The 57,671-nt window shown below is 36.2% G+C and carries 56 protein-coding genes (1 of these 56 only partly in view); 27 read left to right on the top strand and 29 right to left on the bottom strand.

Annotation, left to right across the window (positions count from 1 at the left end; genetic code table 11):
- Positions 1-178 precede the first annotated feature (178 nt).
- A complete protein-coding gene (locus R2Q16_RS13005) occupies positions 179-772 on the top strand; it encodes a TIGR00730 family Rossman fold protein (RefSeq protein WP_316737578.1) in 594 nt (197 codons plus the stop codon).
- A 65-nt stretch (positions 773-837) separates the two neighbouring features.
- A complete protein-coding gene (locus tag R2Q16_RS13000; protein WP_316737577.1) occupies positions 838-1,302 on the top strand; it encodes a MaoC family dehydratase in 465 nt (154 codons plus the stop codon).
- A 45-nt stretch (positions 1,303-1,347) separates the two neighbouring features.
- Here R2Q16_RS13000 and R2Q16_RS12995 read toward each other — a convergent pair whose 3' ends face one another.
- The gene (locus R2Q16_RS12995; RefSeq protein ID WP_316737576.1) at positions 1,348-1,791 is read right to left on the bottom strand and encodes a DUF2721 domain-containing protein; all 444 of its coding nucleotides are present in this window, start codon (positions 1,789-1,791) and stop codon (positions 1,348-1,350) included.
- Positions 1,792-2,109: 318 nt separating this feature from the next.
- Here R2Q16_RS12995 and R2Q16_RS12990 point away from each other — a divergent pair, with 318 nt between their 5' ends.
- From R2Q16_RS12990 to R2Q16_RS12970, 5 genes are all read left to right on the top strand, one after another.
- On the top strand, positions 2,110-3,738 hold the full coding sequence (locus tag R2Q16_RS12990; RefSeq protein WP_316737575.1) for an acyl-CoA carboxylase subunit beta: 1,629 nt from the start codon (positions 2,110-2,112) through the stop codon (positions 3,736-3,738).
- 113 nt (positions 3,739-3,851) lie between these two features.
- Positions 3,852-4,808 (top strand): thioredoxin-disulfide reductase, encoded by a 957-nt coding sequence (gene trxB, locus R2Q16_RS12985; protein ID WP_316737573.1) that lies wholly within the window; start codon positions 3,852-3,854, stop codon positions 4,806-4,808.
- 346 nt (positions 4,809-5,154) lie between these two features.
- Positions 5,155-7,065, top strand: coding sequence for a beta-N-acetylhexosaminidase (locus R2Q16_RS12980; RefSeq protein WP_316737571.1), 1,911 nt, complete (start codon positions 5,155-5,157; stop codon positions 7,063-7,065).
- Between the two features lie 65 nt (positions 7,066-7,130).
- Complete coding sequence (locus R2Q16_RS12975) at positions 7,131-7,733, top strand: hypothetical protein (protein WP_316737570.1); 603 nt, start codon at positions 7,131-7,133, stop codon at positions 7,731-7,733.
- A 6-nt stretch (positions 7,734-7,739) separates the two neighbouring features.
- Complete coding sequence (locus R2Q16_RS12970) at positions 7,740-8,111, top strand: diacylglycerol kinase family protein (protein WP_316737569.1); 372 nt, start codon at positions 7,740-7,742, stop codon at positions 8,109-8,111.
- On the opposite strand, the gene R2Q16_RS12965 is transcribed toward R2Q16_RS12970, so the two are convergent.
- The 3 genes from R2Q16_RS12965 to R2Q16_RS12955 are packed head-to-tail and all read right to left on the bottom strand — an operon-like array spanning position 8,100 to position 9,780.
- Positions 8,100-8,666, bottom strand: a complete 567-nt coding sequence (locus R2Q16_RS12965) for a DUF922 domain-containing protein (RefSeq protein WP_316737568.1) — start codon at positions 8,664-8,666, stop codon at positions 8,100-8,102. The two genes, R2Q16_RS12970 and R2Q16_RS12965, sit on opposite strands and share 12 nt — an antisense overlap.
- 36 nt (positions 8,667-8,702) lie before the next feature.
- Positions 8,703-9,296: a hypothetical protein gene (locus tag R2Q16_RS12960; RefSeq protein ID WP_316737567.1), complete on the bottom strand. Its 594-nt coding sequence runs from the start codon at positions 9,294-9,296 to the stop codon at positions 8,703-8,705.
- Positions 9,283-9,780 (bottom strand): RNA polymerase sigma factor, encoded by a 498-nt coding sequence (locus tag R2Q16_RS12955; protein WP_138821654.1) that lies wholly within the window; start codon positions 9,778-9,780, stop codon positions 9,283-9,285. The genes R2Q16_RS12960 and R2Q16_RS12955 overlap by 14 nt, the downstream gene beginning before the upstream one ends.
- Before the next feature lie 161 nt (positions 9,781-9,941).
- Between R2Q16_RS12955 and R2Q16_RS12950 the strand changes: the two genes are divergently transcribed.
- The 4 genes from R2Q16_RS12950 (at position 9,942) to R2Q16_RS12935 (ending at position 13,745) form a co-directional block, all read left to right on the top strand.
- Entirely contained in the window at positions 9,942-11,318 is a 1,377-nt protein-coding gene (locus tag R2Q16_RS12950) for a dicarboxylate/amino acid:cation symporter (protein WP_316737565.1), read from the top strand.
- 48 nt (positions 11,319-11,366) lie between these two features.
- Positions 11,367-11,867: a hypothetical protein gene (locus R2Q16_RS12945; RefSeq protein WP_316737563.1), complete on the top strand. Its 501-nt coding sequence runs from the start codon at positions 11,367-11,369 to the stop codon at positions 11,865-11,867.
- A gap of 107 nt (positions 11,868-11,974) precedes the next feature.
- Entirely contained in the window at positions 11,975-12,337 is a 363-nt protein-coding gene (locus tag R2Q16_RS12940) for a BlaI/MecI/CopY family transcriptional regulator (protein ID WP_316737561.1), read from the top strand.
- Positions 12,338-12,341: 4 nt separating this feature from the next.
- The gene (locus R2Q16_RS12935) at positions 12,342-13,745 is read left to right on the top strand and encodes a M56 family metallopeptidase (protein WP_316737560.1); all 1,404 of its coding nucleotides are present in this window, start codon (positions 12,342-12,344) and stop codon (positions 13,743-13,745) included.
- A gap of 49 nt (positions 13,746-13,794) precedes the next feature.
- On the opposite strand, the gene R2Q16_RS12930 is transcribed toward R2Q16_RS12935, so the two are convergent.
- Positions 13,795-16,458, bottom strand: coding sequence for a carboxypeptidase-like regulatory domain-containing protein (locus R2Q16_RS12930; protein ID WP_316737559.1), 2,664 nt, complete (start codon positions 16,456-16,458; stop codon positions 13,795-13,797).
- Positions 16,455-17,420 (bottom strand): GLPGLI family protein, encoded by a 966-nt coding sequence (locus R2Q16_RS12925; RefSeq protein ID WP_316737558.1) that lies wholly within the window; start codon positions 17,418-17,420, stop codon positions 16,455-16,457. Before R2Q16_RS12925 ends, R2Q16_RS12930 begins: the two co-directional genes overlap by 4 nt.
- A 669-nt stretch (positions 17,421-18,089) precedes the next feature.
- On the opposite strand from R2Q16_RS12925, the gene rplU reads away from it, so the two are divergent.
- Positions 18,090-18,401 carry a 50S ribosomal protein L21 gene (gene rplU, locus R2Q16_RS12920; RefSeq protein ID WP_010601215.1) on the top strand — a complete coding sequence of 104 codons (312 nt, stop codon included), beginning with the start codon at positions 18,090-18,092 and terminating at the stop codon, positions 18,399-18,401.
- Positions 18,402-18,452: 51 nt separating this feature from the next.
- On the top strand, positions 18,453-18,869 hold the full coding sequence (gene rpmA, locus R2Q16_RS12915; RefSeq protein WP_316737556.1) for a 50S ribosomal protein L27: 417 nt from the start codon (positions 18,453-18,455) through the stop codon (positions 18,867-18,869).
- Between the two features lie 238 nt (positions 18,870-19,107).
- Here rpmA and R2Q16_RS12910 read toward each other — a convergent pair whose 3' ends face one another.
- From R2Q16_RS12910 to R2Q16_RS12890, 5 genes are all read right to left on the bottom strand, one after another.
- Positions 19,108-20,082, bottom strand: coding sequence for a polyprenyl synthetase family protein (locus tag R2Q16_RS12910; RefSeq protein ID WP_316737555.1), 975 nt, complete (start codon positions 20,080-20,082; stop codon positions 19,108-19,110).
- A gap of 51 nt (positions 20,083-20,133) precedes the next feature.
- A complete protein-coding gene (gene rnr, locus R2Q16_RS12905) occupies positions 20,134-22,266 on the bottom strand; it encodes a ribonuclease R (RefSeq protein ID WP_316737554.1) in 2,133 nt (710 codons plus the stop codon).
- 91 nt (positions 22,267-22,357) lie between these two features.
- A complete protein-coding gene (locus R2Q16_RS12900) occupies positions 22,358-23,407 on the bottom strand; it encodes a sialidase family protein (protein WP_316737553.1) in 1,050 nt (349 codons plus the stop codon).
- On the bottom strand, positions 23,388-25,091 hold the full coding sequence (locus R2Q16_RS12895) for an ABC transporter ATP-binding protein (RefSeq protein WP_316737552.1): 1,704 nt from the start codon (positions 25,089-25,091) through the stop codon (positions 23,388-23,390). The genes R2Q16_RS12900 and R2Q16_RS12895 overlap by 20 nt, the downstream gene beginning before the upstream one ends.
- Positions 25,091-25,774, bottom strand: coding sequence for a 3'-5' exonuclease (locus tag R2Q16_RS12890; protein WP_316737551.1), 684 nt, complete (start codon positions 25,772-25,774; stop codon positions 25,091-25,093). The genes R2Q16_RS12895 and R2Q16_RS12890 overlap by 1 nt, the downstream gene beginning before the upstream one ends.
- A gap of 112 nt (positions 25,775-25,886) precedes the next feature.
- On the opposite strand from R2Q16_RS12890, the gene R2Q16_RS12885 reads away from it, so the two are divergent.
- Entirely contained in the window at positions 25,887-26,384 is a 498-nt protein-coding gene (locus tag R2Q16_RS12885) for a DUF1579 domain-containing protein (protein WP_316737550.1), read from the top strand.
- 45 nt (positions 26,385-26,429) lie between these two features.
- Here R2Q16_RS12885 and R2Q16_RS12880 read toward each other — a convergent pair whose 3' ends face one another.
- From R2Q16_RS12880 to R2Q16_RS12865, 4 genes are all read right to left on the bottom strand, one after another.
- The gene (locus tag R2Q16_RS12880) at positions 26,430-27,329 is read right to left on the bottom strand and encodes a DUF72 domain-containing protein (protein WP_316737549.1); all 900 of its coding nucleotides are present in this window, start codon (positions 27,327-27,329) and stop codon (positions 26,430-26,432) included.
- Between the two features lies 1 nt (position 27,330).
- Complete coding sequence (locus tag R2Q16_RS12875) at positions 27,331-27,696, bottom strand: DUF5615 family PIN-like protein (RefSeq protein ID WP_316737548.1); 366 nt, start codon at positions 27,694-27,696, stop codon at positions 27,331-27,333.
- Positions 27,677-27,913: a DUF433 domain-containing protein gene (locus tag R2Q16_RS12870; protein WP_316737547.1), complete on the bottom strand. Its 237-nt coding sequence runs from the start codon at positions 27,911-27,913 to the stop codon at positions 27,677-27,679. Before R2Q16_RS12870 ends, R2Q16_RS12875 begins: the two co-directional genes overlap by 20 nt.
- Before the next feature lie 115 nt (positions 27,914-28,028).
- A complete protein-coding gene (locus tag R2Q16_RS12865; protein WP_290244291.1) occupies positions 28,029-29,417 on the bottom strand; it encodes an arginine decarboxylase in 1,389 nt (462 codons plus the stop codon).
- A gap of 419 nt (positions 29,418-29,836) precedes the next feature.
- Here R2Q16_RS12865 and R2Q16_RS12860 point away from each other — a divergent pair, with 419 nt between their 5' ends.
- A complete protein-coding gene (locus R2Q16_RS12860) occupies positions 29,837-30,070 on the top strand; it encodes a hypothetical protein (protein ID WP_316737546.1) in 234 nt (77 codons plus the stop codon).
- Between the two features lie 81 nt (positions 30,071-30,151).
- On the opposite strand, the gene R2Q16_RS12855 is transcribed toward R2Q16_RS12860, so the two are convergent.
- The 3 genes from R2Q16_RS12855 to R2Q16_RS12845 form a co-directional block, all read right to left on the bottom strand.
- The gene (locus R2Q16_RS12855) at positions 30,152-30,730 is read right to left on the bottom strand and encodes an alkylphosphonate utilization protein (protein WP_316737545.1); all 579 of its coding nucleotides are present in this window, start codon (positions 30,728-30,730) and stop codon (positions 30,152-30,154) included.
- Between the two features lie 60 nt (positions 30,731-30,790).
- Entirely contained in the window at positions 30,791-31,702 is a 912-nt protein-coding gene (ctlX, locus tag R2Q16_RS12850; RefSeq protein ID WP_316737544.1) for a citrulline utilization hydrolase CtlX, read from the bottom strand.
- 80 nt (positions 31,703-31,782) lie between these two features.
- Complete coding sequence (locus R2Q16_RS12845) at positions 31,783-33,240, bottom strand: arginine deiminase family protein (protein WP_316737543.1); 1,458 nt, start codon at positions 33,238-33,240, stop codon at positions 31,783-31,785.
- 298 nt (positions 33,241-33,538) lie between these two features.
- On the opposite strand from R2Q16_RS12845, the gene argS reads away from it, so the two are divergent.
- Both argS and R2Q16_RS12835 read left to right on the top strand, forming a co-directional pair.
- A complete protein-coding gene (gene argS, locus R2Q16_RS12840) occupies positions 33,539-35,311 on the top strand; it encodes an arginine--tRNA ligase (protein WP_316737542.1) in 1,773 nt (590 codons plus the stop codon).
- 136 nt (positions 35,312-35,447) lie between these two features.
- Positions 35,448-36,209, top strand: coding sequence for a sulfite exporter TauE/SafE family protein (locus R2Q16_RS12835; RefSeq protein ID WP_316737541.1), 762 nt, complete (start codon positions 35,448-35,450; stop codon positions 36,207-36,209).
- 192 nt (positions 36,210-36,401) lie between these two features.
- Here the strand turns inward: R2Q16_RS12835 and R2Q16_RS12830 are convergent, their stop codons facing one another.
- On the bottom strand, positions 36,402-37,526 hold the full coding sequence (locus R2Q16_RS12830) for an AI-2E family transporter (protein WP_316737540.1): 1,125 nt from the start codon (positions 37,524-37,526) through the stop codon (positions 36,402-36,404).
- 386 nt (positions 37,527-37,912) lie between these two features.
- Here R2Q16_RS12830 and mnmE point away from each other — a divergent pair, with 386 nt between their 5' ends.
- Complete coding sequence (gene mnmE, locus R2Q16_RS12825; protein ID WP_316737539.1) at positions 37,913-39,271, top strand: tRNA uridine-5-carboxymethylaminomethyl(34) synthesis GTPase MnmE; 1,359 nt, start codon at positions 37,913-37,915, stop codon at positions 39,269-39,271.
- 395 nt (positions 39,272-39,666) lie between these two features.
- On the opposite strand, the gene R2Q16_RS12820 is transcribed toward mnmE, so the two are convergent.
- The 5 genes from R2Q16_RS12820 to R2Q16_RS12800 all read right to left on the bottom strand — a co-directional run bounded on the left by R2Q16_RS12820 (position 39,667) and on the right by R2Q16_RS12800 (position 44,047).
- A complete protein-coding gene (locus R2Q16_RS12820; protein ID WP_316737538.1) occupies positions 39,667-40,719 on the bottom strand; it encodes a DUF5694 domain-containing protein in 1,053 nt (350 codons plus the stop codon).
- Between the two features lie 282 nt (positions 40,720-41,001).
- Positions 41,002-42,168, bottom strand: a complete 1,167-nt coding sequence (locus R2Q16_RS12815) for an NAD(P)/FAD-dependent oxidoreductase (RefSeq protein WP_316737537.1) — start codon at positions 42,166-42,168, stop codon at positions 41,002-41,004.
- 22 nt (positions 42,169-42,190) lie between these two features.
- Entirely contained in the window at positions 42,191-42,940 is a 750-nt protein-coding gene (locus R2Q16_RS12810; RefSeq protein WP_316737536.1) for an AraC family transcriptional regulator, read from the bottom strand.
- 461 nt (positions 42,941-43,401) lie between these two features.
- Positions 43,402-43,767, bottom strand: a complete 366-nt coding sequence (locus R2Q16_RS12805) for a DUF6266 family protein (RefSeq protein WP_316737672.1) — start codon at positions 43,765-43,767, stop codon at positions 43,402-43,404.
- A gap of 34 nt (positions 43,768-43,801) precedes the next feature.
- Positions 43,802-44,047: a DUF6266 family protein gene (locus tag R2Q16_RS12800; RefSeq protein WP_316737535.1), complete on the bottom strand. Its 246-nt coding sequence runs from the start codon at positions 44,045-44,047 to the stop codon at positions 43,802-43,804.
- 511 nt (positions 44,048-44,558) lie between these two features.
- Here R2Q16_RS12800 and R2Q16_RS12795 point away from each other — a divergent pair.
- The 3 genes from R2Q16_RS12795 to R2Q16_RS12785 all read left to right on the top strand — a co-directional run bounded on the left by R2Q16_RS12795 (position 44,559) and on the right by R2Q16_RS12785 (position 46,296).
- Positions 44,559-44,738, top strand: a complete 180-nt coding sequence (locus R2Q16_RS12795) for a hypothetical protein (protein ID WP_316737534.1) — start codon at positions 44,559-44,561, stop codon at positions 44,736-44,738.
- Positions 44,739-44,985: 247 nt separating this feature from the next.
- Positions 44,986-45,372 carry a hypothetical protein gene (locus tag R2Q16_RS12790; protein ID WP_316737533.1) on the top strand — a complete coding sequence of 129 codons (387 nt, stop codon included), beginning with the start codon at positions 44,986-44,988 and terminating at the stop codon, positions 45,370-45,372.
- A gap of 51 nt (positions 45,373-45,423) precedes the next feature.
- Positions 45,424-46,296, top strand: a complete 873-nt coding sequence (locus tag R2Q16_RS12785; RefSeq protein WP_316737532.1) for a hypothetical protein — start codon at positions 45,424-45,426, stop codon at positions 46,294-46,296.
- A 469-nt stretch (positions 46,297-46,765) separates the two neighbouring features.
- Here the strand turns inward: R2Q16_RS12785 and R2Q16_RS12780 are convergent, their stop codons facing one another.
- The 4 genes from R2Q16_RS12780 to R2Q16_RS12765 all read right to left on the bottom strand — a co-directional run bounded on the left by R2Q16_RS12780 (position 46,766) and on the right by R2Q16_RS12765 (position 51,305).
- Positions 46,766-47,953 carry a winged helix-turn-helix domain-containing protein gene (locus R2Q16_RS12780; RefSeq protein ID WP_316737530.1) on the bottom strand — a complete coding sequence of 396 codons (1,188 nt, stop codon included), beginning with the start codon at positions 47,951-47,953 and terminating at the stop codon, positions 46,766-46,768.
- Positions 47,954-48,124: 171 nt separating this feature from the next.
- A complete protein-coding gene (locus tag R2Q16_RS12775) occupies positions 48,125-48,763 on the bottom strand; it encodes an MEDS domain-containing protein (protein WP_316737529.1) in 639 nt (212 codons plus the stop codon).
- 127 nt (positions 48,764-48,890) lie between these two features.
- Positions 48,891-50,339 (bottom strand): TlpA disulfide reductase family protein, encoded by a 1,449-nt coding sequence (locus tag R2Q16_RS12770; RefSeq protein ID WP_316737528.1) that lies wholly within the window; start codon positions 50,337-50,339, stop codon positions 48,891-48,893.
- Positions 50,340-50,432: 93 nt separating this feature from the next.
- A complete protein-coding gene (locus R2Q16_RS12765) occupies positions 50,433-51,305 on the bottom strand; it encodes an alpha/beta hydrolase family protein (protein ID WP_316737526.1) in 873 nt (290 codons plus the stop codon).
- Between the two features lie 404 nt (positions 51,306-51,709).
- Here R2Q16_RS12765 and R2Q16_RS12760 point away from each other — a divergent pair, with 404 nt between their 5' ends.
- Both R2Q16_RS12760 and R2Q16_RS12755 read left to right on the top strand, forming a co-directional pair.
- Entirely contained in the window at positions 51,710-52,684 is a 975-nt protein-coding gene (locus tag R2Q16_RS12760) for an aldo/keto reductase (protein ID WP_316737524.1), read from the top strand.
- 148 nt (positions 52,685-52,832) lie between these two features.
- A complete protein-coding gene (locus R2Q16_RS12755) occupies positions 52,833-53,651 on the top strand; it encodes an AraC family transcriptional regulator (protein ID WP_316737522.1) in 819 nt (272 codons plus the stop codon).
- A 159-nt stretch (positions 53,652-53,810) separates the two neighbouring features.
- On the opposite strand, the gene R2Q16_RS12750 is transcribed toward R2Q16_RS12755, so the two are convergent.
- Positions 53,811-54,707 carry a helix-turn-helix domain-containing protein gene (locus R2Q16_RS12750; protein WP_316737521.1) on the bottom strand — a complete coding sequence of 299 codons (897 nt, stop codon included), beginning with the start codon at positions 54,705-54,707 and terminating at the stop codon, positions 53,811-53,813.
- A gap of 150 nt (positions 54,708-54,857) precedes the next feature.
- On the opposite strand from R2Q16_RS12750, the gene R2Q16_RS12745 reads away from it, so the two are divergent.
- The 4 genes from R2Q16_RS12745 to R2Q16_RS12730 all read left to right on the top strand — a co-directional run.
- Positions 54,858-55,841, top strand: a complete 984-nt coding sequence (locus R2Q16_RS12745) for an aldo/keto reductase (RefSeq protein ID WP_316737519.1) — start codon at positions 54,858-54,860, stop codon at positions 55,839-55,841.
- A 20-nt stretch (positions 55,842-55,861) separates the two neighbouring features.
- The gene (locus R2Q16_RS12740) at positions 55,862-56,308 is read left to right on the top strand and encodes a nuclear transport factor 2 family protein (RefSeq protein WP_316737517.1); all 447 of its coding nucleotides are present in this window, start codon (positions 55,862-55,864) and stop codon (positions 56,306-56,308) included.
- Positions 56,309-56,336: 28 nt separating this feature from the next.
- Entirely contained in the window at positions 56,337-57,383 is a 1,047-nt protein-coding gene (locus tag R2Q16_RS12735; RefSeq protein ID WP_316737515.1) for an alpha/beta fold hydrolase, read from the top strand.
- Between the two features lie 77 nt (positions 57,384-57,460).
- Positions 57,461-57,671: the 5' end (the start) of a flavodoxin gene (locus R2Q16_RS12730; protein ID WP_316737513.1), read on the top strand. 416 nt of this gene lie beyond the right edge of the window; 211 of the gene's 627 nt are visible here — the first part of the coding sequence; its start codon is at positions 57,461-57,463; the stop codon falls past the right edge of the window.

Here is a 57,671-nt window from a genome sequence, read left to right as displayed (position 1 = left end):
ACTGATGAAAAACTAAAGTCTTTACCTTTTTAATATGTAAATAAAATATGCTTAAATTTTCTCACATTCCTTAAACGGTTAAATCAAATCATATAAAAAATATTGTGGTAACAGCTTTGTGTTAAATAAAAATTTATTACGCAGTCAGAAAATCTTAACTTCGATAAATTTTTAATAAATGAATAAGTTAAAAGCACTTTGCGTGTATTGCGGTTCAAATTTTAATGGAGATGCAAAGTTAAGAACGGCTATTAAAGCGCTTGCTGAAAGTTTAGTACAGCAGCAAATTAAATTGGTTTATGGTGGCGGCAGCGTGGGGGTTATGGGTGTTTTAGCCAATGATGTTCTTGAACTTGGCGGCGAAGTTATCGGTGTAATCCCTCAGTTTTTAATGGATAAAGAAGTTGGTCATAAAGGTATTACGCAGATGATCGTTACCGAAAATATGCATCAACGGAAACAAAAAATGGCCGATTTAAGTGATGGTTTTGTTATTTTGCCGGGCGGTTTTGGAACACTTGAAGAGCTTTTTGAAGTTTTAACCTGGTTACAATTGGGTCTGCACAGCAAGCCAATAGGTGTTTTAAATATTAATGGATTTTACGATTCTTTATTTACACAAATGGATGTGATGGTAGAACATAGATTTTTAAAGCCTGCTAACCGCGATTTGGTTTTTAATGAGCAAGAAGCCAAAACGTTAATCGATAAAATGGATAATTTTTCGGCTACACCAGATGAAGTTTGGTTTAAAGAAAGAAACTTGATTTAAGATATTATCATCCACAATAAATAATTTTCAAACCGCTAATTATGCAGCGATAAAAAATATATAAAATGCAAATCATTTCATCACACGCAGAATTTGAACAACATTTAGGTAAAGAATTAGGCGTTTCTTCATGGCATCAAATTACCCAAGACCAAATAAATAAATTTGCCGATGCTACATTAGACCATCAATGGATACACGTTGATGAAGAAAAGGCAAAAAATGAAGGTCCGTTTAAAGCAACAATTGCACACGGTTATTTAACACTTTCTTTAATCCCTTATTTATGGAAAGAGATTGTAGAAATCCGCAATTTAAAAATGGAAATTAACTATGGGATTGAAGGTTTACGTTTTGCTCAACCAGTTATTGTTGATAGTAAAATCAGACTTAAAGCAAAGTTAGCCTCAATTGTTAATTTACGTGGAGTTACTAAAGTACACATGGGTATAGAAATGGAAATTGAAGAGCAAAAGAAACCTGCTTTTACCGGCGAAGTTGTTTTCTTATATCACTTTATAACCGAATAATACATACATCTGTAAGGAATAGAATAAACTTATTCCTTACAGAAATTAATCTTTATTAAATTTCTTTTTAATAAAACCACTGATAGATTCATCTTCCAGTTCCTCTAAGCCACTCAATTCTAATTCTAAAGCTTTTGTGCTGATTTGAATTTCGATAAGCGAGATAATCAGAGATATCATAAAAAAAATCAAGCTAAGCGCAAACATGATTTCGGCTATTGTATTTTGTTCTAAATAGATAAAAAACATACAGAATAAGCAGCTTGCAAAGCTTAAAACGCCGTAAGCCTGCATGTTTTTTATAAGTTTTAATCGGTAACGCAGATTGGCAATTTGCTTATGAAGCGCAATATTTTTATCCTCAGATTCGTATTTAGATTTTAAACTTCTAACCAAACTAGCTAAAGCCAAGAATCTATTGGTATAAGCCAGCATAATTAAACTAATCGCCGGAAATAATAAAGCGGGGATATTTATGGTTAATTCCATTTCTCGTGTTTAATCAAAAATATTATTTTAAATGGATATACATTAATTTAACCGCAAAGAATGCTAAGTTTTTCGCGAAGAACGTGAAGTTGGATGGTTAAGTTATTTAAATTGCCACAGTGTGCGTAAAGTTTTCATATAATATAAAGTTATAGTGACTGTTTTCTTAGTGTACGATTTTAATCTTTCTCTGTGTCTCCTGCTTTGTGTTCTCTGTGGTTAAAAATTCTTTGCAAACTTTGCCTTAAAAAACCGAGTTTAGACTAGAAACCAAATCAGTCGCAACGCTTTTTATAAAAATAAATTTAAATTGCTGCCATGAATATCGAATTCAATAAGAATGAAGATGTAAACAAACAATTGGTTTACGAATTAAAGGTTAAGCTTAAAAAAATCTATCAGGGAGGTGGTGAAAAAAATGCTGCTAAACAGAAAGAAAAAGGTAAGTTACTTGCCCGGGAGCGCATAAAATATTTAATCGATAAAGATTCCAATTTTCTAGAAGTTGGTGCATTCACAGCCGATGGTATGTATGCCGAACAAGGCGGCTGTCCATCAGCTGGTGTAGTTTGTGGGATTGGATATGTAAGCGGCAGACAATGCATGATTGTGGCTAATGATGCCACTGTAAAAGCGGGCGCATGGTTTCCAATGACGGCCAAGAAAAATCTACGTGCTCAGGAAATTGCAATGGAAAATCGCTTGCCTGTAATTTATCTCGTTGATAGTGCTGGCGTTTATTTACCGATGCAAGACGAGATTTTCCCAGACAAGGAGCATTTCGGTAGAATGTTTCGGAATAATGCAGTTATGTCTTCAGATGGAATTGTTCAGATTTCAGCGATAATGGGCGCTTGTGTTGCAGGTGGCGCTTATTTGCCGATAATGAGCGATGAAGCGATGATTGTAGATAAAACTGGTTCTGTATTCTTAGCAGGTTCCTATTTGGTAAAATCTGCAATAGGAGAGGAAGTAGATAACGAAACTTTGGGTGGTGCTACCACACATTGCGAAATTTCGGGTGTTACAGATTACAAGCATCCAAACGATGAAGCTTGTTTAGATAGTATCCGTAATATAATGAGCAAGCTCGGTGCGCCCGAAAATGCTGGTTTTGATAGAATTAAACCTTCTAAGCCAAAGCAAAATGAAGAAGAACTCTATGGCATTTTGCCAGAGAACAGAGAAAAGCAATATGAAATAATGGACATTATTAACCGGTTGGTTGATGATTCGGAATTTGAAGAATATAAACAAGGTTACGGACAAAGTATTGTTTGCGGTTTAGCACGTATTGATGGTTGGGCAGTTGGTATTGTGGCTAATCAAAGAAAGGTTGTGAAATCGAAAAAAGGCGAATTGCAATTTGGCGGCGTGATTTATTCTGATAGTGCCGATAAAGCCTCACGTTTTATAATGAATTGCAATCAAAAGAAAATTCCTTTGGTTTTTTTACAAGATGTTACGGGTTTTATGGTTGGAAGTCGCTCTGAGCAGGGAGGTATTATTAAAGATGGAGCTAAAATGGTGAATGCGGTTGCAAACTCTGTGGTGCCAAAATTTACAATCGTAATAGGAAATTCTTATGGTGCAGGTAATTATGCAATGTGTGGTAAAGCTTACGATCCACGTTTAATTTATGCCTGGCCGACAGCAAAAATCGCTGTAATGGGTGGTGCGCAAGCCGCCAAAACTTTATTACAAATTCAAGAAGCATCTTTAAAGGCAAAAGGCGAAATTATCACCGCAGAGAAAGAAACACAATTGCTTAATGAGATAACAGAAAAATATGAAAGTCAAACCACGCCATATTACGCCGCATCAAGGCTTTGGGTTGATGGAATAATTGATCCTTTGGAAACCAGAAAAGTTATTTCTATGGGTATCGAAGCTGCAAATCAATCGCCAATAAAAAAACGTTTTAATGTTGGCGTTATTCAAACTTAAAAATCAAATTCCCATTGTTAATAAGTAAACTATGTTGACAATGCACACTTGTTAACAATTTTATAAAGCATTAAATTTGCTTTTCAATTATTGAATTTCAAACGCACAATATAATGTCACAAGAAAACGAACACGTTCAGTGTTTAATTATTGGTTCTGGTCCGGCTGGTTATACCGCTGCAATTTACGCTGCCAGAGCAGATTTAAAACCAATTATGTACACCGGAATGCAAGCTGGTGGTCAGTTAACGCAAACAACCGATGTTGAGAATTTCCCAGGTTACCCGCAAGGAATTATGGGTCCTGAAATGATGGAAGATTTCCGCAAGCAAGCCGAACGTTTCGGTACAGATATCCGTTTTGGTTATGTAAGTTCGGTTGATTTTTCATCAACACCACATAAAGTTGTGGTTGATGAAATTAAAACCATAACTGCTGATACTGTTATTATTGCCACTGGTGCAACAGCAAAATGGTTAGGCTTGCCAAGCGAGCAACAATATAATGGTTTTGGTGTATCTGCATGTGCGGTTTGCGATGGCTTTTTCTTTAAAGGACAAGATGTTGCAATTGTAGGTGCCGGAGATACTGCTGCGGAAGAAGCAACTTACTTGGCAAAACTTTGTAAAACAGTTCATTTATTGGTTCGCAGAGATGAGTTCAGGGCTTCAAAAGCAATGGTTAGCCGTGTTCTTGCAACACCAAATATTATCGTTCACTACAATACTGAAACTCAGGAAATTTTGGGTAATGGCAAAAATGTGACCGCAGTTAAGGTTATCAATAATCAAACGAATATTTCTTCAGAAATTCCGGTTGAAGGTTTCTTCGTGGCAATTGGTCACAAACCAAACACTGATATTTTCAAAGGTCAGTTGGATATGGATGAAACTGGCTATTTAACTACTAAACCTGGTTCAACCTTAACCAATATCGAAGGTGTATTTGCTTGTGGCGATGTTCAGGATATGTATTACAGACAAGCGGTAACAGCTGCTGGTTCTGGCTGTATGGCTGCTTTAGATGCTGAAAGGTATTTGGCTGCTAAAGAACATGCTATCGAAGCATAAAAAAATAAAATAAATATATTTTGAAGAGAGAAATCAGAAACGGTTTCTCTTTTTTTATAAAGCAATTTCGGGCATTTCATAGGTTATTGCAGTCCGGCTTTCCGCTAAATCTTTTTGGCATCGCCCTGCGAAACTTAAGGCAAAACAACAAAAAGTATATCACTCCAATCCGGTTTATTAAAATTAAAACAGTAATCCATCTGGAAATTTCTTAGCAAAGTTTTAATACTCCTCGAAGTATAAATCAAACGTTTGTTATTAATTGTAACAGAAATGTGTTATTTATAATCTTCGTATAATCTATATCTTGGTGTAACATAACAAAAACCTAAATCTATAAACTATTATGAACAAAGTATTTTCGATTTGCATTGGCGTGCTAATCAGTACATCGGTTTTGGCCCAATCAGATCCAAATTTGGGAATTATTCCAGCTCCTGTATCCATTACAAAAAGCAGTGGCAATTTCACGCTAGATAAAACAGCAGTTTTAATTAATCAAAGTATTGATGGCGCAAAATCTGCAGATTTACTTAATGCATTTATCGTTAGCAATGCTGGTTTTGCGCTAAGAGAAGCAAAAGTTTCTCAACCTAACCAAAAATCAATTGTTTTAACTTCAGTTGGCGCAGATAAATTACCCGCAGAAGGCTATAATATCATTGTTACACCAAATCAAATTAAATTAGTTGGTAAAGGTGCTGGCTTGTTTTATGCGGTACAATCATTTATGCAAATGATGCCTGCAAAAGGTTCTGGCGCAATCAACTTTCCGGCAGTAACGATTAACGATTATCCTCGTTTCAGTTATCGTGGAACGATGCTTGATGTTTGTCGCCATTATTTTCCATTATCTTTCATCAAAAAATACATCGACCAGTTAGCGTATTATAAAATCAATACTTTTCACTGGCATTTAACCGATGACCAAGGTTGGAGATTGGAGATTAAAAAATATCCAAAATTAACAACCGTTGGCTCAGTTAGAAATGGTTCTGTAATTGGTCATTATCCAGGTAACGGAAATTATTTAACTGAAGTTAAAGGATTTTACACTCAAGATGAAGCAAAAGAGGTTGTTCGTTATGCGGCTGAAAAATTCATCACCGTAATTCCGGAAATTGAATTGCCAGGACACGCATCGGCGGCAATTGCTGCTTACCCAGAATTAAGTGCATTTCCTGATAGAGATACTTTTGTAAGCGATAAAACACCATGGGCTGGAAGTAGAAAAGGTAAACAGGTTCAACAAACTTGGGGTGTTTTCGATGATATTTTTGTTCCATCAGAAAATACTTTTACTTTCTTAAACAATGTTCTGGATGAAGTAATCACCATATTCCCTTCAAAATATATTCATATTGGAGGTGATGAAGCACCAAAAACATATTGGAAAGAATCTCCATTTTGCCAGCAATTAATGAAAGAAAAAGGTTTAAAGGATGAACATGAATTACAAAGCTATTTTATCCAAACTATTGAGAAACACGTAAATGGAAAAGGTCGTTCGATTATTGGTTGGGATGAAATTTTAGAAGGCGGTTTAGCACCAAACGCAACGGTTATGAGTTGGAGGGGTGAAGATGGCGGCATAGCAGCAGCACAGCAAAACCACGATGTAATTATGACCCCAGGTTCTATGGGTTTATACATCGACCATAAACAATCAAATTCTCCTGATGAGCCTGTAACAATTGGTGGTTATGCGCCTTATCAAAAAATATACGCTTATGACCCAATTCCGAAAGTATTAACCGCCGACCAAAGAAAATACATTAAAGGCGTACAGGCAAATATGTGGAGTGAGTATATTAAAACGCCTGAAAAGGCTGAAAATCATGCTTTCCCACGTATATTAGCTTTAGCTGAAATTGCATGGAGCCCTGTAGAGCGCAAAGATTTAAAGAATTTTAGTGAAGAACGTTTACCTGTTCATTTAGCAATGCTAGATAAAAAAGGCTGGAATTTGTGGGTGCCTACACCAATTGGTCAAAGCGAAAAACCTCTAACAGGAAGTGATTTTACAATTGATCTGAAAGTACCAATCAAGGGTGGTAAAATTTATTATTCACTTGATGAATCTCGTCCTTCAGAAAATGCATTTTTATACACAAAACCCATTTCAGTAAAAGTTCCTCAAGGAGAAAAAAGAACTTTGAGAACAATTGTTATTGCGCCTAGCGGAAGAAGAAGCGTTACAACAGAAACAATTTTGGATAATGGAGCACCAACTGCAAAAGCAGAGGCGAAGAAATAAAATGCTCTTGTTTTGAAAATCTAATTTTCTTAATTTGGTTGATAGAACCAATCGTCCCCAAAGAAATGAAAATAAGAAATTTAACGAAACAGCATCTTTTGCTTTTAGCAGGGATGCTGTTTTGTTTTGCATGCACTGAAACCGAAGAAGTAAAGGAAGTAAAAACCGAAATGCCTGTTGTAAGGAAAAATCCTTTTCCATTTTACGCAGATATTGTAGTAAAGCCAGGGCTTAATTTTGAGGTTTTTAGTTGGGGAAAGGGCAAAGATTCAATCGGAGGTTATCAAATATTAATGTCTGATTCTGTTAAAAATGATTATCGTTCAACTTCTGTTGAGCGTAACGGAATTTTAACTGATGCCTGGAATATGGATTTGGACAACGATGGTAATCCTGAAATTTATATTCAGCTTTTAAGCAAAAAAAGCGTTCTGGATTTAAATGTTTTCGAATATTCCGGCGGAAATTTTAATAAAATTAGCTTTCCGGCTTTAACAACGAATCAGAAAAAAGGATATAATGGAAATGATAAATTCTTTGTTAAGAATGGTGATTTATATCGTTCATTTCCAGTAAAGGATGCTGATGATTCAACTAAAATAATCACTAAAACTTTGCAATATAAATTAAGAGGCAATAGTTTTTCTACTGACGATGTTAAACCATAATCAATTTTGAGTAATAAGAAGTTTTCGTTAAAAGATAGGGTAAAAAGTTTCGGCTATGCTTTTAAAGGGTTAAGCTTTTTCTTTTCCAATGAGCACAATGCAAGAATTCACATTTTTGGGACTTTTATTGCAATAGGCTTTTCAGTTTGGATGGGAATATCATCGCTAGAATGGATTGCAATTTTAGGTGTAATAACGCTTGTTTTTGTAGCTGAAGTTTTTAATACGGCAGTGGAGAAATTAGCAGATGTAGTATCACCGGAAGTTAATCCCAAAATAAAAATTGTAAAAGATTTAGCCGCTGGTGCAGTCTTGTTGACAGCTATTTTCGCTGTAATAGTAGGTTTAATTATTTTTTGCCCAAAACTATTTCCCTGAATCGGCTAGTGCAGCAGCTTTCGCTTCAGCGATTTTATCATCAATAATCTTATCCCACCGAGCCTGCATTTTATGATTACTTCCATGCTCGGTTTCCTCATCATAATTCCGTTGCATAGTATCATAATATTTGCTGATTTGGTTCGCTAAATCTGAAATTTGTGCCTTATAGTTTTTAACAGAATAATTACGGTTTTTCAATACCCTGTCCGATTCGATTAGCAAAATGTAATGAATATTAACGTGACCTTGTTCGTGGTGAAGTAAACTAGCTTTTGTGTCTTCGTTTCTTAACTTATCCCATTTAACCCAAGAGCGACTTTTATCAACAGAAACTTCATTCTTCAAATTTATTACCACGCGGTTTCTATAAACTGTCGATTCATAACTGTACTTCCAAGTCATTGCAGTAAGTGCAAAATATGGCGAATTTTCATCAGGTTTTCCCTTAAAATACGTTTCAAAATTTAACTGAATAGGTTCAGTAGTATCTTGTTTAAAAGATAATAAAGGTATCGTAACAGCAACTAAAACAAATAGAACAAGGCTTCTCATGTTAATGTTCCTTGAAAAAATCGTGCCTAATAAGTCTTATTCAGAAATTTGCATACTAATTCTTTCAAATTTTTCGATTAGCAATGAAATTCTTTCCTTTTCGCGTTTTATAACCGCTTTTCTTAAAATGGTGGAACAGAACACAATCCACATCGCTGTTAAGCAGATTGCAATAACCTTTTGAAGTGTATTTAAGTAGGTTAAAATTTCAATAAAATAGAATATGATGCCTAGCGATAAAGCCACTGTGTAAAACCAATATAATGAATTGTATAATTTATAACGGTTTAATTGATAGGTTTTTAAGTTGTTTAAGTATTGGTTTGGATGAACGGTGAAATCCGTTCTAGAAATTAATCTGTAATCACGGTAAAGTATCAAAGTATAAACTCCGATGGCTACGATGGTAATGCTTATACCAACGTGTGTTGTCCACGATTCGAAGTGGAAAAAAATCCAAAGTGCTGCAATTGCAATAAAAGATGCAAGCATGCCCAAAATATTTAAAGCAGATTTAAGCTTTAATCCGTTCACTTCTTTCTTTGCCTGTTGTAACATTTCATCAGCAGAAACTTTAAGTTCTACATCATGCTTTTGCCACAACTCCTGTAATTGATCAAACGCTTGCATATTGGTTGTATAATTCTGTTAATTTTTGCTTAATACGATGAATTTTTACTCTTAAATTGCCTTCACTTATTCCTGAAATATCTGCAATTTCATGGTATGGTAATTCATCCAAAACCATAGTTATAATTAAACGGTCGTTTTCTTCGAGCTTGGAAATACAGGTGTACAAAAGCGCAACCTGCTCATTTTTCTCCGAAAATTCTTCTATTTTATTTTCAATTATATTATCTGTTAATTCATCCTTCGCTTGTCTCTTTTCCGAGCGTAAATAAGTTAAACAGGTATTCACTGCAATTCTGTATATCCAGGTAGAGATTAATGATTTGTTTCTGAATTTATCTAGGTTCTGCCAAACTTTTAAAAAAGTTTCTTGTAATAAATCGTTAGCAGCATCTGTATCACCAGTATAACCATAACACAAATGGAATATTTTTTTGGAATTCGAATCGAAGATTTGCTTAAATAACTTGTCCTTTTGTTCCATTTAGTAGGGTGTAATTGTTTTTTAGAGCATTGAGTTTGATTTTTGTTACAGCCCGAAATTAAAAATACTTTGATTTTGGTACCGTTGAAAAATCACAGTTTGTTACACGGCGTAAATATCGTAGTTTTACCAAATTAACAAAGCCACTAACTTTATTATTTATGAAGAAAAACAAACTCACTATTTTTATTTTCGTTGCGCTTATAGCGGGTATTGCTTTAGGATACATTTTAAATGTAAACTCTATTGATGTTTACAATCAGAATATCCTGAATGCCGATGCCAAAGTGAAAAGCATTGAGGTTAGTATTGCAAAAACAACAGATACCACAACTGCTGCTTTTACACAACTTAAAGCCGATAAAAAGGTTAACGCTAAAATCAAAAAGGAAAACGAGGAAATAAGAGAGAAAAAACTCGAATACTTTACATTGCTTAGCGATATCTTTTTAAGGCTGATAAAAATGATTGTTGCGCCGCTCGTGTTTACTACCCTTGTGGTTGGTGTTGCTAAAGTTGGAGATATTAAAGCTGTAGGCAGAATTGGTGGAAAAACCTTAGGTTGGTTTATTGCCATGTCTTTAATGTCGTTGGTTTTGGGTTTAATTTTGGTTAATATTTTTGAGCCGGGCAGACACATGAAATTAACGCTACCTGATCAGTTAGTAAATACCGGAATTCAGAAAACTGCAATGAGTGTTAAAGATTTTATTGCACATGTTTTTCCAAAAAGTATTGCCGAATCCATGGCGACTAACGAAATCCTTCAAATTGTAGTTTTTTCGTTATTCTTTGGTGTGGCAACTGCAGCAATTGGCGATTTAGGACAAGTTGTAATTAAAGCTTTCGATGCTATTGCTCACGTTATTTTAAAAATGACTGGCTACGTAATGAATTTTGCGCCTTTAGCTGTTTTCGGAGCGATGACTGCAATTGTAGCCAAGCAGGGTTTATCTGTATTAAATACTTACGCGATATTTATAGGGGAATTTTATCTTGGTTTGGCTATTCTTTGGTGTGTTTTAATCTTTTTAGGATTTCTTATTCTTAAAAAACGAGTTTTCAGATTGGTTAACGATATGAAAGAGCCAGCTATTTTAGCCTTTAGTACAGCAAGTAGTGAAGCGGCCTATCCAAAAACAATGATGCTTTTGGAGCGTTTTGGCTGTAAAGATAAAATTGTAAGTTTCGTGTTGCCACTTGGTTATTCTTTTAACCTCGATGGTTCGATGATGTACATGACTTTCGCTTCTTTATTTATTGCGCAGGCCTATGGCATTCATTTAGGCTTTGAGCAGCAAATTTCAATGTTGTTAATCTTAATGTTAACCAGTAAAGGTATTGCAGGCGTGCCAAGAGCATCATTAGTGGTAATTGCTGGTACAATTGCAAGCTTTAATATCCCTGAAGCTGGTTTGGCTCTATTAATCGGTATCGACCCTTTATTAGATATGGGCCGTTCTGCTACAAATGTTGTTGGTAATAGTATCGCTACTGCTGTAGTAAGCAAGTGGGAAGGCGAACTGAAAGACGCATAAATTTAATCATTCAATATTCAATCATTCAAAATTCAATAATTCAAACAAGTGTCAAGTAGAGGAAAAAAAATATTTTTAGCGCTTACCATCATCGTACCGATGATAATTTATTGTTACATATATTACAAACCAATAATTAAGAATGCGCCGTTCAGAAAGAAGGATTTTGTTTCATTAGATTATAAATGGGGGATAAAAGATACTTTAGAAAACGAGTACAATTCTGCTGATAGTTCTTATCGTTATGTAAACAGCCGCGATTCTGTTATTGTTAAAAAAGTTGGTTTAAAGAGCGATGATATTCTCTTCATCCATAGTAAGGCAAATGAATTAGGTTTGTGGAACTTTCCAGATACAATTGGTAAACAAAGTGCTAAATCGATGTCGATTCCCCGATATGATATGTTTTTTAAATACAAAGAAAAAAACAAACATGTTGTAATTTATGGAGATTTTGATGGCAACCCGAAACTTTTAGATGCAGCGATGCAAATGAGAAAAATTATCGAAGAAACGATTAACCAAGCTGAAAAACGTAGCGGCAAATAATTTATCATTAAAAATAGCAAAAGCCTGATTAAAATATGTTTAGTATTTAAATCAGGCTTTTTTGTTTTAAAGTCATTTCGTATATTTACGATTATTTCGTAATAATTATGGAGAAGTTAACGATACAGGAAGAAGAAGCTATGCTCGCAGTTTGGCAATTAGGTAAAGGCTTTATAAAGGATTTTATGGATGTTTTACCTGAACCAAAACCACCTTACACAACCCTTGCATCAACAATAAAAAACCTCGAACGTAAAGGCTATTTGGCAAGCGAAAGGTTTGCAAATGCCAATCAATACAGAGCAAAAGTTAAAGAAGCGGATTATAAAAAGCGATTTATGAGTGGTTTTGTTGATTCTTATTTTAAAAGCTCATACAAAGAACTTGTTGCATTCTTCGCAAAAGATAAAAAGATTAGCGCTGAGGAATTGAAAGAGATAATCAACCTAATCGAAAATCCTGAAAAATAATGCCATGCCATATCTATTTTTGGTGCTTCTGAAGATTAATTTGGTGCTCATATTATTCGCGCTAACTTATTATCTCGTTCTTCGTAAATTAACGTTTTACATCTTAAACAGGATTTTCTTGCTGTTTGGTCTCGTTTTTTCGACAGCTTATCCATTTATTAACCTAACTGAAATTTTTAATAACCACGATGCATTGCCCGCTTTTGTTCCGGGTTTAAACCAAAACGTTAGTCAACTTGTACAGTTAAATTCGGTTTCATATTTATGGCAAATACTAACAGCTGTTTTTTATTGCGGTGTAATATTTATGATGTTGAGGTTATTTATTCAGTTTATTTCGCTTTATCAGATTCACAAAAAATCAAGTCCTGGATTGGTTAATGATTTAAAAGTTAGAATGCTTACCGATAAAATTAGCCCATTCTCTTTTTGGCAGAATATTTATGTTAATCCGAATTTACACAAACCTAAGGATTTGAATAATATTATTGAACATGAGAAAATACATGTTGAGGAATTACATACTTTAGATATTGTGCTTGCAGAGATTAGTCTGGTTTTTTATTGGTTTAACCCTGGTGTTTGGTTGATGAAAAAAGCGGTTAAGGAAAATATTGAATTTATAACTGATGCTAAAATTTTAAAAAAAGGCGTAGATAGAAAAGCATATCAATACAGTTTGCTCGATGTCGGAATTTTACAGCATCCAGTTTCAATTATTAATAATTTTAATTTATTTGATTTAAAGAAACGCATAAGAATGATGAATGTTAAGCGTTCATCGAAGATTAATTTAACAAGATATGTATTTGTCTTGCCTATAATTCTTTGTGTGAGTTTGGCTTTCACCATCGATAAAAAAGATATTGAGACGCAAATATCATCGGTAAAAAATCTATTTCCCAATACCGAACAAAATAATCAGCCGGTTGAATTGGCAAAATCAGTAGCAAAGAAAAATACGGTTAGAAAAATTAAATCAAAAGCTAAACTAAAAATAGATAGCGTTTTGAGTTTTGTAAATGTTCTAAGCGTACCATCTATTGCAGATACGATTAAGTTAACAAAAAATACGGATAAGAAAGTTGAATTTCTTATGGTTAAACGAGAACCAAGGGCTAAGCCCACATTTAATACAATTTACTCTGGCGTTTTTCTAAAAAATAATTCGGCGAGTGAAAACAATGAAGACAAAGATAAGGAAGTTGTTGTGATTGGTTATGCTCGTAAACCTGCTGGACAAGCCCCAATTGTACGTGTGAGGGGGATGAAAATTGATAGCTTAAATACTGGCGAACCCTCTAGATTTATCATTAATGGTGAAGTGATTACTAAGGATAAACTTTCTTCAATAGATCCAAATACAATTAAAACCATTACCGTTATTGCAAAGCCAACTGCGCAATAATTTCAAATTAGGAACAAAGGCACTCTAAATTATTAAAGTGCCTTTGTTCTTAGAAATTAAATGTTGCTTTTACCATTGCAACCCTTCCCGGGATATAATAAGTGCCCGATGTAAATGAATTCACTGAAATAAAGTTGGCTTCAAACTTGGTCACATTCGCAATGTTTGTTAAACTAAACTCCAAATCTGTTTTTAACTTTATAAGTTTATACCTCAAATTCAAATCTGCAAACACATAGTTTAGATTTGGTTGTGCGACTTGTTTTGTGAAAATGTGTTCAGCAGAAACCGTCATAAACAAACTTTTGAAAATTGTAGCCGTAACAGATGATTGGTGTCTCAATTGCTTGTTCTTGGTTTCTAAAGCATCATTAGCTTTAGATTTTGTCTTGTTAATATTAAATGAAGCATTATAAGACCAATTGATATAGCTCGTTAATTTTGATTCAAAACCTGTTTTATAAGTTGTGTTTTGCGAAGTGAATGGCAGTAATTCATTGTTTTGTAGTTGGTCAAATTTACTGTCGCTATAACCTAATCCTGCATTTACAGTAGTCCTCAAATCAAAGAGATATTTACTTCCGGAAACGCTAGAGTTAAAACTTTTTACATCATTCACTAATGGCAAAACAATGCGTTCTTGAATGTTGTTGCTTAAGGTATAAGATGAAATCGTATTTCGGGTAGAATTAGAGTAACCCAAAGCCGCATTAAAAAATACCATTTGTATTGCTTTTTTATAGTTAAAACTTAAACCGGCAGCTTGCGTTTTACGTTCGGAAATTGGTGCATTATTCGAAAAAAGCGATCGATAATTTTTTAAAATAGTTCCGCGGTAAATATCATCGATTCCGCCTAAGTCATTTTTAAAACTATAATTTGCAGTCATATAATTTTCTATCCCAATTTGGTATTTGATGTTTAATGATGGATTAACAAAAAACTTACTTAAATCTTTATCCAAAGCTTTTTCTTCATCCTTATAGGTAATAAAATTATAGCTGATGGGTAAGTTTAAAGTTGCTTTCACTTTCCCAGAATTGTAATCATAAGTAGCATCTGTATAAAGTTTTGTTTTCAACCAATCAAGGTTATTTGTCATAGATTGAGCTACAAGTTCTGTATTGCTGTTGTTTTGAATACGGTATAACTCCGAATTTAATTCTTGCTGCTGAATGTTAAAACCAATTTTATAAGTTTGAGTAAAGGCATTATTTACGAAAGCAAATGAAGTATAATTATTAGTGTACAAGCTTGGAAGCTTAACGTATTGCGTTAAACCAGCGTAGGGATTTCCATTGTTCAAAATGTCCTCATTTAGGCCCGGACTAATATTTAATCGCTCAGGTTGTGTCGTTCTGTTAATGTAGGAGTATAAATTAAATGTATTTTCCGATTTTAATTTCTTTCTGTAATTCAACTCATTAGAAACGTCAAAAATTGATTGTCGAAGACTTTGCTGTGCACCATTTCCATTTGTTATCACCTCCGAATTAATAAATGAAGGACTGTAATTAAGTATTAATGTATTATTGAAATAATAATCATCTGCATTGGCAAGCAAATTAAACTTCGACTGCAATTTTTGCGGCTTTATTGAATTTAATTGCTGCTCTGTGTAGCTAATCGTTTGTCCAGATAAATAGGTTTCAGATAATTTATTATACTCTTGTGTTCTTACATCGTACAAATAGGCAAGGTTAACCTTCAACTGTAAAACATCATTAATTTTGTAAAGGTTATTGAAATTGATTAAGCCAGCCTTATTAAATAAAGTTCGGGATTGCGGTAGGGTAGGAACCCCAGCCGCACCAGCAGATAATAAACCCGATGGCTTATCATTTTCAAGCCTTTTTAAATAATCTTCGAGGTTAAATGAAGTTAAATCTATACCAGGGTCAATACCAATATTATTGCCTTTTAAGTTATTAATAAACTTTATTTTCTTCTTAAACATCATGGCGTTAGCGTTGGCATCAAATCTATTTGGCGTACCTAAGCCAACTTTAATATCACCCATAACTTTGAGTTTTGCATCATCTTTAATAACTAGGTTTAGTGCAACGTCATCGCTCATGTTATTTTTTCTGAGCATCTTAATCGGTTGGTCCTTCTCAATAACCTGAACCTTATCAACTGCACCGTGGGGAATACTTTTTGTGCCGATAGCATATTTATCATCTAAAATATTATCGCCATCAACATAGAGTGAGGAAATAGGTTTATCATTGTATTTGATTCTACCATTTTCCTCAACGGTGATTCCAGGCATTTTCTTAATTACATCGCCAATAGAACGGTCTTGTTTATCTGCAAAATCAGATGTTTTATAGTTCAACGTGTCGCCGTTCAAGGTTAGAGTTGGGCGATTTTTAACAACAACTGTTTTTAAGCTGATGTTACTTTCGTTCATTACAATTTGATTATTTTTCAGGAAATCAGCTATTTTAACCATTTGCTTTTCATAACCAATCGACGTAGCTTCTATATTTACCTCTTTTGAATCTGAACTTTGAATTATTGTAAATTCTCCTTTTTCATTACTTCTTGTAAAACTCAAAATGTTGCCTTCAGCATCTTTTAAATTAACATTTGCCGATGAAATAGCAATTCCATTGTTATCTTTAACAACGCCTTTAAATTGTTTTTGCCCAAAAGCAGAAGTAATACAAATGATAAAAACAATTGTGAACAATATTGCAATTCTCATCATTTGTCTGATAATTCGATAGGATTATTCAACTCAATTTTTGGAGTACTGGATGTTGTTGTTGGTTTTGAACCATAACCAGTAACCTGTATTCCCGAAGTTCTACCGGCCATTTGTGCATTCATAAAGCCAAATGGGTCTTTCTTTGCTGCTTCCTTAAGCTTATCTAAATCTTTTTTACTTGTTTTAATTGCATCTTTAGGTAAACTGATTTCGCCATTCAGTAGCTTTTGACTATCTGCCGCATCCGAATTTGAAATGTTTACAACACTTACAGAGCCATTAGCCGTAACTATCTTTGGTTCCTTTTCGTTATTAGTTTTAGCAGCTTCTGCCGTATAATTGATGTTATCCATTCCTGCGAAAAGGAACTGAACTTCTTTTTTATCATCATAAGCTTCTACTATCAAACCTGGTAAGCCATTTAGCTTCCACGGACCGGTTTGAAAAGGCAGTTCAGGTGCAAACCATACAATCCAGTTTCTACCTTTAAAACGAGCAGTTGCTTTTTGGCAGCTAATACCCGAAATACTCATCGTATCCTTGCTAATCTTCCAGTCTAATTTTGGTGTTGGTTCTTCAACAACATAGTTATTAACCAATTTTTCTTTTGTATAAAATTTGTCTTCAGTTATAAAATTGAAATAATCAACATTTGATGTTCTTTTGATTCCCGTCGCGTCCATTTTAATTCCTTGGGTCATAGATTCTGTCTGATTTTTGAAAGCTTCTTCAATTTTTTTTCTTCGTATTGCAGCTTGCTCAACTTTATCAAAGCTGGTATAAGCCGAGGCATTTTTGCCAACCATTAAAATCATATTTTCGGTATACGGCTTATCTCTTTGATTTGTATCCTGAACATGGATAAAGTTGTAGCTGACTTTAGATAGGGCTTTATCTGGTTTTTGTGCAAATGCAACTAAACCAATAGCTAGGGCAGATAATGTTGTGCAAATTTTTTTCATGATTAAAATTTTTAATTTTCGTAGAATTACGATTTATTCGTAATTAAAGAGGTGTTTTTAATTGTTTGGGTTAATATTTCCAAAGGATTTATTTTGTTTTCGTAAATCTACGAAATATTCGTAATAATAAAATGTTTTAACATTTTTTAACCTGTATTAAATTTTAAAAATCTTTTTGCTTTGAAAATGAATGTTCATTAGCTTTTGAAGGTATTCAGTTCCGCTTTTACTGCAATCTTGAACAACTTCTATGCTGAGGTAATAAGCATAACAATAGTATTTAGAGTAATGCAATTAAAAAAGTATTTTCGGGCAATTGGGTTTAATAACAAAGGCAGCCCCAACCAAATGCAGTTTGCTTGGTAATTACAATAATATATATACCAGCCTGCGTAAATTAAACCTGAAAGGAGCTAACAAGCAGCCGATTTTTTTATGAGGCAAATAAAGCGGATGGCAGGGCAGAAGGAACAAAAGTATTGCCATACTTTGCTTTTCAAATAATAATAATATCGGTATTTTGCATGGTCTCAAAAATCAGTAATTCTTATAAAACTTGAGGCCAAAGTATTTAGATAAAATTATTTTTGATATGTGTTTGTGTGTTAATTGAAATTGTTCTATATTTGCACCTCGTTAAATAAAAATTATAAAACAAATATTTAAACAATGTACGCAATAGTAAATATAGCAGGCCAGCAATTTAAGGTTGCTAAAGACCAGCACCTTTTTGTACACAGATTGCAAGGAGATGAAGGCGCTAGTATTGAATTTGATAATGTATTGTTGGTTGATAATGGTGGTGCAATCACTGTAGGAGCTCCTGCAGTTAAAGGTGCTAAAGTTTCGGCAACTATCGTATCTCATTTAAAAGGTGATAAAGTAATCGTTTTCCACAAAAAACGTAGAAAAGGTTACAAAAAGAAAAATGGTCACCGCCAGTTTTTCACAAAGATTCAGATTTCTGACATCACTCTATAATTAATTGTTAACCTAATAATTCGCTTTTAGCGAGTTACAAAATATAAGAAAATGGCACACAAAAAAGGAGCCGGTAGTTCGAAAAACGGACGTGAATCGCATAGTAAGCGTTTAGGTATTAAAATTTTCGGTGGTCAGTTAGCTATCGCTGGAAACATTTTAGTACGTCAACGTGGTACAAAACACCACCCAGATAAAAATGTAGGTTTAGGTAAAGACCACACTTTATTTGCTTTAGTTGATGGAACAGTAGTTTTCAGAAAAAAAGCTGATAACAAATCATATGTTTCTATTCTTCCTATTACTGATGCTGAAATTGATGCAGCATTAGCAGTAAAAGCGCCAGTTGCTAAAAAAGCAGCAGTAGCTAAAGAAGTTGTAGAAGAAGCACCAGTTGCTAAGAAAGCACCAGCTAAAAAGGCTGCTAAAAAAGAAGATACTACTGAAGAAGCTGCATCTGCAGAATAATTGGTAATCAACTTATAATAAGAAAACCATTCTGATTTTCAGGATGGTTTTTTTGTTTCCTTACCATTTAAGCAGACAGATAAACACAGTTTTGTTGATTGTTCTGAGCATTAGGTAGGCATTATGAATAACTTAAATGGCAATATTTATCTGTGTTTATCCTTTTTAATCTGTGGTTATTTAAATAAAAAAAAATCGCTACAATAATGCAGCGATTTCTTATATAGTTTCAAATACTTTAGTATTGCCTAGCCATTAAATTCATCGTTAGGCTTAAAATTGTTTCTTTAGCACTAGCTTCCACATCGATTTGGCTCATATAATCAAGTGCTTTATTTAAGTAGTCTTCCATAGCTTGTTTCGCTATTTCCGGAATGTTTAGCGTATTATAGATGTTCGTAACTGCCTCAACTTTTTCTTTGCTGTCAAAATTTTCCAAAGCAATCCAATTCTTTAAAGTTTGTAGGTTTTCGCCATCTGCCAATTCTAATGCTTTTAAAAGTAAAAAGGTTTTTTTGTTAGCAATAATGTCTCCGCCAACTTGTTTTCCAAATTTATCTGGGTCGGCATAAACGTCTAAAATATCATCTTGTAATTGAAAAGCTACACCAATATTTTCTCCAAAGTTGTATATAAGTTCAGCATCAACTTCAGAAGCGTTTGCAATTATTGCCCCCAACTTTAATGCCCCACCCAACAAAACTGCAGTTTTTAACCTTATCATGTTGATGTACTCATCAATCGTTACGTCATCACGGGTTTCAAACTCCATATCTAAAGTTTGGCCCTCGCAAACTCCTTGAGCAGTTGTGTTAAAAGTGTCTAAAACATCTTTTAGGAAAATTGGATTTACCTTAGCCAAATTTTTGTTTGCTTCAACCATCATCACATCGCCACTTAAAATGGCAATGTTAGTGCTCCATTTTTCGTGCACCGTTGCCTTTCCTCTGCGTAATGGTGCGTTATCCATTATATCGTCATGTACAAGTGTAAAATTGTGAAACACTTCAACCGCCATCGCCGCATGTATAGATTCTTTTGCGTCTTCTCCGAATAATTCGGTCGCCATTAAAACCAATAGTGGTCTGATTCGTTTGCCGCCTAAATTGATTATATAAGTTATTGGGTCGTAAAGTTGTTTGGGTTTTTCAGGAAATTTTAAATCTTGTATTGCAGTTTCTAAAATTTGCTGTAATTCTACTGTATTGTACATTTTATTTTTTTAAAGAGGGCGATTTTTCTAATGTGAAAGTGTTTATTGTTATTAATCCTGGATTAAGGTGAAATCTATCTGACGTTTAGATAAATCTACTTTTTTAACTCTAATCATCACTTCATCTCCCAACTGGTATTTTTTCTTTTTGCGCTGACCAACAATGCAATAATTTTTCTCATCTAAAACATAAAAATCGTCAGATATATCGCGAAGCCTTATCATACCTTCGCATTTATTTTCTTCAATTTCTACATACATGCCCCATTCGGTAACGCCAGAAATTACACCTTTGTAAATAGTGCCAATGTTTTCTTCCAAATATTCGGCTTGTTTGTATTTTATCGATGCTCTTTCGGCTTCTGCAGCTCTTTTTTCCATTGCTGATGAATGTGCACTTGCCACTTCGTAAAATTCTACATCAGCAGATTTTCCACCATCTAAATAAGTTTGCAGTAAGCGGTGTACCATCACATCAGGATATCTACGAATAGGAGAGGTGAAATGTGTGTAATATTCAAAAGCTAATCCGTAATGACTGGTTTTCTTGGTCGTATATATTGCCTTTGCCATAGAGCGGATGGCTAAAGAGGTTAATATGTTTTGCTCTTTTTTGCCTTCAACATCAGCCATTAAATGATTTAATGATTTTGCAATTTCCTTATCAGATTTTGTATTAATTTTATAGCCAAAACGTGAGGCAAAATTTGCAAAAGTATTCAAGGTTTCCATATTTGGCGAATCGTGAACACGATAAACAAAGGTTAGTTTGTTTTTCCCTTTAACCTTTTTGGCGATAAACTCGGCTACTTTTCGGTTAGCCAAAAGCATGTAATCTTCAATAAGCTTATGTGCATCTTTGCGTTCTTTTACGTAAACGCCAATCGGTTTGCCATTTTCATCGAGTTTAAATTTAACTTCGGCACTTTCGAAACTAATTGCGCCATCTTTAAATTTTCTGTCTCTTAAAATGTATGCCAATTCATTCAATTTAAGAATTTCATCTGCATAATCTCCCGCTTTATTTTCAATTACTTCTTGCGCTTCTTCGTAAGTAAATCTTCTATCAGAATGAATTACAGTTCTTCCATACCATTCAGCTTTGATGTTTGCTTGCTCGTCCAACTCAAAAATGGCTGCAAAGCAGAGTTTATCTTCATTTGGTCTAAGCGAACAAACACCATTACTTAATCTTTCAGGTAGCATCGGAATTACTCTATCAACCAAATAAACCGATGTAGCTCTGCTATATGCTTCTTTATCTAACTCGCTGCCTTGTTCAACATAATAAGAAACATCGGCAATGTGAATGCCAATTTCATAATTTCCATTTGGTAATTTCTGATAAGAAATGGCATCATCAAAATCTTTAGCATCAGCAGGGTCGATGGTAAATGTTAGTACGTTTCTGTAATCTTTTCGCTTAGCAATTTCTGTCGAAGGAATTTCTTCTGGAATTGCGTTTGCCTCTTTTTCTACTTGCGGAGGGAACGACAACGGAAAGCCATATTGCGCAAGAATAGCATTCATTTCTGTATTATTCTCGCCCTGGTCGCCAAGTACGTGTTTAACTGTTCCAATAGGATTCTTTGCACCTTCCGGCCAATCCGTTAAACTTACCAAAACCCGCTGACCATTTTTTGCACCTAAAATATCGCTCAGTGGCACAAAAATATCGTGAAGCATTTTCTTATCATCAGCGATAACAAACGCAAATCTATCCGAAATTTTTATCACACCAGTGAAATCAGATTTTGCCCTTTTGATAATTTCTATAACTTCACCATCATTCTTTCTTCCATTTTTCTTTGCAAAAACGTAGGCCTTAACGGTATCGCCATGAAGTGCATTTTTTAATTTACGTGGCGCAACGAAAACATCTTTTTCAAATTCATCTTCGGGAACAATGTATGCAGAGCCATCGGCTGTCATATCAACAGTTCCAATAATAAAGTTTTGTAAGTCTTTTAATTTGAATTTTCCCTTCTCAGGTTCTAAATAAATTCCAGAACCTTTACCTTCTTTTAAGATTTCAAGAATGGTTTCGCGAGATTCTTGATCGTTAAGATTTAATTTGGCAGAAACCTGTTTATAGTTAAGCGCTTGATTGTTGTTTTTTTCAAAAACATCACTAACCAGTTGATTCAGAACTAATTTTATATTTGCAGATTTTTTCTTCGCCATATGCTAATTGTATTTTACCGAAGATACAGAAAAGATGCAAAAAAGGCTGTTTGTTGATGTAAAATGTCAGATTGATGATGTTAGAAATGACTTAATTCACCTTTAATTTTATGTATTTTATTTTTTTTCTAAGTGATGTATAACTTAGGTGAACAGCGCCATCCTTCGCCTGAATTATTGCCGGATAACTATATTCTCCTTTGGGATGCTCTTCTAAAGTGTAAATGTTTTTCCAGTTTTTACCATCATTAGAAATGGCTAATTTTAAAACCGAGCGACCTTCCCACCAATCTTTCCCAGATTCAAGTGGATTGTAGATTAATAGCTGTCTGCCATCTTTTAAAGTAACGGCATCACTTCCGGAATTTGGATTGGGTAATGTAGTTGGTTTTAATTTTGACCAACTTTCTCCATTATCAACAGACCAACTTTCTACAATTACATTCTGCCTGCTTCTGCATAAAAGCTGGAGTTTGCCATTAGGATAAGTCAGAATTGAAGGTTGAATTACCCCAAACGTATCACAATCGATATTTATTTTTCGCCAGTTTTTACCATTCGCATCTGTTTTTTCGAGATGAATAAGCCATTTCTTTTCATCTAAACTTTCCGTGCTCGATGGGTATAATATTTCTCCGTTTGCAATTTGAATAGGTTTGTTTTTTATCGGACCTAAAAAACCTTCAGGGAGTTTCTGCGCCTGCGACCAGGTTTTACCATCATTTGCAGAGGTTTTAAATTCTGCCCACCATTCCCTAGGATTTGGTCCGATTTTATAGTGAAGATATAATGTTCCATTTTTGGCTTTAAATAGTACCGGATTCCAACATGGAAAACGTAGGGTGTCATTTTGAATTCCGTTAGCAACTTCAATTGGAGCGCTCCATTTACCATTCTGGTTTATTGATGTCCAAATGGAAACATCTTTGCTGCCCTCATGTTTTCCGCCAAACCATGCACTCATTATCGAATTGTTTTTCAGTTCGACAAGGGTAGAGGCATGGCAAGCCTCGAAAGGTGCGTTTTCAAATATATAAGCTGATGAAACTATATTAACGGTCTGCTCTTGCGCTATTGATTTTAGCCATAAAATTGAGCAAAATAGTATCAGAATTGATTTTCTAGTTTCCAGGAATAGCATCTATTAATTTTTTAGTGTAAGCAGCTTTTGGAGCAAAGAAAATCTCTTCAGGAAAACCTTCTTCTTCAATTTTGCCCTTATTCATAACCAAAATACGATCTGAAATGTGTTTTACAACCGCCAGATCGTGAGAAATAAAAATATATGTTAAGCCGAATTCGCTTTGTAAATCTTTCAATAAATTTAAAACCTGTGCCTGTACCGAAACATCTAAAGCAGAAACCGATTCATCACAAATTATAAACTTTGGTTTTAGCGCTAAAGCACGAGCAATCACCACACGCTGTCTTTGTCCGCCACTAAATTCATGCGGGTAACGATTGTAATGTTCTTCCTTTAAACCAACCTTTAGCAGTAATTCAATAACTTTCTGTTTCCTTTCAGCATCGTTATTAAAAAGCTTATGTACAATTAAAGGCTCTAAAATGGATTGGCCAACGGTGAGTTTTGGATTTAGGGAAGCATAGGGATCTTGAAAAATGATTTGGATATCTTTTCTAAGTTTCCTTAATGATGATTTATCAATATCTGTGATTTCATTTCCTTCAAAATAAATATGGCCTGAAGTTGGCTGAATTAGGCGTAAAATTGTTCTGCCAAGCGTTGTTTTGCCACATCCAGATTCGCCAACCAAACCTAAAGTTTCACCAGGGAAAACTTCGAAATTGATAGAATCAACTGCCTTAACGTAATCTTTATGTTTAGAAAAAATACCACTTTTAATAGGGTACCAGGTACAAAGCTGGCTAACTTTTAATAATGGAGGTTTTGAATATAAATCTTTTCTCCTGATCGTAATTTCTTCTTCAGTGATTTGGTTTTTATCGCTTAAATGGGCACTTGCATCTTCAACTTTACCTGTTAGAAAATCAGTAACCACTGGCAATTTTTTTAATTTCAAAGCAGGTGAGGGGCGGCAAGCTAATAATCCTTTTGTATAAGGATGTTGAGGATGGTTAAAGATTTCTTTTGCTAAACCCTGCTCAACGATTTCTCCTTTATACATCACGGCAACTTCGTCTGCAATTTCATTTATCACACCCAAATCATGTGAGATGAATATCATAGACATATTACGTTCTTCCTTAAGTTTAAGAAGTAATTGGAGAATGGTTTTCTGAACGGTTACATCTAAAGCGGTTGTGGGTTCATCGGCAATTAAAAGCTTTGGATTACAACTCAAAGCCATTGCAATCATTACCCGCTGTTTTTGCCCACCAGAAATTTGATGAGGATAGCTATCAAATATATTTTCTGGCCGTGGTAACTGAACTTCATTAAAAAGCTCAATCGCTCGTTTTTTAGCGGTGTTCTTGTCTGTGTTTTGATGTAAAATAATGGCTTCTGCAACCTGTTCGCCGCAGGTAAAAACCGGATTTAAGGAGGTCATTGGCTCCTGAAATATCATGGAAATCTGATTGCCTCTAATTTGGCGGATTTCGTTTGAGCTCAGATTTAATAAACTGATGTCTTCAAAATCAATATTGCCTGATATTTTTGCTGAGCGCTCATCGTGCAAACGCATAATTGAAAAAGATGTAACCGATTTTCCGGAACCTGATTCGCCTACAATGCCTAAAACTTTTCCTTTTTTTACACTAAAACTAATTGTTTTTACCGCATTAAACCACGATTTTTCGTCTTGGTTATAGAAATCAATTTTTAAATTATTTACGTTTAGCATCAGGTTACAATGGTAATGTTTTCTGCTGAAATTATTTCATCTCCTTTTAATTTTAATAAAACCTGTGCGGTAGTAATTACATCTTTCTGGCAATACGTTACAATTCTTGGTAAGTTTTGTTCCTCGTAATAAACTTGCCTAACCATACTGCCGTCGATATCATCTTTCGGTGTTGGTACATTTAAAATTGCAGCTAAAAGGTTTAAGGAAGTGTAATGCTTGTAATCGCCAAATTTCCACAATTCCATCGTATCAATATGATTAACCTCCCAAGGTTTTTTGCCAGATAATTCTAGCTGTTTTGGAATTGCTAATCCGTTTATTAAAAATCTCCGGCACAAATATGGAAAATCGAATTCTTTGCCGTTATGTGCGCAAAACATCAATGAAGCAGGCTGTTTATCTAAAAGTGAAGAAAAATCCTTTAAAATATCAATTTCATTATTGCCGTAAAACGACTTTATTCTTAAATATTGAGTTTTGTCCTGCTGATAAAATATGCCTAAACTTACACATACAATCTTACCGAACTCCGCCATAATTCCGGCTTTCTCATAGAAATCTTCCGGAGATTGTTCCGCCGACCGTTGATAATGCGTTTTCTGTTCCCATAGGTCTTGCAAATGCTGTGGAACATCGTTATAATTTGCATACTGTGGAACGGTCTCTATATCGATAACCATTATTTGATTAAGATCCAGTGTTTTTAGCATATAACAATATAGCGAATTAATAATTATCAAAAAACAATTAACAAACCTCAAACCGATGCATTATTTTTTCTAAGTTTGATACATGGCAGAAAGTAAATTCGAATTATCGCTAGAAAATGGCCCTCATAAATTGTTGGCAGATTTAATAGGTAATTGGCAAGGACAAACCAAAACCTGGTTTGAGAAAGATGTATTGGCCGATGAATCGCCAATGGCAGCCACCATAACAACGATATTAGGGAGTAGGTTTATTTCTTATGATTACGAAGGCAGTTTAGATGGACAAGCATTTGCGGGTAAAATGATTATTGGATTTGATATCCCTTATCAAAGATTTTCGGCCAGCTGGATTGATACTTTTCACATGGGAACGCAAATTATGCTTTCTTCTGGTGAATTTACTGAAAATGGTTTTTCTATTTTAGGTTCATACGGTAGTCCGGAATATGGCGACCAACCCTGGGGTTGGAGAACCGAATTGGAAGTAATAAGTAATGATGAAATTGTGTTGTCAGCTTATAATATTTCACCAGAAGGTGAAGAAGCTAAAGCAACTGAAACGGTTTTAAAAAGAAAATAATATTCAAACCCATCAGGTTTTTCAGAACTTGATGGGTTTATCATTTTAAAACAAAGTTGGATTTGGAGTTGAACCATTGCCCATCATTGGAATCTTCAAATCAGTTCCAATCGCTTTATTAAGTTTTTCGATAAAATAAGCAGATAATAGAGGTGAGGCTAGCTCAACATTTTGATGCACAAAGAAGTATAAGTTCTCTAAACCTTGATCTTTCCATTTAACAATGCGTTCAACCCATTCATCAAGTCTTGCATAATCGCTTTCATGATTAGCACCAACGTAACGAACAAATGCCGTAGGCGTTGTTAAGCGCATATGCAGCATATCTCTTCTTCCGGCAGTATCTACAATTATATTTGCAATTCCATTTTCTTCAAATAACCGGGCAAATTCCTTAGCAATTTCAGGGTTCGAAAACCATTCGCCATTTCTAACTTCTACGCCTAAGGGAATTACTTTAGGAAACTCATTAACAACAATTTTTAAACGTTCAAAATCTTTTGGTTTAAAATTATCATGCAGTTGCAGAAAAGCCATGCCTAATTTATCTTCAAAATTACTAATTGCATCACAGTATTGTTCAACTGGTTCTTTAACGTTAATTAATCTTTTAAAATGACTAATTGTATTGGTTAACTTCGGGAAAAACTTAAAATCTGCAGGAGTTTTTTGTGTCCATGTAATTACCTGTTCGCTACTAGGCATTCCGTAAAATGTTGCGTTCAATTCAATTGAGTTAAATTGTGTTGAATAATAAGTTAACTCATCTTTTGTCCCTTTCGGATAAAAGCCTTTCAAATCGGCCTTATTCCATTTGGCGCAACCAACGTAAGCCTCGAATTTTTGTTTTGGTTTATTTGCCTTTAATATCGCTTCCGTTTCCGGAGCATCAGCAGGAAGTTTAAAATCTATAATTGATGGGTCGTCTACTTTACCGAATTGCATGTTAATCTTTATTTATTTCAAATATATCCAAATCTCCATAGATAAGTAGTTCTATTACATCATAAATTTTATCTTTGAGCCTTTCATAAAGGAACTTATTTGAACAATTTCCAAATTCAAGAAAAACTAATTTTGGTGGAACTCCTTTCCAAGAAACAAGTTCCCGAAAATCTAAATCTTTTGATATAATAATAACCTTCGCTTTGCTTCTGGCAAGATTATAAACCTCAATGTCTGACGTCTTATTCAGTTTTAATAAATGAAATGAAATGCATTTAATATTGATTTCATCCATTAACCATTTAGCGACAATCGGTGAGATATTTTCATCTAACCAAAACTCCCAATCATTCGTAAATGTATTCATCCCTAAGTTGTTTTGTGCTAAAGACCAAAGCAGCCTTTATATCATCAGCCTCGAGGATGGGATGCTCCTCTAAAATTTGTTCGTGTGTCATACCGGATGACAGAAGTTCCATAATATCAATTACGGTAAAACGATTGCCTCTTATTGTTGGCTTACCGCCCATTAGTCCAGGGATGAATGTAATTCTTTCTAATAATTTACTTTCCTGACTTTTCATAACTAAATATAAGAAATAATTATGTGATAATAAAAAAGCGCCAAGTATAAAACTCAGCGCTTAGTAATTTATGAATCAATAACCTGCAAAAAAAAACTGGTAACAGGTAACTCAATTAATAACCCAATATCTTTAAAACCTGCTTACTATTTTGTTCCTCCCCAAAAACCTCGAAATTGAAACTTTCATCGCGGTTTCTGCGAATTAAAACATGCTTCGGACTAGGTAATAGACAATGGTGAATACCACCATAACCACTTAAAACTTCCTGGTAAGCACCAGTGTGGAAGAAACCCAAATACTGAACTTTACGCGTCTTCGGCATAAATACACTATTCATGTGCGCTTCCTGGTTGTAATAATCCTGACCATCGCAGGTTATACCACCTAAGTTTACACGCTCATATTCCGCGTCCCAATTGTTTATTGGTAATAAAATATATTTTTGGTTTAGCGCCCAAACATCAGGTAAATTGGTAATGAAAGAACCATCTAGCATCAACCAGCGCTCACGGTCGTTTTGTTGTTTTCTACCTAAAACTTTGTATAAAATACCCGATGCTTCAGCAACTGTATACTTACCAAATTCGGTAATAATATCTGGTTCCATAACATCGTGGATCGCACAAATTTCCTTAATCCTCTTCACAATTTCGTTTACCATATATTCGTAATCGAAATCGAAAACCAAGGAATCTTTAAACGGCATACCACCACCAATATCCAAAGTATCTAAATCGGGATTAATCTTTTTAAACTTGCAATAAAGCGTTACATATTTCTCTAACTCATTCCAATAATATGGCGAATCGGTAATACCCGAATTAATAAAGAAGTGTAATAACTTAACGCGGAAATTCGGGTTATGAACAATTTTATTGTTATAAAACTCGATAATATCTTCCATACGAACACCCAAACGAGACGTATAAAATTGTGAGTCTGGTTGTTCCTCAGCAGCTATACGAATACCTAAATTGCAAGGCGTGTCGATATCAACCTCATCATCAAAAAGGTTAAATTCTTCCTTGTTATCCAACACCGGGATGATGTTTTTATAACCATCGTGCAACATATCAATAATATATTGCTTGTATTGGTAAGTTTTAAAACCGTTGCAAATAATGGTTGTATCCTTAGTTAAATGCCCTTTTTTCTCCAAAGCATCAACCATTGGCATATCAAATGCCGAAGAAGTTTCTAAGTGAATATTGTTTTTTAGTGCTTCTTCAACGATATGTCTAAAGTGCGAGCTTTTAGTACAATAGCAATATTTATAATCGCCACGATAGTTGTTTTTTAAAATGGCAGTTTGGAAAAGAATCTTCGCTTGTTGAATCTTCTTACTCACCATTGGTAAATATGTGAAACGTAGGGGCGTACCGTAAGTTTCAATCATTTCCATCAGGTTTAAATCCTGAAAATATAATTCATCATCTATAACATCAAAGCCATCCTGCGGAAAGCCAACACTTAGATCAAGAAATTCTGAGTAACTCTGCATTTACTTTTAAATAATTTTTGCAAAAATGTAATTTTAAATCGAGAATTAATCTTTATTGAAAATATTTTTACTGTATAGAAACGCTTTAATTCTACACACATTATTTTCAGTTCTTGTTTCTAAACATATGTAGACTAAATGTGTTTAATTTATCTTCTTTTTTATTACAGTAATTTATCTATCCCGCAAATTTCGCTGATTTTCGCAGAACATACCTGATATAGAATCTGAGCTAATTTACTTTAATCTGCAGGAGGATATTTTTTTGAAAAGTAATTATTTTTGATACAACGATATCGAGCATCTTTCTCACTGAGCATCAATGGATTTTAAAATATTTTAAATTTTTTAAAGTAATTATTGATTCCAATCGTCTTCACTCAAAAACCTTAACAATAACATCAATAATTATCCTCAATATGATTTCGATATTTAAGACCAACATTCAGACAGGAATTGAGTTAAATAAAATTGCTCAGCATTTAAATAACTTGCTTTCAGGCGCAACCTGGAGTGTAGATTTAGGCGACTCGGATAAGATTTTAAGAATAGATTCTAGTGTAGATAAAATCGGCGATGCCGTTTCACTTTTAACCAAGTTTGGTTACGACTGTGAGAACTTGCAGAATTTTTATGCACCGCCGGTTTGGTAGGTATAGATAATGTCATGTTGAGCTTGTCGAAACATTTTTGTAAGTAAAGTTCTTCGACAGGCTCAGAATGACAATTTATATTTATCCTTTTCTCAAGTACTTCGTTAGTATTACAATCATTTGCCCCTCAACTTTACCTTCAATTTGTTCGGTATTATCATGTACCAGGCGAATATTTTTGACTACTGTACCCAACTTTGCACTTAAGGTAGAACCTTTAACATCTAGTGTTTTTACTAGAACCACTGTATCACCCTCATATAAACGAGTTCCATTACTATCTTGATGAAATTCTACTGTTCCATCCAATTCATGGTCGCCGGTTTTCTTTGCCCATTCCAAAGTATCCTCTTCGAGGTATAAAATGTCTAAAGCATCAGCAGCCCAGCCTTCGTTTCTCAATCTGCTTAACATTCTCCAGGCCACAACCTGCACAGGAGCAAATTCCGACCACATGGTTTCTGTTAAGATTCTCCAATGATTAGCATCCAGCTGTTCTGTTTTTTCAATTTGGTCTAAGCAAGTTTTACAGACTAAAATACTGTTATCATTATTTGCATTGCTCGTTGGTGGAACTTCATAAACAGATAAATTATTTTCTGAAGTACATAATTCACATTTATTTCCTGAACGTGTTTGTAATTGTTGGGCTAAAGACATATAGATTGTAGATTTTCGGCGAAAGTAATAAAAATCAGATGAATGAAAATGTGATATTGATTACTTTTTCGGCAAATGAATCTCCGCCAACATACATCTTGCGCTACCGCCGCCATTTTTTTCGATGGTGTAAAGTGGTGCGTATATGATTTTACTAAACTTATTTAATGTTGATATTTGAACTTCATCAAGCGATTTATAGGCCTGCTCAGACATCACCAACAAACTTTCTCCGTCTTCATTTGAAACCTGTAGCATGTTGCCTGCAAACTGATTCATTTGCTCTAATGTAATTTCAATAATTTCTTTGCCTGTAGAATTTAAAACTTTCTTTAGAAAGTCACGCTCATGCAAATTTGGAATAGAGTTCAGGCAAACGACAGCAAACTTATCGCCAATGCACATCATCACATTGGTATGATAAATTGGGTAACCACTAGCATCTACCGCATTAAATATAACCGATTTGTAGCCCGCTAACTGGCAAAAGTTATTTAGCGCCTCAGCTTCTGTACGGATGCTTAAACAGGCATAAGCAATTTTATTTGTTCTGTCTAAAACCATGCTTCCGGTACCTTCCAGAAACATATTTACATTTTCGTAAAAACTTAAATCGTTAACATGGCTGACTTCGAATTTTTCTTTCAATCCTTCAATAATTTCATTTCTCCGTTCTTGTCTGCGGTTTTCAGAAAACATAGGATACAAATAAACCGAGCCATCCTCATGAAAAGAAACCCAATTGTTAGGGAAAATTGAATCGGGTGTTTCCGGTTCTATTGTATCATTAATTACAGTAACATCAATACCGTTTGCGCTTAATATCGAAACAAATCCATCAAACTCCTGTAAAGCCTGAGCTTGAATGTTATCTTCCTCAGATGCAACCTGAAATTTATTGTTGCCTGCCGTTTGCTCGTTGAATTTAAAATCAACCGGGCGTATCATTAAAATATTAGAAGTGGTTTGCATTTTTAGGTTGTAAGTTTTACGTTATAAGTCTTACGTTTATCGTGATAAGTTTTAAGCATATTGGTCGTAATACGTACAACTTATAACTTATAACTCAAATCATCTCTCAAAATTGGTAAACTCATACAATGGAAACCGCCACGGGCACGGGATAATTCCGCCGAAGGCATTAAAATCAACGTATCTGTCATAGTTTCTGCATCGGCTTTACCACTTTCCAAATCTTGTATTAAATCTTTAACATCAACAACATTAAAACCAGCGGCTTTGAAAGCTTCAACCGTTTTATCATTTCTGTCGTAACCTAAAACCACACCTTCCTTAATCGCCAAAAGATTGCAGGAATCTGTCCATTGCTCTCTCGAATCGTAAGGGAAGGTATTGTTTCCGCTATAAATGATTTTGGTTGGCTCGGTGCTCTTTAAATCATTCTGACTGATATCATTCAGTAAAGCTTCAACATGTTCGAATACTTTTGGCTGACCAGGATTTGCCTTCGTAAATTGAATGGCCGTTGTTGCTTCTAATTGTTCAGGCTCCTTTAAAAAGTTAATTGGCTCATGCGGATTATATTTTGGAGAATGCGCAATCGAATTTAAAATTACCCAGGTGTTTCGTTTCACTTGCGTGAAAACGGTATCCAGATGCATGTAATCTCGTTTGCTTGGGATTTTAACCACTGTAACTTTCTCTACCACGTCATTATCGAAAAGTAGCTTAATGGCTTCGTTTGCACCATGTTCTGAAGTTCTTTCGCTACAGCCTATTAGCACATGGTTTTCGCTTACCATCATAACATCGCCGCCCTCGAGTGTGGTGCTAAATGCAGGTTCATCGCCTGGGCGTAAAAAATGCATGGTTACATCAGGGATTTCCAAAACGTTTTTTTGGTCATCAGCAAATAATGGATGGTTAAAGAAAATATAGCGCATTAAAAGCGTTTCGCGAACACGGGCTTTTTTTGCAGGTTTATTTAAAAGAATATGGTTATTGATGGTTGTACCAACATCACGGGTAAAAATTAAGTTCGGAATTGGCGCAAAAATCATGGTATCGTTAGCTAAAGTTCCTGATATAAAAATTTCGGCTAATTCCTTTGGATTGGTGTTCGTTAATTCCATTTGCACTTTATAGGTACAACCCTCAATCGCTGAAACAGCAGCAACCAGTTTTTTGCGGATGGATTCAATTTCCAGAACCTCGCTTAATAAATTTTGAACCTCGATTACTGATTTGGAGTTATGAAATTCGGGGTGATTTGGTTTGTAAAAGTTACGATTTCCTTCTTCTGAATCGATTTCGGCAAGTTTACCCTTAATCTTTTCAGGATCGAGGAAATACATTAACAATTTTATATAATAATCGTATTCGCCTTTGCGGATGGTATCTAAATGTACAATGTCTTCAAAAAGCCAGTCTTGTGCTTTTGATGGCACAACTTTACCCAAGCCACTATCTGGGCTGTGAATTAACAACTTACGCAACCTGCCGATTTCGGTTTTTACGTTTACCTTAAAATTTTGATTCTGCTCGCTCATAAAATAAGTTAGTTATTGCAAATCTATCAGAATTATTTAGATATGAGCATTGAGATTATAGATTTGAGACAGGGCTGCATATTGATGATTGCCTATTGCAGAAGCCAAAGTTAATTAAACCTCCTAGAAGCGGCAGCTCCCGATTCTCGATTCTTCATCGAGATAAATCGGGACTATAGCGGATAGGAGGACTAAACTAACCGAATAGCATTTGAGTACATTTCCAAATCCTTTTTATTTAGCATACGACTTCAGACTTCGAACTCCCGACTTCGGACTTTTTTGTTATTTTTACGCCATGAATTTTATTATTACCGCAACGCTTGATGCTGTTAAAGCACTTTACAACGAAGAAGTAGCTGAAAGTGTTATTAATATACAAGAAACCCGTAAAGAATTTGAGGGACAGGTTACCATTGTTGTTTTCCCAATTACTAAGATATCAAAGAAATCGCCTGAGCAAACTGCGAATGAAATTGGAGCATATTTAGTGGCAAATGTTGCCGATGTAACGGCTTTTAATGTGGTTAAAGGTTTCTTAAACCTGAGCATTGCTGAAAGTTATTTCCTTAATCAGTTCAATACAGAAACATTGGCTGATGATTTTGGTACTTTCAGTGCTAACGGTAAGAAGGTAATGGTAGAATATTCATCGCCAAATACAAACAAACCGTTACACTTGGGTCACGTTAGAAATAACTTGTTGGGTTATTCGGTTTCCGAATTGCTAAAGGCATATGGTTATGATGTTGTTAAGGTTAATTTGGTAAACGATAGGGGCATTCACATCTGTAAATCAATGTTGGCCTGGCAAAAGTGGGGCAATGGTGAAACACCTGAAAGTTCTGGCTTAAAAGGCGACCATTTGGTAGGTAAATACTACGTTATTTTTGACAAGGAATACAAAAAAGAGATTGATGCATTAAAAGCGGAAGGACAAACCGAGGAAGAAGCCAAGAAAAATGCGCCATTAATTAAAGAAGCACAACAAATGCTTTTGAAATGGGAGCAAGGCGATGATGAAGTTGTTTCCCTTTGGAAAACCATGAATGAATGGGTTTACGCAGGTTTCAACGTTACTTATAAAAACCTTGGGGTTGATTTCGATAAGTTTTATTACGAAAGCAATACTTATTTATTAGGGAAAGATACGGTTGATGAGGGTTTAGCAAGTGGCGTTTTCTTTAAAAATGAAGATGGTTCCGTTTGGATTGATTTAACGGCCGACGGTTTAGATCAAAAACTGGTTTTGCGTGCTGATGGAACGTCGGTTTACATTACGCAGGATTTAGGAACTGCTGCGATGAAATACGATGATTTCCAAATGGATGAATCGATTTATGTGGTTGGTAATGAGCAGGATTACCACTTCAAGGTATTGTTTTTAATTTTAGAAAAATTAGGCAAAAGCTGGGCTAAAGGATTGTATCATCTATCTTATGGAATGGTAGATTTACCTAACGGTAAAATGAAAAGCCGTGAGGGAACGGTAGTCGATGCCGATGAACTAATTGCCGACATGATTGCAACTGCGCAGGAAAAGACTGAGGAGCTGGGTAAAATCAACGATTTCTCTGAAGAATATAAAACTGAGCTTTACAAAAACATAGGTTTAGGTGCTTTAAAGTATTTCTTACTTAAGGTAGAGCCTAAGAAACGTTTACTTTTCGACCCGAATGAAAGTATCGATTTTCAGGGAAATACCGGGCCATTTATTCAGTACACACATGCCAGGATAAAATCTTTATTAAGCAAAGCTGAATACAAGTCGGAAGTTGGAAGTCCGCAAGCTGGAGATTTGTTGCCAGTGGAACTAGACATGATGATGCTCTTGGCAAAATATCCTTCAGAAATAGAAATAGCCGCAAAGGCGCATAGTCCGGCGAGTTTGGCGAATTATTTATATGAGTTAGCTAAATTGTTTAATAAATTTTACCATGAGATTCCGCCAATTGTTAAAACAGAAGCTGGAGAAAGCAAACAATTCAGACTAAACTTAAGCAAGAAAACTGCTGATATTATTTATAAAGGTATGTTGATTTTGGGTATTACTTCTCCGGAGAGGATGTAAGGGGATTTACGATTTTTGTAATGACCAAATCACAAGTTTCAATTCTCATTTGAGGGCATGACGAGTAATTATCAATGCTTAAATTTCAATTTCCAACTAATCCATTGATAATTTGAAAATCACTTAGTCTTGCTCAATGATTAATGAACTGATTTTACTTTGTATTGCTGCTTTTTCAGCAGGCTTTATTGATGCTATTGTAGGTGGCGGTGGTTTATTACAAACGCCTGCCACCTTATTAATTTTGCCACATTATCCGGTGGCGACCTTGCTGGGCACTACCAAAATACCATCCATTGCTGGTACTTCATTGGCCGCTTACAAATATTCCAAGCATGTTAAGTTTAATTATAAAGTTTTAGTTGCTTGTGCCATATCCGCATTTTTAGCGGCACTATTAGGTGCATTTTTAGTTAGCCGGATTGATAATGCGGTCATCAAGCCCATTATTTTAGTCGTATTGATTCTGGTTGCTATTTACACCTATTTCAACAAACAATTTGGCATCCATCAAGAGAAAGCACATTCTACTAAACAGCAGGTTTTAATGGCGATGCTTTTTGGTTTAGTGCTTGGTTTTTATGATGGCTTGATTGGTCCGGGAACAGGTTCTTTCTTGATACTGGTTTTTATTGCAGTATTGGGCTTTGATTTTGTTGGTGCGAGTGCTCATGCTAAAATTGTAAATATTGCCACCAATTTAGCTGCCATCCTTTACTTCAGTTCAACCGGACATATTCTCTTCCAATATGCAATACCGATGGCTATTTTTAATACCACCGGTGCTTATTTCGGTACGAAACTCGCTTTGCTTAAAGGGAATAAATTTATCCGGATCTTTTTTCTGCTTGTCGTTTTCGGTACGATACTGAGGTTTGCGTATGATGTTTTGTTTTGAGTAGTTAGTATCAAGTAGCGAGTATCAGGTATCAAGAAGCAGGTATCAAGTATTAAGTGAAGAGAATGTTTTTCATTTTAAATGCCAGATAGCCCAATAACCAAATATCTAAGTATTTAAACACCAACACCCAACCAACATCTAAACAACCAATACCCAATCAACCAAACATCTAACCAACTAACCAACCAATTATCCCTTTTCAATTCCAGGTTTTTCTGCTATTGCTTTCTTTTTTCTGAAGGTAGGAAAGCTCATAGGACTTTTTGCTGGTCTTTCATCACCCAACAAAGCACCCCATTGTTTGAACATTTCTGTACGGTCGAAAATGATTTTTAATACAGCAACGATTGGTAAGGCAAGGAACATTCCGGAGACACCAGCAATACTTCCGCCGATAAATACCCCCAGGATTGCAAAAAGTGCATTGATTTTTACTTTTGAACCCACAATACGAGGCATCAAAATATTATTATCCAGAAACTGTACAAAAGCAATTACCCCTAAAACAGTAAGCACAGGCCATAATTCCTGAGAAGATGTTAAGGTAAGTAGCACACCAATTACGTTTCCAATTAATGCACCAACATAAGGTATCAGGTTCAAGATTGCGAAGATTACACCAATTAATAAAGCGTGTTTGATGCCGATAAGCATTAAAATTCCACCCAATAAAACAGTCATGTATGTGATTTGTATCAACAAGCCTATCAGATAACTTTTAATGATGGATTCGGTTTCATAAATCGCTTCTTTAACCTTTGGATGGTGCTCTGTTTTGAACCACATAAAGATAAATCTCAACAGGATATCTTTGTAAAAAAGCATCAGGTAGATGTAAATCGGCAACAAACCAATAAAAACGAATACGCCACTTAAGGTAACCGCTGCACCACCTGCTATGGATGTACCCATGTTCATTAAGTCGTCGCTCTTATCTTGTATAAATGCTTTTTGCTGATTGGTGTCATATTTAGAAATGCGGCTAATCCAATCGCTTAATGAACTAATGTGTTGATTTACATTGTTTTTAATCTGCGGAAAGTCTTTAACCAATATGCCTATCTGGTTGGAGAAAAACCAAACAATTAGGGCTACAAATAAAGCGACCAATAAAATAGGTAATATAATAGATATGGTTTCAGGTACTTTTCTCTTTTTAAGAAAACGGTAAACAGGCAAAAGCATGATGCTGATAAAAAATGCCATTAAAATCGGCATAATAATATCACTGCCTATTACCATTACCGCAACAAGGGCAATTAAGCCTAGTAATTCGATAGAACGTTTAACGGTTAGAGGTAAATTATTCGTCATAGTTTTTAGGTTTTCTGTTAAACATGATTTGTTTAGAAATGTTTTAAGATAGTGATAGTTTTTGGTTATTGTTGAATTGATTAATTGTTTATTGTTAAATTGGATATTTAGTTATTGTCCTTCGACTCCGCTTAGGAGGACAGCGCCTACGCTTAGAATGACAATATTGTTTATTTGCTGATTTGGTTGTTTCTAATTTGGTTAATTGGTTATTGTTAAACTGGTTAATTGATATATTGGTTATTGTAAAATTGATAATTTTAATTTGTATATTGCTTATCGCTCCCCCTTATCCATTTCCCATCCTCCATCCTTAAAAAAAAATACCTTCTCCTCATACAATTCACCACATATTAAATTAATTTTGCCGCTTGTATTAAAAGAACATGGACAATCAAGATACCATCATTGCTTTATCAACTCCTCCGGGTTCGGGTGCTATTGGCGTTATACGCCTTTCTGGACCTGATGCCATCAGCTTAACCAATTCGGTTTTTGCAGGGAAAAATCTGGAGCAACAAGCCAGTCATACTTTACATTTTGGTTTAATTAAAGATAATGAAAATATTGTAGATGAAGTAGTTGCAGGTTTGTATGTTGCGCCAAAATCTTATACAAAAGAAAATGTAGTTGAGATTTCTTGTCATGGTTCAAATTATATTATTCAGCAAATTATTAACCTGCTGATAAGCAAAGGTGCCAGAGCGGCGAAACCCGGAGAATTTACCTTAAGGGCTTTTTTAAATGGTGCTTTTGATTTAAGTCAGGCAGAGGCCGTTGCCGATTTAATCGCTTCAAATTCTAAAGCTTCGCATGATGTGGCCATGCAGCAAATGCGTGGTGGTTTCGCCAATGAGTTAAAAGCCTTGCGTGAACGCTTGATTCATTTCGCTTCGATGATAGAATTGGAGCTTGATTTTGCTGAGGAGGATGTTGAATTTGCCAATCGGGAGCAGTTAAAGGATTTGGTTAACAAAATTAATCAGGTTTTACGCCGATTGATTTCATCGTTCGAGATGGGGAATGTGATAAAAAACGGCGTGCCGGTTGTTATTGCAGGCAAGCCAAATGTTGGTAAATCGACCTTGTTAAATGCTTTGTTAAATGAGGAACGTGCCATTGTATCTGACATTGCCGGAACGACCAGGGATACCATAGAAGATGAGCTAACCATTGGCGGTGTGGTTTTTAGATTTATTGATACCGCGGGAATACGCGATACGGCTGATATTATTGAAGCCCTGGGGGTAGAGCGTACGCTTGAAAAAATGAAGCAAGCCAAGTTGATTATTTACATGGCGGATGCCAACCAAAGCATTGCGGAGCTGGAAGAACAAATCAGAGGCTTGGCGCAATTGGCTATTCCTTACCTGGTGTTGCTTAATAAAGCTGATTTAATTGATGAAAACCAGCGAAAGGCTTTTGAAAGTTTGAATGTTGTATTTATTTCTGCAAAGGAAAAAATCGGAATTGAAGCCCTAAAAGATACTTTGTTGGAACAGGTTAATTTGCATCACATTAACACCAGCGAAACCTTGGTTACAAATATCCGCCACGTTGAAGCTTTGAAGCAAACGGAAAATGCCTTACAAAGGGTATTAGATAATGCAGATAACCCGGTAACTTCTGATTTCCTGGCGATGGATATTAAGCAAGCGCTTCACTATTTAGGCGAAATTACCGGAACAGTTACAACTGACGATTTACTGGAGAATATCTTTACCAAGTTTTGCATCGGCAAGTAGAATATTATGCATTCTTTTTTTGGATTGCTTCTGCTACGTGATGTTAACATAATATAACATGCCTTATGCATGGGATAGGGGTGCGATAGGATAGGACGTTAGCACTCCTTAAATTAGACGATTGCTGCTGTCTACAGTTGGAGGATAAAGAATTTCAATTTAGTACTATTACAGTACTCTATCTATACTTGACCCCTACTTGAACTACGCTTCATCTGTACACCTGGATGACGTAGGTTTTTAAATCTACATCAGCAATAATAATGAGTTTGTTAAATCAAGATTTACAGATTAGAAATCTGTAATTATTAATCCTTCGGGATGCGCTTCGCTTAACATCCCGAAGAGCGTGGTGTTCGGTCAATTTTATGCTAGACCCCTAAGAATTTACCAGCTCATTTTAATTCATTCAGGTTTTTGACCATTACGCCAGGCATCTTTTCAAAAAAAACCTGCATGTACTTCCGGTGGTTAGCCCCTGCTATTACAACAACCCTTTTCAGCCCTTTCGCTTTAGAAAGCGCCACCACATTTTTGCACATGCCCTCATTGCGCATTAGCCACCAATGAATTTTTGAAAGCATCTCTTCTTTGGGGAAGCCCTTCATATCATACATTTCAGGAAGGTAAAAATCTCCGGATGCAGAAATCGCGGAAGCTTCAAGCGTATTTAGCCATTCAGTTACTTTATTAGAGGTTTTTTCAATCCGGTCATACTCGGCAAATCCTTTGTTGATTTTTTCCAGTTTTTCTTTGAGTTCTTTGCGGAATGCGGCCGAGGTGTCTTTCCTGAAAGTCGAAAATTTAGCATCAAATGCCGCCCAGGAAGCACCCCAGTTCAAATCATATTCCTGATTGTCCATCGCCAGAAGCTCCCTGATGCCCATTTTCTTCATCATCGGAAAAGCAATCAGCGCATACTCTGAAGTCTCAAGCCTGCGCATGCTCCGTCCTGTAGTGTCCAAACGCGGACTCAGCACAGCATCCACATAGGCCTGGAGTTTCGCATCCGGTTTTGCTTTTAGGGCATCAAAAACCTGCCAGTACTGGTAATGGGCATTGCTGATATCCTGGTTTAAATAAAGCGCATGGGCCAGATCCGTTTTGAGCTGAAAGTTTTGAGGCTGCTGCAGTGTCAGTTTTTTTAAACTGTCGATTTTTTTCATTAGCTGCGCCTCTGCTATATCTCTGTTTTTTCGGAGCACCTGCAATCGCATCTGATTATCCTTTTTGCACCAATAATCCATCAGGTTCTGTTCATCGGTTTTACTCAAAAACTCCCCAAAAAAACCATCCGGTTTAAAGCCTTCAATTTTGCGGTAAATATCAGAAACGTCCTGCTTGGGGTATTTGCTATAGTCATGGGACACCCCAATCAGGAAAACTTCCAGTTTTTGAGCAGAACAGGAGAGGGAGACCAAAAGGAACAAAACAAAAAAATATTTCATGGCTGCATTTCAGGTTAATGGGAGATGATTAGTCCAAATCTTTAGATGAACACAAAATAGAAAATTCTCCATGACTGGCAAAGCATTATTTTAGATGAAACACAGCTGTGCGTGGTACGGCTTTTCTCACTTTTTTGAAAAATTTCTCGTTTCTCCCATTTTCCCGCGGAGGTTAACCAGCCTCGTCCAGACGAGTTAAAGTCTGAAGAAATAGGAAAAGGTAGTAACCCGTGAGCCTGGCAGAATAAGAGCTTAACTTTCATCCACAACAGACCAAAAAATCTATGACGCTGATCCTCCAAAAAAATCCAGCATGTTTGCAAGTGCATCTTCAGCGTGCATTTTCTCCCCATTGTCCAGCGATTCCTGTGCGATCATCGATGCCCTTTTAAGCATATTGGATTCAAAGTGACCAATGCGCTCCAGCATACTCTGGGATGTCTGGTTTGTCAGCGCTTCACTTAATTCAAGCGCATCAAGCATGGCCATATTCACGCCTTCTCCGGCAAAGGGTGGCATCAGATGCGCGGCGTCCCCGATGATGGTCAGGTTCGGTAGAGATGTCCATTGCTGATCGAGCGGCATGCAATAAATGGGCCTTGGAACAAAGGGTGAGGAGGCCTTTTCAATTAATTCCTGCCATAGCGGATCCCAATCGGTATATGCCTTTTTGAACCATTCTAGCGCTGCTGCCCCTTTAGAAAAATCCACATCGGAATTCGCAACCCAACCTTCTTCGGTTTTAAAACTTGAATAAAAACCTATCTCGCTGTTAGCCTTTTGACCCATCAATATATTCTGATTTTTTCCAAAGGCCATAACTTTCCCGCCCTTCAGTATTGCATTGATATTGAGGTCGATACTATCTGGTTTATGAATATTTCCTTCAAGCATCGTGATGCCTGTGTAGAATGGCTTGATGTCTGTTAGATATGGCCTTATTCTGGAATTGGCGCCATCGGCACCTATAACCAGGTCCGCGTAAACGCTTTGTCTGTTCCTGAAGTGCAGTAACCAGCCATTGTCCTGATTTTCCATATTGATGAAATGACTGTCCCAAACGACAGTCTCTTTCTCAAGCGCATTGAGCAGAATCATTCTCAGCACTCCTCTGTCTATTTCTGGCCTGAAATGCGCATCCCCAAAGTTTTTTTTCCTTTTTATCTCATGGTCACTGAACAGAATTTTACCAGTGGGATCTGTAATTGTGGTCTTGTCTGCTCCAGGCATGTAATGTTTCCTAAACTCATCCAGTAGACCGGCTTTACGGAGTGCTGCAAGACCAGACTGTTCGTGCAGGTCAAGCGGTGAGCCTTGAACCCTGGCAAATTTATTCTGATCTCTTTCATATACCTTTACCTCCACACCCTTCAGCTGTAAAAGTTTTGCCAGGGTGAGTCCGCCAGGACCGCCCCCTATGATGGCTATCTTCTTATTTTTTAATAACATATTCTTATATCTAAGCGCAAAATTACTTGCTTGCGGAGGATAAGAATTGTAAAAAACGGTCGTTTTCGTTTTTGTAGAGCTCCTTGGGGGAAACTCCTGAAAGTTTTTTGATTTCTTTGATGAAATGGGATTGGTCGGTGAAGTTGAGCCGGGAGTAAAGCTCGCCACCACTAATGTGCTGTAAGGAGGCCTGAAAACGGATAATCTTACAGTATTGCTTAAGGGAAAGACCAAACTGGGTGCTGAAATATCGGTTAATCTGTCTTGCACTCCAAAAAAGCCTTTCGGAAAGCGCCGCCACCGGAATTTCTCCATTTGTTTCATATACGATGTTAAACAACTGACGTTTGCGCTCATCGACCCTTGCCGGTAACAATTCCAGGATTGTCCTGGTCGCTTTAATCTGGAAATCCTCAAAATTATCCATGTCACTCGCTGAAAAGCCCCAGAAGTCGTCTGGTAAAATCTTTCCGGTATCCACTATATCTGCAATAGGGCAATTGAAAACGTACTCGATGGCCAGGGGATGGAAACTGACTGAAAAAAACTTATAGAAATCTTCCTTCGCATACTTGGGTTTCGTCTCCAGGCCCAGCAGCGTAATGGAGAAATCCCGCGCTCCATTTATTAAAAAGACCAGGTCTACTTTGCCATTCGGAAATATAACGGCCTGTTCCATAGCTTGAAAGTTTTGCAATGCGGAAAAGCAGTAGATAAAGTCGGAGAGGGATTTTTCGGGCTCCAGAAGTTGAAATTCCAGCTTTTTTACCATTCAATTTTTTTTACTCACCAAGATACCGTTTTTTATATAAAGTGAGGGTAGGTGCGATTGGCTTTCGGGCAATGCTGGTGATCATTAGTCGCAGTGAGCCATTAAAAAAGCTTACTTAGTACTATTATAGTACTCTATCTATACTTGATCCCTACTTGAACTACGCTTCATCGATACATTTGGATGGTATATGGAGGTTTTTAAATCTACACGAGCAATTTTTAGGAATAATTAGTAATTGAGTATGTTAATTAAGGTTTACAGATTTGAAATCTGCAATTATGTTTATCTGGATTCGCTTTGCTTAACATCCCGAAAAGCTGATATAATCATTATTAATTTACTTTCTGTATCAATAAGTAAATTCCTTCCAAAACCCACCTCCCAAATAAGTTTTTCTAATCCAATCCAAAAAAAAGGCAGGCTTGCCGAAGCAAACCTGCCATAATTAAGCTAAAACATTACATAATTATGAAAGTAGGTACATAAATACTGTTCGATTGCCTGTTGCCATCTCTGGAGGTATAAAACACATAAGTATGAATTTCCTGACCTGAGAAAGTTGAGGGTAAGGCAATATTTGTACCTGCATCACCGCGTGTTCCGGCATCTGTAAAAATCATAAAAAGTTGCTGTTCAATATAGTAAATCAATACGGTTACCTTATCGTCGGTAAATGCATTTAAAGAATTTACCTGTGGCAACCAGCTCATTTCCAGCGTTGCGGTTCTGTTAGATTGCAAAACAATGCCGGTAGCCGGTTGTAAGGTTCCCTTGCTGATTTGAATTTTTGCTTTATCTACCGAAAAATCCGGATAGTCGCCAATAACTGCATTGTTTAAGGCGTGTTGTATGCCCAGGTTAAAAACCTGTTGCCCTTCCGGTTTTTTGACCTTTAAAGCCCTGGATTAATACATCTTTAATTGGCCCCATGAAGGTGAGCACCGCAGAAAAACGTGCACGTTGTGTTAATTGTTTAAGACTGGCCGGCTTGGTACTAAGTTTAGGCAAACCTTTAATATAGCTGATGTCTTTCCAGCTACTGCCAATAAAACTTCCGGCTTTGCCGGAGAAGCCACCATTGGCTCCATTTCTAATTGTTCCCATTTTTTTATTTTTTAATTTGGTTATTATGCTTCACTAGCCGGCCGGTATAGCGAAGCATGACACAATAGTAAAATGATTTTTTCGATTAAGCATAGCCTCCGTCCAAAATGACCGCATTTGGCGTAAATTGTCCGGATTTGTCGCTTAGAAATGGGGCAATATTGACAGGAATTGAAAGAAAAAATTCATCAATTAGCTGGCAGCTCATCTGTTTGAGATAAGTTAGTATGATGAAGTAATTGGCTTCTGGTGTTCAAGGCTGCGACATTTAGTCAGGATGGACTAGGTCATTTCCCGAAGACTTCCCGAAGCCGTCATAATACTTTCCCGAAGGATAGTCAATACTTTCCCGAAGCGCTCCCGAAGAAAAACATTTAGATGTTTTTCTATAATAAATATTATAAAATCATTAACAGTAAATAATTGAGCATGTCGGAATGCGGAGATTAATCTTTTATTCTCCGCAAATTATGCGGAGAATAATTCATTTTGTGCGGAGAATAGTTTATAATTGATGCTAGGTAAATTTTTAGATGATTTTGATGGCAAATTAACTTCATCGAAATGGGCAAAGATTGCAAAATGTTCGCAGGATACTGCTGCAAGAGATATTCAAGATCTCGTTAATAAAGGCATATTAGTGAAAGATTTAGCAGGAGGGCGGAGTACAAACTATCTACTTGTGGAATAGTTTAAGGAGCATATTGAAGAATTGTACTAAACTTTTATTTTAATTAAATAAAGTAACTGTCCAACAGCATTGATTTCTACATCGATAAGAAATATTAATCATGTGATATTGCTGTAGTGTATTGTATAGCTTAATCGAAATGGTGAATCACATTAAGCATATTGGCTCTTGTTTTTGAAAAATTCTATTGCTGTCATGGAAACAATTTACTGATATTTTGGTTCGTTTGATTAATGTACCTGAAAATATGAAATACCTGAAGATTATTCTTTTTTGTTTTTTTATTGCGACTGCGATTAGTTTGGCGGGGGTATTCCTGTTACAATCTATCGGCTTGATAGGCTCGGCGGATACGGACTTTAAGAATCTTCCTTATGGCATTGCTGTCGGTGTAAATCTTTTTCTCTTTTTAGGGACATTTACCATATTTTTAAACCTCAAAAAAAGCGTTAGGGATAATCCATTATGGAGCTTACTCAGCTTTTTTCTATTACCTGGTCTTTTTATTTTGTTTGCATTATTGGCCATGTGGGATGAACCCTGGCCTGGTGTGCTTTTCTGTGTTCCTTATCTTTTGATGCTAGGCTTCTTTTTTCTTCGCTATCGCAAAGAAGTGGAACAACAAAGCATATAAACCTGTAAATTAATTTATGGAATTTATTGGTTTCTGCATCTTAAATAAAAAATGATGATGAAGCATGTACAACTAATTTTAAACAATCCTTGCGCTGAGCAATGGGAAAATATGCCGAAAGCAGGTGAAGGCAGGTATTGTGATAGGTGCGAAAAAAATATTGTCGATTTGACTTCCAAATCAGATGCCGAACTCATCAGATTTTTTAAAAAGAAAAGAACGGATGTATGCGGGCGCCTATTGTCAAGTCAGCTTAATCGCAAGTTGCAGGCACCTTTAACTCAGAATCGCTGGCATTGGTTGATTCCATTTGCTTTTACTGCAGTTGCCATTACACCATCGCAGGCACAAGAATTAAAAACCGTGCAAATTAATGCCACAGACCACCCGAAAGTTGCAGAAAAAAAGAAGGTGTTGCAGCCAGTAGAGGTGAAACTGATTATCAACCTAAAGGTGGTTGATAGTTTGTCTGGGCAAGCGCTTAAGGGGGTGAGGGTAAGACAAGGTAATTTCACAAATGCGCTGGCTATTTCAGATATTAACGGCAAGATAGAATTAAGCATTTTCAAAGTGGATATGGATGCGCCCTTTATCTTTGACTTTAATGGAAATTTAAAAACGGTGGCAGAGCTGCATGATGGAATGGTTATCAAGCTAAAATCTGAAATCGTTATTATGCTTGGGGGGATATCAACAATACCTACAGACTATAAACCGCTTTACATCATTTATTCAGAGAATAAAAGTTGCGAATTGGAAGCTAGCAAGGCGAGTGTTATCAATCCAGCCTGGATAGAAAAGGTTGATGTTTTCCAGGCTTCAGAAAAAGCGGCAATTTATGGGGCGAAGGCTGCTCACGGGGTTATTATGATTGGGATAAAAAAGGAGTATCGCAATAAGTTTAATTTTTCAGAGAAAAAGTAATCCATTCTTTCAAAACCTGAGCAACAAATGAAGCTTTCAAAACAAGCTTTACGGAGATCTTTTTCGTGAATTTTGCTGTAGTGCCTTGAGATTCCGTTAGAGTTGACAATTAGTTTAGTTAATCGGATTATAAATCCGTTTATATCTGATTTCGAGATGCGCTGCGCTTAACATCTCGAACAGCTTGCTAGTTAATCTATTAATTTACAATTGTCACTTAATCGGATTATAAATCCATATATATCTGATTTCGAGATGCGCTGCGCTTAACATCTCGAACAGCGTGTTTCGGCTAAAGTCCTTGAGATTCCGTTAGAGTTGAACATTAGTTTAGTTAATCGGATTATAAATCCGTTTATATCTAAAGTTCGAGATGCGCTGCGCTTAACATCTTGAACAGCGTGTATCAAAATTTATTAGAAATGAGATACGATGTTTTATTTAAGGATAAATGACTCTTAAATAATCATCAAAACTGATTTTTTATAGCGTCCAGATAGTCTTTTCGGTTGGATTGACTAAAGCTAATGTCTACACAATCGTTGAAAATTACAAAAGCTTTGAGCGCTGCTGTAAATTTTTGAATGGTATTTGGTTTGAGCGGAATTGCTTCGAAGTGTATGTTATGGATGAGGAGTATTTTCCTTTTTCGGTCTGCTTTAGCATCCATTCTGGCGATAAATACATCTCCCTCAAGTATCGGAAGGGAAAAATAACCATACAGCCTTTTTGCAGCCGGAACAAAACATTCTATCTGGTAATCGAAATTGAAGAAATCCTGCAGGCGATGCCGAAACACATTAAGGATATCGAAAGGGGAGAGTATAAAAACCTCTTTTGAAATTTCTACGTCTATATTTTGACTGGCGAGCATATAAAGCGGACCTTTCATATCCTCGACCTGAACCCTTAATACTTCGCCGGATTGCACCATAAGTTCCAGCTCATTTTTAACCAGGTTTCCCTTAACCCTTCTGGAGCGCCATGCCATTTCTTTTACCGAAGAAATGCCTAATGCACCTAATGTTCGCCGGATGATGTAACGTGCAAATGCTGAGGCATCAGGCATTTTGATATTGATGTCGATAGGCACGATGTTCAGGGGGACATCATAACTTTTATGGAATTTTGAGTCGCGACTGATCATTAATTTCCCTTCCATGTAAAGCCTTTCTAATGCAACCTTAGCCGGACGCCAATCCCACCAACCCGTACTGGCTTGCTCGCGGTCATATTCAAAATCACTAACCCTCACTGCACCCTCACGCTCCACCTGATCCATGATTTGCTGCATTAATTGCACTTCTGCCTTGTTCAGCAGTTGAACCTTCTCTTGATAGGCCGCTTTAATTGGCAAAGAATAGCGGAAATCATCCATCGGCCAGAAACCGGCTTCGGAAGTCAGGTATTCGAATATGCTGCCCTCATCAGAAAGTTCTTTTAACCATTGAATTTGATAATCTGGTACTCTCGAAAATATGACATGGTGGTGCGCCCGCTCCACAACATAATTGGTGTCGAGTTGTATAAATCCAAGCTGATCCAGTAAATTCTTTACAGCATCTATTCCATAACCAAACTGTGCGGGCCTAGCCAGGCCGGCCGCATCGATAATTATTTTTCTTGCCTGTGATTTTGTTAGCGAAATGCTTTGCATTCAACTAAAATATGAAAAGAGATTTTATTGTTTTAAATCTTTCGTTCAAATTCAATACTTGATTTTAGAAACTTGTGTTGAAATTATTGTTATGGCATCCCATCAGGTTTTGCCACAATAGGTGTCAAGATAATTTAAGAATAAGGTGTGTTTCACCTATAAAGGCGATTTTTAGGCGCTTAAAGGCGCTGAGCGAAAAGTGGCAAGGTTAGACATTAATAGGTTTGGTTCTACATAATGCGGGTTCTTACTAACTTTCCCTTTACTGATTACGTAGGGATGGGTGAGCAAAATATCGGTAATTGCGGTATCACTGAATTTACTTACATCGTACATACAAATGAGGGAGCAGGAGTGATTTGGCGTAAGCAGGTTTAAACTTGATTCATATTCTAAAAGTTCATCAGTACCTGGCAGATTTTTTAATGCCCAAACCATATCTCCACATGCCCTGACATGTTCAAAACCCGCTCTTTTTGCAGATATCAAGGTTTGTTCCAAAGTATCGTGCATTTTTTTTGCTGTAAAACGTCCACCTTCAATGTAAGTGTTTTCGGAAGCCAGCACTTCTAGCTGACCAGTAGCTAATGTACCAGCAACCGATATTCCATGCTCTTTGAGGCAATTGCAATGTTCCCTATGGCGATCACTTTCCAGGATATTGATTACCTTTTCATTTTTATCCAGGCCCTCTTTGATATAAGGTAAGATAACCTCATATTGCTCTTCCCTGGAATCAAAGAATCCACAAATATGCATTGGTGCTGAAAGGGATTCTCCACATAGGGAAAATTGAGCTGGATTTATCATGCACAAATGTAATTAAAGTGTAGTGTATTATGTTCCCGTACAAATACTTTATTTTATGTACTTAAACACTATAAATAGTATCATTTAATTTTTAGTATTTAAGTAAGTTATATTGCAGGTATATAGATTAACCCTTATTTAATTCCTGCAGTAAAATTTTTTCTGCTTCGTTATCCCCGGGACCGGGAGCATCAAAACTTACGATATTCCCATTTTTATCAATCACTATATATTTGGGAATAGCATTGGCCACGTAGGATCTTGAAATCACTCCATCTGCATCGCGAAGCTGAAGCCAGCTCGGATTTTCTTCCTTGAGCGCCTGGCGCCATTCCCGTTCTCCGTCTGACACAGCAATGCCTAAAAACGCCAAAGATTCATTTGACTTATATTTTTCGTGCAGCTTTTTATAGTCTGGCATTGCTTCACGACAGGGTGCACACCAGCTTGCCCAAAGGTCGATGTAGACCACTTTTCCTCTGAAATCTGTAAGACGATAGGTTTTCCCGTCTGCACTCAGCAAAGTAAAATCTGGTGCAGGTTTACCAATCTGAACCTGCATAAGCTGTTTTTCTTTTTCTGCGTATACTTCTGCAAGTTCAGCACTATAGTTCTTGTTTGAAAAGGCTTCGATATAAGGTATGAGTCTTTTATTTGCACCGTTTAATGCATCAATGGATTTACTGCCATTTATACTTGAAATGACAACCCTCGAAAGATAATAATCTCTTGCTTTACCACTCAAAGCCGACTTTATACTCTTTAAATTATAGCCATCCTGTTTAGCAATTGTAGAATCAAGTACTTTATCTAATTGTCTGGTATAAGCCACATAATTTCCTATCAACCATGTTTTATAATCTTCTGCATTCATGTAATTATCATTAGAAAAACCATTTTTAAAAGCTTCAGGTATATTTTCCTGAACTAAAGCAATCATTTTCTGATGATCATATTTATTCATTGCGATGTGTTCCATGAGGTTATACATCGCGATACTTTCAGTGTCAACCTTAATCATACGGCCGAAGGTTTCGAAGTATTTATCCTGCTCGCTATTTTTTGCAAATACAATCTGATGAATAGAATCCTGAAGTTTTCTTTCGCGGGCAATGTATTTCAGCAAATCGTCTAGTTTCATTTCATACCAATCCTGTCCCCTTTGTCGGCTGGCATAAGCCGAATCCAACTTGGTTCGGTAAGCATTCACTCCGGCGCCTTTGCCCATTATTTTTTTACTTTGGAAAAGTGTTTTATAATCCCTGGCATCACCAGTAATGGTTAAATTGTATCCTGGAGCAACATAAATCTGGTTGATTTGTGTACGGTTATTCTGTATGCTGGTTCGTTGTGGGCGTTTGATTTTATAAGTTTTCAAATAGAAAGAACCATCTTCTTTGAGGTGGATGGTATCCATGTTAATTTTATCGTTTTCATCATAAAAGAAAATCTTAAGCAACTTTTCAGGCGAACCGGTCAGTTTTCCCTGAATAATTAGTGGTTCATTTTTAGCATCATGAGCAAACACGCTAACACAAAAGAAAAACAGCAGGAGGGAATAGATGAATTTTTTCATAACAGGGTTGATGTAATTATTTGAAGATAATGAATAGGTTTGTAAAACACAACTAATTAACTAGTTATCTGAGTGGATTATAATAGTCGCTATTTATCTATAGTTTTTTTTAATCCATGATATCGCTTTATCTATGGTTGATGTCGATTTTAAAAAAGCAGTATTATGTCCCAATTCAGGATAGATAAAATATTCGTATGGTTTTCCTTGCGCTTGAAGCATTTTTAGATTATTTACGCATAAAGCAACCGGAATCTGAATGTCTTGCGCTCCAAAAATCCATAAGCCTTTAATGTTTAGCTTGGCTAATGTCTTCATCGGGTCTGTAGTGGTGAATTGGTACCTGTCTGCATCATTATGAATGTGTTCCAAAGCGTCTGCTTCGTTATGGCTTTCCCAAAACTTAACATCACCATTGGTGTAAAACTGGAAGCGCAATTGCTCAAGGGTAGTCACCACCGGACCGCTATATATGACCATAAATTTTACCAAGTTTGTTTTAGCAGCAGCCATTGGGATAATCCACCCGGCTTGACTAACACCCATTAAACCCAATGGGAGCTTTCCGTTAGGCAACTGTTGGGCTAAAGTTTTGCAAGCTGTAGCCGCATCATCAGATAAAAGCTCCAGATTGGCTGAATCGATGTTATTGGTACCGACTTCGGGTCCAGCGTATTTTCCGCCTGATTCGCCCACACCCCGCTTATCATAAGTAAATACGGCAATGTCTTGGTTGGCCAAATCAATAGCAAATTTCGTCATTCTTTTTTCCTGTCCCGAGCCATGTATCAGCACTAACGCTGCCTTTGGTTTTTTAGGTAGAAAGAGTGAACCCGAAAGGGTTATGCCTGCATTTTCGAACTTAATATTCTGAATGGTATAACTTTTTTGCTGTGCCGTTGCAGACTTGCTGAGTTGGAATAATAAGCCTAGAATTGTGAGCGTAATCAATATCAATTTTTTCATATATAATATTTTTAAACTAAGATATTGTGCTAGAAAATGCAGATGAGGAAAATGTGATGGAAGCGCGGTAAAATGGGGTGGATTGTTGAATTAGTGAAGGATTGAATGAGTGATTGTTAGATTGTTGAAGTGCTGAATTGTTAGATAGCTGAATTGTTAAGGTGTTGAATTGTTAGATTGCTGGATTGTTTAATTGCTTATTGCAAATTGATACTTGTTTAATTGAAAATTGTTTATTGCAAATTGATACTTGTTTAATTGATAATTGTTTATTGAAAAATTGATAATTGTTTAATTGAGTATTCCTAATTCATGAGCCTTGTGCGCAAGTAAATTGAGCCGCTGAGAACATGTGCTGAATTTAAAAAGCATCATATTTGTGTTGTTAATTTAATAGAATCAAAATGGAAAATATACAGAAAATACAATTGGGCAAAAATGGTCCGTTGGTTTCAAAATTAGGTTTGGGTTGCATGCGTATGTCGTCGGTTTGGGGTAGCCCCGTACGTGATGAGGCAGAAAGCATTGCAACGATTAATGCTGCTTTGGATAATGGCATTAATTTTTTAAATACAGGAGATTTTTACGCGGCCGGGCATAATGAATTATTGGTTGGAAAGGCGATAAAAAGTAGAAGAGCTGATGCTTTTATCAGCGTAAAGTTTGGGGCGATTTTCGATAGCCATTCCAGATTGATAGGTCTTGATTTACGTCCGATTGCCATTAAAAACTTTATTAATTATTCTTTGGTGCGTCTGGGTGTAGATGTGATTGATTTGTATCAGCCTTGTCGTATAGACAATAGCGTGCCGATTGAAGACATTGTTGGAACAATTTCTGAGCTTATTGGAGAGGGAAAAGTAAGATACTTAGGTGTTTCGGAAATTACGAGCGAACAGTTGTGTAAGGCAAATGAAGTTTATCCCGTTTCGGCACTGGAAATTGGTTATTCACTTGCCGACAGACAAATTGAGCAAGAACTTTTGCCTACGGCTGCGGCACTTGGGATTGGTGTGGTAGCTTTCGCCAATACTGCCGAAGGTTTGCTAACGGGTTCGATGAAAGCACCGCTTGAAGCTGGTAATCACTTATCTCATTTTACAAGATTTCAAGGTGAAAATTTAATTAAGAACCTTGAAACCGTTGAAATTTTAAAAAAACTGGCTGATGAAAGGAGTGTAACACCTACTCAAATGGCTATTGCCTGGGTAAATACGCAAGGTGAGCACATCATGCCATTGGTGAGTATGAGCAGTCGCTCAAGATTACCTGAAAATATTGCAGCTATGCATTTAACGCTTAGTGATAATGAATTGGCGATGCTTAATACTGCTTTTGCACCTGGTGCTATATTGGGCGGTACTTATTTGCAACGTTAAGTGTTCTAGGGCTGGATTGTCATGTTGGGTTTCGAGAACGTAATATTTTAAAGCGTTTCTACATGCTCAACGTGACAATCTTCTTGAGAATTGAAAATATTCCAGGCAAAAATTACCTTAACAAAACCTTTTCCTTTTATATTTAATTATGATTAATCCAACGGAAATTCTGCCCGATTTTATTTTCTATTCTTATTACTCTGAGCAAAGGAAAGAGAAGGTGGCCTTTATGGAGCATAATACCTTAGTATTGCAGGTATCGGGTCAATTTACCATTGAAACCACCAGCGAAAAGGTATCTATGGAAAAGGAAGAAATGTTGTTGGTGCGGAAAAACCAGCTGGCTACCTTAACTAAAAGTCCTTTGAACGACAGTGGCTACCAAACCATTATTATCCGTTTGCAAAATGATTTATTAAGGCAAATTGCTTTGGAAGAAAAAATAGTGGTTGACAGAAAATATATTGGTAAGAATAACATCCACATACCTGCTAACGAATTTTTGAGGGGCTTTTTTCAATCGATAAAGCCATACATCAGTCGACCGGATGAGCCGGTTACCAAATCAGTTGGATTATTAAAGGTTAAGGAGGCGGTACAATTGTTACTGCATATTAAACCGGAGCTACGCAATTTCCTTTTTGATTTTTCTGAGCCTCATAAAATGGATTTGGAGAAATTTATGCTGAATAATTTTCAATTTAATATCCCGATAGAGAAATTTGCCCGCCTAACGGGAAGAAGTTTAGCGAGTTTTAAAAGGGATTTTCAAAAGATTTTTAGCATGGCACCGAGGCAGTGGTTACAGGATAAACGCCTGCTTGAAGCCCGACACCTCATCGAACATAAACAAAGTAAACCATCTGCGATTTATTTAGACTTAGGTTTTGAAAGTCTTTCGCACTTTTCCAGTTCGTTTAAGAAGAAGTTTGGTAAAGCACCGACGGGGGTGAGGGGGGATGGATGAGGGGTGATGGATGAATGAAAATTGTTTAATTGCTAAATTGCTAAATTGTTTATTGGAAATTGTTGAATTGCTAAATTGATAATTGTTTTATTGTTGAATTGCTAAATTGTTTTTTGATTATTGGTAATTGGTAATTGATAATTGAGACTTGGAAATTCTTTAATTCAAACCTCTGTACTCATTTGGTGTAGTGCCCGTACGCTGTTTAAACAAGCGGTTGAAATGTTGCGGATATTTGAAACCTAAATCATAGGCTATCTGGCTGATGGATTTATCTGCATCAAAAACTTTGTCTTTAGCTACATCGATAATTTTATTCTGTATGTATTCCTGTGCGGTTTTACCCGTTTCCTTTTTAATTAAATCGCCAAAATAGTTTGGAGATAAATGTAATTGTTCTGCACACCAGGCTACATTTGGCAAACCAATTGTATAGGGCTTTTCAGATTCGAAATAGCTATTCAGGAGTTCCTCAAATTTTTCGAGTATGCCGCTATTTACATTTTCCCGGGTGATGAATTGCCTGTCGTAGTAACGTTCACAATAGTTTAATAGCAATTCAATATGGGCTGCAATCAGTTTTTTGCTGTGTTTATCTACACCATGTTGTAACTCTAAAGCGATTTTATTGAGCATATCCTGCACCATCTGGCGTTCTGCTGCCGATAAGTGTAAAGCCTCATTGGTTTTGTAGCTGAAGAAATTATAACTGGCAATGGTTTTCGCTAATGCCGTTCCTTTAATTAAATCTGCGTGAAAGGCCAGCACTAATCCTTTAGGTTGGTAAAAATCAACTTTGTTTTCTACTTCCATTACCTGTCCCGGCGAAACAAAAACCAATGTACCTTCCTGATAATCGTAATTAGCCTTTCCGTATTTCAAATCGCCACACACCACATCTTTTAAGAAAACACAGTAAATACCAAAATTCATTTTAGAACCCTTTCTTTCCTGTGCTTTATTTAAATCGAGTACACTTACCAGGGGATGCAGGGTTTGGTGGTTGTTGAATTTGTTGTAATCATCAACCGTGTCGAAGTTAACTAAGGTGCTCATGGTGTTGTTTTTATGGTTTAAAGTTACGCTTTGAAATCGGCTAAGTTTCAAACCTAAAGTAATATCTGTAATAATGGTTAGTAAAACCGTAATTCATATCCAATTGTTGGAATTGAATTAACAGATATTTGTATAATAAATCAATTAAAGATGAAAACAAGAACATTAGGTAAAGGCGGATTAGAAGTTTCAGAACTGGGTTTGGGTTGTATGGGTTTAACTTTTGGTTATGGTCCGGCGACAGCAGAAAGTGATGCGATTGCCCTAATCAGACAAGCATATGATTTAGGCATAACATTTTTTGATACCGCTGAGGCATATAGTCAGGGTGGGAATGAAATTATATTGGGAAAGGCGGTTAAATCCTTCAGAGATAAGGTTGTGTTGGCGACCAAATTTGGTTTTAAGGATGGTGATGCAACAAAAGGATTGGATAGTCATCCGAAACGCATACGTGCTGTTGCAGAAAATTCTTTAAAGTATTTGCAAACAGATTACATCGATTTGTTTTACCAGCACCGTGTTGACCCTAATGTGCCGATTGAAGAGGTTGCAGGTACGATACAGGATTTGATGAATGAAGGGAAGGTTAAGCATTGGGGCTTATCAGAAGCTAGTGTGGATAGTATTCGTAAAGCACATGCGGTTGAGCCTGTTGCGGCTTTGCAAAGTGAATATTCGATGTTTTTTAGAGAACCCGAACAACAGATAATTCCTGTTTTGGAGGAGTTGGGTATTGGGTTTGTGCCGTTTAGTCCGCTAGGTAAGGGCTTTCTAACCGGTGCTATTGATGAAAATACCAAATTTGATGCAAGTGATTTTAGAAACCAGGTTCCAAAATTTTCAGAAGAGAACCGAAAGGCAAATCAGGCTTTAGTGTTACTCGTTAAGGAATTGGCGAAACAATATGATGCGACAGCAGCGCAAATTGCTTTAGCCTGGTTATTGGCTCAAAAACCATTTATTGCCCCGATTCCGGGTACAACAAAAATCCATCGTTTAAAAGAAAATGTAGGTGGTGTATCGGTTCAATTATCAACAGCAGATTTAAAAAATATTGCTTCGGCTTTAAATGATATTGAAATTGTTGGCGCCAGGTATCCTCAACATTTACAAGATAGAGTAGGCAAATAGAACCATTAATTAATAAGATCATGAAAAAACTGGTTGTTATTCTGTTTGCATTTATAAGCTTTTCGTGCCTGGCACAGAAGGCCACAAATCCGACTTCAGCAGAACAAGAGGTACTTAACATTTCAAAAAATAAATGGCTTTTGATGGCAAATAAAAGTGCCGATTCTTTGGCGAATTTATTTCACGATAAATCTGTTTTTGTGCATATGGGTGGCTCTTGGGGTAAAACTCAAGAACTAAATGTGATTAAGAATGGAAGCATCTGGTATAAACACGCCGATATTGAAAATACAACAGTTAATGTAATGGGTAATACTGCAGTTTTATTGAGTAAATTAACCCTTTTAGCGGTTGTTGGTGGTAATGAAGTTAGCAATCCATTTATCGTAACTGAAGTTTATGTTTTCGAACAAAATAACTGGAAACTGGCTTCTTTGTCTTTCACCAAAATTAATGCAGGCAGATAGTTGTATATTAAACTGAAATAGACTTTTTATGAAATTGATATCAAAATTACTCTTCGTTAGTGTATTATTAATCACCGCTGAATCTAACGCACAGAAACAACTCAGTATTGTTAAGCAGGGTACTTTTTCTGCAGGCGGCTCAGTAATTAAAAGTGAGGGTACATTTGATGCCTTAAAGCCCTGGAGTGATAAACAAGGTGGACAGACAAGGCATGGCGACCATGCTGATGTTTTCTACCAGATTCCAAATAAGGCCAAACAAAATGCTTTGGTTTTTCTACATGGCTATGGGCAATCAAAACGCAGCTGGCAAACCACGGCAGATGGAAGGGATGGTTTTGATAACATCTTTTTGCGTAAAAATTTCAGTGTTTATTTAGTGGATCAGCCTGGTCGTGGCGCAGCGGGACAGACGATAAAACCTATACAAGTTAATGTTACACCTGATGATCAAACCTGGTTTACCCAGTTTCGTATTGGTCAATATCCAAAATTTTATGAGGGTGTTCAATTTACTAAGGATGAACAAGCATTAGATCAATTTTATAGAATGATGACTCCAAATACCGGAATTGTAGATGAAGAAACCATCGTAAGTGCAATGTCTGCCGTATTTGAAAAATCGGGTAATGGAATTTTATTTACCCATTCGGCTGGCGGTGCGCCAGGTTGGAAAGTTGCCATCAGGAATGATAAGGTTAAAGCCGTAGTTGCGATAGAGCCAGGTGGTTTTTGTTTTCCGGAGGGCTTTGCACCGCAAGGAAGCAGGGGTGGAAGAACGGTTTCTATGGAAGATTTTAAGAAGCTTACGAAAATCCCAATTGTAATTTATTACGGAGACTTTATCCCGAAGGAAGAAACCAATGCCGCATCATTAAACTTTTGGAGAAATGTTTTAGCAACGGCAAAACAATGGGCTGCATTGGTTAATGAAAATGGTGGGCAAGCTACTGTTGTAGAACTGCCAGAAATAGGGTTAAAAGGTAATACGCATTTTGCAATGTCGGATTTAAATAACCTTGAATTTGCAGACGTCATCAGTAAGTGGTTTAAGCAAAAAGGTTTGGATAAGTAAAATTGGTAGTCATTACCGTTATCCATATACTTTAAAGTGCCACAATGTTCTGAATTTTGTTTATCAATCTTCAAAACATGAAAAACAGCAATTGTATTAATATAGCGGTGGTTTTATTGTCGTTGTTTTGCGCATCATGCACGAAGGCGCAAAATAAAACAACACTCGCGGATAAGGTTGATTCGGATAAAATTCTTATCGTTTACCTGTCCCGAACCAATAATACCAAGGCACTAGCCGAAATCATCAGAAAACAAACCGGAGGAGCTATTTTAGCACTGGAACTGG

The sequence above is a fragment of the Pedobacter aquatilis genome (assembly GCF_032678425.1).
Classification (GTDB): Bacteria; Bacteroidota; Bacteroidia; order Sphingobacteriales; family Sphingobacteriaceae; genus Pedobacter; species Pedobacter aquatilis_B.
Note: the sequence above shows the minus strand (reverse complement) of the source record. Positions and strands in the feature narration are given on the sequence as shown.

Coding starts and splice junctions, on each gene's coding strand:
- R2Q16_RS12855 (WP_316737545.1), bottom strand. CDS start 30,730: ATGTCTTTAGCCCAACAATTACAAACACGTTCAGGAAATAAATGTGAA.
- R2Q16_RS12865 (WP_290244291.1), bottom strand. CDS start 29,417: ATGCAGAGTTACTCAGAATTTCTTGATCTAAGTGTTGGCTTTCCGCAG.
- R2Q16_RS12965 (WP_316737568.1), bottom strand. CDS start 8,666: ATGAGAAGCCTTGTTCTATTTGTTTTAGTTGCTGTTACGATACCTTTA.
- R2Q16_RS12910 (WP_316737555.1), bottom strand. CDS start 20,082: ATGTACAATACAGTAGAATTACAGCAAATTTTAGAAACTGCAATACAA.
- R2Q16_RS12895 (WP_316737552.1), bottom strand. CDS start 25,091: ATGCTAAACGTAAATAATTTAAAAATTGATTTCTATAACCAAGACGAA.
- R2Q16_RS12815 (WP_316737537.1), bottom strand. CDS start 42,168: ATGTTATTAAAAAATAAGAAGATAGCCATCATAGGGGGCGGTCCTGGC.
- R2Q16_RS12875 (WP_316737548.1), bottom strand. CDS start 27,696: ATGAATACATTTACGAATGATTGGGAGTTTTGGTTAGATGAAAATATC.
- R2Q16_RS12950 (WP_316737565.1), top strand. CDS start 9,942: ATGAAGAAAAACAAACTCACTATTTTTATTTTCGTTGCGCTTATAGCG.
- R2Q16_RS12995 (WP_316737576.1), bottom strand. CDS start 1,791: ATGGAATTAACCATAAATATCCCCGCTTTATTATTTCCGGCGATTAGT.
- R2Q16_RS12830 (WP_316737540.1), bottom strand. CDS start 37,526: ATGACGAATAATTTACCTCTAACCGTTAAACGTTCTATCGAATTACTA.
- R2Q16_RS12820 (WP_316737538.1), bottom strand. CDS start 40,719: ATGAAATATTTTTTTGTTTTGTTCCTTTTGGTCTCCCTCTCCTGTTCT.
- R2Q16_RS12800 (WP_316737535.1), bottom strand. CDS start 44,047: ATGGGAACAATTAGAAATGGAGCCAATGGTGGCTTCTCCGGCAAAGCC.
- R2Q16_RS12790 (WP_316737533.1), top strand. CDS start 44,986: ATGAAATACCTGAAGATTATTCTTTTTTGTTTTTTTATTGCGACTGCG.
- R2Q16_RS12760 (WP_316737524.1), top strand. CDS start 51,710: ATGGAAAATATACAGAAAATACAATTGGGCAAAAATGGTCCGTTGGTT.
- R2Q16_RS12900 (WP_316737553.1), bottom strand. CDS start 23,407: ATGCTATTCCTGGAAACTAGAAAATCAATTCTGATACTATTTTGCTCA.
- R2Q16_RS12785 (WP_316737532.1), top strand. CDS start 45,424: ATGATGATGAAGCATGTACAACTAATTTTAAACAATCCTTGCGCTGAG.
- R2Q16_RS12930 (WP_316737559.1), bottom strand. CDS start 16,458: ATGATGAGAATTGCAATATTGTTCACAATTGTTTTTATCATTTGTATT.
- R2Q16_RS12975 (WP_316737570.1), top strand. CDS start 7,131: ATGAAAATAAGAAATTTAACGAAACAGCATCTTTTGCTTTTAGCAGGG.
- R2Q16_RS12810 (WP_316737536.1), bottom strand. CDS start 42,940: ATGGTAAAAAAGCTGGAATTTCAACTTCTGGAGCCCGAAAAATCCCTC.
- R2Q16_RS12765 (WP_316737526.1), bottom strand. CDS start 51,305: ATGAAAAAATTGATATTGATTACGCTCACAATTCTAGGCTTATTATTC.
- R2Q16_RS12845 (WP_316737543.1), bottom strand. CDS start 33,240: ATGAGCGAGCAGAATCAAAATTTTAAGGTAAACGTAAAAACCGAAATC.
- R2Q16_RS12860 (WP_316737546.1), top strand. CDS start 29,837: ATGATTTCGATATTTAAGACCAACATTCAGACAGGAATTGAGTTAAAT.
- rplU (WP_010601215.1), top strand. CDS start 18,090: ATGTACGCAATAGTAAATATAGCAGGCCAGCAATTTAAGGTTGCTAAA.
- R2Q16_RS12990 (WP_316737575.1), top strand. CDS start 2,110: ATGAATATCGAATTCAATAAGAATGAAGATGTAAACAAACAATTGGTT.
- R2Q16_RS12770 (WP_316737528.1), bottom strand. CDS start 50,339: ATGAAAAAATTCATCTATTCCCTCCTGCTGTTTTTCTTTTGTGTTAGC.
- R2Q16_RS12735 (WP_316737515.1), top strand. CDS start 56,337: ATGAAATTGATATCAAAATTACTCTTCGTTAGTGTATTATTAATCACC.
- R2Q16_RS13000 (WP_316737577.1), top strand. CDS start 838: ATGCAAATCATTTCATCACACGCAGAATTTGAACAACATTTAGGTAAA.
- R2Q16_RS12745 (WP_316737519.1), top strand. CDS start 54,858: ATGAAAACAAGAACATTAGGTAAAGGCGGATTAGAAGTTTCAGAACTG.
- R2Q16_RS12755 (WP_316737522.1), top strand. CDS start 52,833: ATGATTAATCCAACGGAAATTCTGCCCGATTTTATTTTCTATTCTTAT.
- R2Q16_RS13005 (WP_316737578.1), top strand. CDS start 179: ATGAATAAGTTAAAAGCACTTTGCGTGTATTGCGGTTCAAATTTTAAT.
- R2Q16_RS12935 (WP_316737560.1), top strand. CDS start 12,342: ATGCCATATCTATTTTTGGTGCTTCTGAAGATTAATTTGGTGCTCATA.
- rpmA (WP_316737556.1), top strand. CDS start 18,453: ATGGCACACAAAAAAGGAGCCGGTAGTTCGAAAAACGGACGTGAATCG.
- argS (WP_316737542.1), top strand. CDS start 33,539: ATGAATTTTATTATTACCGCAACGCTTGATGCTGTTAAAGCACTTTAC.
- R2Q16_RS12955 (WP_138821654.1), bottom strand. CDS start 9,780: ATGGAACAAAAGGACAAGTTATTTAAGCAAATCTTCGATTCGAATTCC.
- R2Q16_RS12750 (WP_316737521.1), bottom strand. CDS start 54,707: ATGAGCACCTTAGTTAACTTCGACACGGTTGATGATTACAACAAATTC.
- R2Q16_RS12960 (WP_316737567.1), bottom strand. CDS start 9,296: ATGCAAGCGTTTGATCAATTACAGGAGTTGTGGCAAAAGCATGATGTA.
- R2Q16_RS12740 (WP_316737517.1), top strand. CDS start 55,862: ATGAAAAAACTGGTTGTTATTCTGTTTGCATTTATAAGCTTTTCGTGC.
- mnmE (WP_316737539.1), top strand. CDS start 37,913: ATGGACAATCAAGATACCATCATTGCTTTATCAACTCCTCCGGGTTCG.
- R2Q16_RS12870 (WP_316737547.1), bottom strand. CDS start 27,913: ATGAAAAGTCAGGAAAGTAAATTATTAGAAAGAATTACATTCATCCCT.
- R2Q16_RS12980 (WP_316737571.1), top strand. CDS start 5,155: ATGAACAAAGTATTTTCGATTTGCATTGGCGTGCTAATCAGTACATCG.
- R2Q16_RS12885 (WP_316737550.1), top strand. CDS start 25,887: ATGGCAGAAAGTAAATTCGAATTATCGCTAGAAAATGGCCCTCATAAA.
- R2Q16_RS12940 (WP_316737561.1), top strand. CDS start 11,975: ATGGAGAAGTTAACGATACAGGAAGAAGAAGCTATGCTCGCAGTTTGG.
- R2Q16_RS12890 (WP_316737551.1), bottom strand. CDS start 25,774: ATGGTTATCGATATAGAGACCGTTCCACAGTATGCAAATTATAACGAT.
- R2Q16_RS12880 (WP_316737549.1), bottom strand. CDS start 27,329: ATGCAATTCGGTAAAGTAGACGACCCATCAATTATAGATTTTAAACTT.
- R2Q16_RS12775 (WP_316737529.1), bottom strand. CDS start 48,763: ATGATAAATCCAGCTCAATTTTCCCTATGTGGAGAATCCCTTTCAGCA.
- ctlX (WP_316737544.1), bottom strand. CDS start 31,702: ATGCAAACCACTTCTAATATTTTAATGATACGCCCGGTTGATTTTAAA.
- R2Q16_RS12925 (WP_316737558.1), bottom strand. CDS start 17,420: ATGAAAAAAATTTGCACAACATTATCTGCCCTAGCTATTGGTTTAGTT.
- R2Q16_RS12835 (WP_316737541.1), top strand. CDS start 35,448: ATGATTAATGAACTGATTTTACTTTGTATTGCTGCTTTTTCAGCAGGC.
- R2Q16_RS12780 (WP_316737530.1), bottom strand. CDS start 47,953: ATGCAAAGCATTTCGCTAACAAAATCACAGGCAAGAAAAATAATTATC.
- rnr (WP_316737554.1), bottom strand. CDS start 22,266: ATGGCGAAGAAAAAATCTGCAAATATAAAATTAGTTCTGAATCAACTG.
- trxB (WP_316737573.1), top strand. CDS start 3,852: ATGTCACAAGAAAACGAACACGTTCAGTGTTTAATTATTGGTTCTGGT.